Here is a 57,671-nt window from a genome sequence, read left to right on the forward strand (position 1 = left end):
GGACATGAGATGGATCCCCAAAATCCTCGCCGGAACCTGCGTGGTCGTCGCCGCGGCACTGACCGCGGTGCCGGTGACGGCAGGCCTGGCGGACCTGGTGCTGGGGCCGGGACCGAACAGCACCAAACGCAATGCTCAGCCGGCACTGACCTCGATGCGCACCCCGGCCGCTCCTGTCACCGCGCGGACCGAGGAGTCGACGATTGCGTTCGACGGCATCTCGACGGACGCGCACGAGGTCATCGAAGGCACCATCGTCGACGATTCTGCGGTCGGCGCATTCTCAGCCGGCACGGACCTCGTCGCCGCCACCGCGGCCGACGCCCGGACCCGCATCGCCGATCTCGCCGCCGACCTCCAGGCCGGAGTCTCTGCCGGAGAATTCACCCAGGCCGACGCCGACCGCGTCGTGGCCGACATGGCCGGATACATCCACGGCACCCGCACCTGGCCCGAACGCCTCCCCGCCTAATAATTACTACCTGACGGCGGCCCAGCAACCTCGCGCGAGGTTGCTGGGCCGCCGTCAGGTAGTTCTGGGGGAAGGTCACAGCGCAACGGCGGGGGCGGGTCGGCTGAAGAGACTAGACTGGTGGCGAGTGAAAACGACGATGAAAGGCAGGGAATGACGGAGTCTTCCGCAATCACCCCCGAACAGGTGGAGCATCTGGCTTCACTGTCTCGGATCGCCATGAGCGAAGATGAGCTGAAATCGCTCGCCGGTGATCTGAGCACAATTCTGGGAAACGTCGCCAGGGTCAACGAAGTGGCCGGCGACGATGTGCCCGCAACCAGTCACCCCATCCCGCTGACGAACGTCATGCGCCCCGACGTCGTGGGTGAGACGCTCTCCAGCGAACAGGCACTGGCCTCGGCCCCGGCCGCCGAGGACGACAAGTTCCTCGTCCCGCAGATCCTCGGGGAGGAGTGAGATGACCGAACTGACGAACAAGAGCGCCCTCGAACTCGCCGCAGGTCTGAAATCCGGCGAGTTCTCCTCCGCCGACGTCACACAGGCGCACCTCGACCGCATCGCCTCCACTGAGGATGACTTCAACTCCTTCATCACCGTCACCGACGAGCTCGCTCTGGAGACCGCGAAGACCGTCGACGCCAAGCGCTCAGCCGGTGAGGACCTCCACGCCCTCGCCGGTGTTCCGGTGGCACTGAAAGACCTCGTCGTCACCGAAGGCACGCGTACGACCGCAGGGTCGAAGATGCTCGAGAACTGGGTTCCGCCCTACGAATCGACCGTCCACAACAAGGTCAAGGCCGCCGGTCTGCCGGTGCTCGGCAAGACCAACCTCGACGAATTCGCCATGGGATCGACGACCGAGCACTCGGCCTTCGGCAACACCCGCAACCCCTGGAACCTCGACCACGTGCCCGGAGGTTCCTCCGGCGGTGCGGCCGCAGCCCTCGCCGGTTTCCAGGCCCCACTCTCCGTGGGCACCGATACCGGCGGATCCGTCCGCCAGCCCGCCGCGTTCACCGGCACCGTCGGCGTCAAGCCGACCTACGGGTCGATCTCGCGCTTCGGCATCATCGCCATGGCCTCGAGCCTCGACCAGGTCGGACCGATGGGCCGCAACGTCGCCGACGCCGCCGCCCTGCACGAACTGCTGGCCGGACATGATCCGCTCGACTCGACCTCGCTGCCCGATGAGGTCGGCGGATTCCTGAGCGCCGCCCAGACCAGCGAGCTCAAGGGCAAGAAGCTCGGCGTCATCAAGCAGCTGGCCGGTGAAGGATACCAGGACGGAGTCCGCACCGCGTTCACGGCAGCGCTGGAAACCGCTGCCGCTGCCGGAGCCGAGATCGTCGAAGTCGACTGCCCGTCGATCTCCTACGCCCTCGACGCCTACTACCTCATCATGCCCTCCGAGGTGTCTTCGAACCTCGCTCGCTATGACGGCATGCGCTACGGCCTGCGCGTCGAACCGGAATCCGGTCCCGTCACCGCCGAGACCGTCATGTCGGCCACTCGTGCCGCAGGTTTCGGCGATGAAGTCAAGCGCCGCATCATCCTCGGCACCTACGCTCTGTCGGCCGGCTACTACGATGCCTACTACGGTTCGGCGCAGAAGATCCGCACCCTGGTCCAGAACGACTTCGCGAAGGCCTTCGCAGTCTGCGACGTCCTCGTGTCCCCGACGACCCCGACGACCGCACTGAAGTTCGGTGCGGAGAAGGCGGCTGACCCGATGGCCCTCTACCTCGGCGACGTGGCGACGATCCCGGCGAACCTCGCCGGCATCCCCGGACTGTCCCTGCCCGCGGGCCTGGCCGATGGTCTGCCGGTCGGCTTCCAGATCCTGGCTCCGGCCCGTGAGGACATCAAGCTCTACGAGGTGGCCGGACCCCTGGAAGCCGCACTCGAATCCGCCGGCGGACGCGTGCTCGACACTCTCGCGGAAGGACTGAACGCCAAGTGAAATACGAAGACGCGATCAAGAAATACGATCCGGTCATCGGCATCGAGGTCCACGTCGAACTCGGCACCGCGACCAAGATGTTCGACGCCGCCCCCAACACCTTCGGCGGGGGACCGAACACCAACGTGACCCCCACCTCCCTCGGGCTGCCCGGGTCCCTGCCCGTGGTCAACGAGAAGGGTGTGGAGTACGCGATCAAGATCGGTCTGGCGCTCGGCTGCGAGATCGCCGAAACCTGCCGGTTCGCCCGCAAGAACTACTTCTACCCGGACGTGCCCAAGGACTTCCAGACCAGCCAGTCCGATGAGCCGATCGCGGCCGAAGGCCAGGTCGAGGTCGAGCTCGAGGACGGCACCATCGTGACCGTCCCCGTCGAGCGCGCCCACATGGAGGAAGACGCCGGCAAGAACACCCACGTGGGTGGGGCCACCGGTCGCATCCAGGGCGCCGACCATTCCCTCGTCGACTACAACCGCGCCGGTGTGCCGCTCGTGGAGATCGTCACCCACCCGATCACCGGGACAGGGGAACGGGCCGCCGAGGTGGCCGCCGCCTATGTGCGGACCCTGCGGGACATCTTCCGCGCCCTCGACGTCTCCGAAGCTCGCATGGAACAGGGCAACGTCCGCGCCGACGTCAATGTGTCCCTGCGGGAGAGCCCCGAGGCACCGCTGGGCACCCGCACGGAGACGAAGAACGTCAACTCCTTCCGCTCGATCGAACGCGCCGTGCGCTTCGAGATCGCCCGCCAGGCGACCCTCCTCGAGGCGGGGGAGAAGGTCGTCCAGGAGACCCGTCACTTCCACGAGGAGACCGGAGAGACCTCCTCGGGGCGTCCGAAGTCCGACGCCGACGACTACCGCTACTTCCCCGAGCCCGACCTCGTCCCGCTGCAGCCGTCCCGCGAATGGGTCGAGGAGCTGCGGGCGAGCCTGCCCGAGCTTCCGGCGCAGAAGCGGCGTCGCCTCCTCGGGGAATGGAAGTTCTCCGACCTGGAGATGCGCGACATCGTCAACGCCGGACTCCTCGAAGCCATCGAGGACACCGTCACCGCTGGTGCGAAGCCCGCAGCGGCACGCAAGTGGTGGACCGGTGAGGTCGCCCGCCTGGCCAACCAGGAGGACAAACACCCCACCGAGATCGTCACACCCGCCCAGGTGGCAGGACTCGTCGATCTCATCAACGAGGGCAAGCTCAACGACAAGCTGGCCAAGGATGTGCTCACCGGAGTCATCGCCGGCGAAGGCGAGCCCGCCGAGGTGATGAAGGCCCGCGACCTCGAAATCGTCGAGGACACCGGTGCACTCGAAGCCGCCGTCGAGGAGGCCATCGCGGCCAACCCCGATGTGGTCGAGAAGATCAAGGGCGGGAAGATGCAGGCCATCGGCGCGCTCATGGGCCCGATCATGAAGGCCACCCGCGGACAGGCCGATGCCGGAAAGGCCAAGGACCTCATCCTCGCCAAGTTGGGCGTCTGAGTACAGGTCCGACTCCGATCCTGGTCGACGGCGGCGCTTGACAGTGCCGAGCAGGACTCAGGATTGATCCAGCCACACCCTCTAGACTGTGCGTCCAAGGGAACCGACCGGTTTCCCGAGCACAGCGGAGGGTGTGGCTGTTCGCATTCCCCGCAACCGATGGCCCGCAGGGACAGGGCCGAGTGCGTGACCCACACGCGTGGAGGTGAAGCGGTGTCTGAGTGGAAATCGCTGTGGAAGAGCGAATGCGGGAAGTCCGCGCCGATCTATCGGGTGCTCGTGCCCGACAGCGTCAACGAGGCGGTGCTGCGAGCCTGGAGTGCCCGCGGATACCGCTACACGGCCGGAGCCCCGAGCGCGATCATGCTCACCGGTGGGATGAGCCGGAACTTCTTCCGCTCCAGCGTCCTGTTCAAGGGCGGCACTGCCGCCGGCACCGCCGTGACCGCGGGATTCGCGGCTCCCGGGGGACTCGCTCTGGTCTCGGGATTCGCCGATGCCGCACTGACCTTCGGCGGAATGGGTGCGGCTACCGCCCTGGGCACCGGAATCTTCGCCGCCGTCACCGGGCCCAAGTACCTGCGTGACCCGAAGCGACTGAGTCGGAAGAACCGGCGCAAGGTCGCCGGCGCCCAGTGGGTGACTCCGGCCAGTCTCGGCTATCTGCCGGGGCGCAAGGAAGGTCGGGACACCGACGAACAGCGTCTGTTCCATCTCGCGGTCACGATCGCTCGCAAGATCGTGCGCACCCGTGCCTGGACCCACCCGATACTCAAAGACCATGTGTCCCGCGTCGACCTCGACCATGCCGTGGCCTCCATCGGAGTGCGGCTGCAGGAACTCGTCAGCCTGCGCGAGGAGATCGAAGGCATCCGCGATGCGGGAACCGCGAAGTCGGTGGAGACCTATCTGTCGAAGCTGGCCGTCGCATTCTCGTCGATGGCCCGCCGGGTGGAGTCGATGCACGAATACTACGAGCGGCTGCTCGAACTCGATCAGCAGCTGATGCTGCTGCACAACTCCGAACGCTCCCGCGAGCTCGGCGATCGAGTGCTCGATGTGCTGTCTCGCACCGCAGCCGATGATTCCGCCGATTGGCAGTTCAGGGAGCTGCGCATCGATGCGGATTCGCAGTCGTCGATCATCTCCGGACTCGTCGCCGAACTCGACCAGACTGCCGATGATTTCGACGACTTCGACACCCGGCTCGCCGCGGCTCAGAAGTCCGTGGACGAACTCGAAGCCTGAGCTCGCCCCCGGCTCAGTGACCGAAAGGGTCGGGGTCGACTCCCGGCATCCATGACTGGCCCGGCTGGTTATAGCCGTGAGCCTCCTGGGCTTTCTTCCACTTCTTCGACCACCGCTTGTCGAGACGGTCGACGTAGAGGGTTCCCTGCAGGTGGTCGTATTCGTGCTGCATGATGCGCGCGAACCACCCGTCAGCGCTCAGGGTCACCGGTTCGCCTTTCTCATCGAAGCCGTTGACGGTGACCCTGTCGGCACGTTTGAGGGGGAAATCGAGACTCGGCACCGACAGGCATCCTTCGGTCTCATCGTCGGGATCAGGACGGGTATCGGGAACCTTCGAGGCAATGAGCACGGGATTGACGAAGGTGCCGCGACGACGCACACCATAGTCATCGTCGGCGTCGAACACGAAGATGGACTTGCCGACACCGATCTGCGGTGCGGCCAGTCCGACACCGTTGCTGGCGTCGAGCGTCTCGTGCATGTCTGCGACGAGTTCGGCAAGGTCCTCGTCGAACTCGGTGATCTTCTCGGCACGACGATGCAGAACGGGCTCGCCGTAGACGACGATGGGATGAATAGCCATGAGGACAATCGTATCGGTCACCTGAGACCGTCTCAGACTCCGCCCGATCGCAGCGCTCGGGCGCGTTCTCGGGGGAGGGCCGCCTCGGTGACCGTGTCCACCGATTGCTCAGCGGTTGATCGTATCCCGCGCTCGATCGGGTGGATGGATATGCGGCCATCTCGGGTATGTGATAGGGGCCGTCATAAAGTTTCGCCCCCAGCGAACACAGATTGTTGAGCAACATATCTGGGAACACGTTCAAGGTCGTCGTGGTTATGATGAGGGCAAGCCGTCTCGGACCACGAGATGCAAGCTGTCGCTCCACCCGTTCAGGTGCACGTCCGCCGAACGGCGAGTGGCCGCCGACGGCGGTGCACAAAGAATCGTGAAAGGACTTACTTTGACCATCTTCAACAACGTCTCCGAACTCGTCGGCCGCACGCCGCTGGTGCGCATCAACAAGGCCAGTGACCGGTCGGGCGCCGAGATCGTGGCGAAGCTCGAATCCTCGAACCCCGGCAACTCCGTCAAGGACCGCATCGGCGTGGCGATGATCGACGCCGCCGAGAAGTCCGGCGAACTCAAGCCCGGCGGAACCATCGTTGAGGCGACTTCGGGCAATACCGGCATTGCGCTGGCCATGGTCGGCACCTCCCGCGGCTACAAGGTCGTCCTCACGATGCCCGAATCGATGTCGAAGGAGCGCCGTGCTCTGCTGCGCGCCTTCGGAGCCGAGCTCGTCCTCACCGACAAGGCTGCGGGTATGAAGGGTGCCGTGGCGAAGGCGGAAGAGGTCGCTGCCGAGGGTGCCGTGCTCGTCCGTCAGTTCGAGAACAAAGCCAATGCTGAGATCCATAAGGCCACGACCGGCCCCGAGATCCTCGCCGACACCGATAGCAAGGTCGACATCTTCGTTGCCGGCATCGGCACCGGCGGCACCATCTCCGGCGCAGGCGCCGCTCTGCGTGAGGCGCTGCCTGAGGTCAAGATCGTCGCCGTCGAACCCTCTGCCTCGCCGCTGCTGACCGAGGGCACTGCCGGACCGCATGCCATCCAGGGTCTGGGTGCGAACTTCGTGCCGGGCATCCTCAACACTGAGATCTACGACGAGGTCGTCGACATCGACAACGAGGTCGCCATCGAGCGGGCCCGCGAGGTCGCCAAGGAAGAGGGTCTGCTCGTCGGAATCTCTTCGGGTGCTGCCCTTGCTGCGGCTGAGCAGGTCGCTTCGCGTCCCGAGAACGCCGGCAAGCGCATCGTCGTCGTCCTCCCCGACTTCGGCGAGCGCTACCTGTCGACACCGCTGTTCTCGGAATACCTCGACTGAGCGCGAGTGAACAGCGTGAGGGCGTCAGACTTCGGTTTGGCGCCCTCGCTGTCTGAGACGTTCCCTGTCGGAGGGTCGCGGGAATTCTTCCGACCGGATCCGACTTGCACGAGATAGACCGAGACGACTGAGCAAGGGAGTCAATAATGAAGGCACTGTGGGCAGCGGCCGCGGCAGCTGCGGGGGCGGCCGCCTTTGGGCTGAGCCGACCCGGTGTGCGCGAGACGCTGAGAGAAGACCTCGAGACGGTGAAGCGACGCGATCCGGCGGCGCGCAATGATTTCGTCTCCCTGGTCTCCTACCCCGGGATGCATGCCATCTGGGCGCACCGCGGACTCCACCGGCTGTGGCAGCACGATGCCGGAAAGGTTCCGGCGCGACTGATGTCCCAGCTCGTGCGGACGCTGACCGGGGTGGAGATCCACCCAGGGGCCAGGATCGGGCGTCGCTTCTTCATCGACCACGCCAACGGAGTCGTCATCGGGGAGACCTCGGAAGTCGGCGACGATGTCATGCTCTACCATCAGGTCACCCTCGGCGGTACGTCGATGGCACAGACGAAGCGCCACCCGACGATCGGCAACCACGTGCTCGTCGGAGCCGGGGCGAAGATCCTCGGCCCCGTCGTCGTCGGCGACAACTCCGCGGTCGGAGCCAACGCCGTCGTCGTCAAGGACGTGCCGGCCGACTCGAGCGCTGTCGGCATCCCCGCGACCGTGCGCTCGAAGAAGAAGGACGGCGCCGCTTCGGCGAAGGCGGGAGCCGAGTCGTCGACGACGCACCCGGATTTCGTCCTCGAGGATCCGGCCCTCTGGATCTGAGTCCACCGCCGCGGCCATGCTCCGGTTCGCTGCTGTGCTCAGCGAACCGGTCTCGGCGAACAGACACGAAAAGCGGTTCCTGCCTACGGGCGGGAGCCGCTTTTCGTGCATTGTTGGGGCGATCCACGGTGAAAATCGGGCTGGAAACACCGTGGATCGACCCAGCAATCGACCGTTTGCGATCATGGCCTCGCGTCCCACCCAGGTGACCGCTCTGGGGCCGGGAATACTTTCGCGACCATCTCTGTTAAGATTTCAACTAGTTACTTCAAAATTGAAGTTAGTCCAATCAGTTGGGCGGCTGCGAGAACCGCAGCAGCCCAGATGCAGGAGGCGTCATGGAATTCGGAATCTTCACCATCGGCGATGTCACCACCGACCCCACCGACGGCACCACCGTCAGCGAACACCAGCGGATCAAGAACACCGTCGAGATCGCCAAGAAGGCCGAGGAGGTCGGACTCGACGTCTTCGCCACCGGGCAGCACCACAACCCGCCCTTCGTGGCCCCGGCGAACCCGCCGGTCCTGCTGGCCAACATCGCCGCACAGACGGAGAAGCTCGAACTCTCGACGGCGACCACGCTCATCACCACGACCGATCCCGTGCGCATCGCCGAGGACTACTCGTACGCGCAGCACCTCTCCGACGGTCGCATCAGCCTGATCATGGGCCGCGGCAACACCGGCCCCGTCTACCCGTGGTTCGGCAAGGACATCCGTGCCGGCATCCCGCTGGCGGTCGAGAACTACAACCTGCTCTACCGTCTGTGGCGGGAGAAGAACCTCGACTGGGAAGGCAAGTTCCGCACACCGCTCAACGGCTTCACCGTCACCCCGACCCCGCTGGACGAAGTGCCGCCCTTCGTCTGGCACGGATCGATCCGCAGCCCCGAGATCGCCGAACAGGCCGCGTACTACGGCGACGGGTTCTTCCACAACAACATCTTCTGGCCGACCTCGCACACCGCGCGGATGGTTCAGCTCTACCGTCAGCGCTATGAGTACTACGGCCACGGCACGGCCAGCCAGGCGATCGTCGGCCTCGGCGGTCAGGTATTCATGCGCAAGAACTCCCAGGACGCCGTCCGCGAGTTCCGTCCCTACTTCGACAATGCCCCGGTCTACGGCCACGGACCCAGCCTCGAGGACTTCTCGACGCAGACTCCGCTGACCGTCGGTTCGCCGCAGCAGGTCATCGAGCGGACCCTGAGCTTCCGCGACTGGGCCGGGGACTACCAGCGCCAGCTCTTCCTCATCGATCATGCGGGACTGCCGCAGAAGACGGTGCTCGAACAGCTCGACCTCCTCGGCGAAGAGGTCATCCCCGTCCTCCGCGAGGAGTTCGCGAAGGGCCGCCCGGCCGACGTCCCCGACGCTCCCACCCACGAATCCCTCGTCATCCGCCACCGCGAAGGCCGGGACCCGATCCCCGGCGGCGGAGAAGGTTCCCGCGCCTTCGAGGACCGTCAGGCACGCGCCGCCGAAGCGGCCCAGAATCCGACACAGGAAGGAGCCGACCGCTCATGAGCACGAACACGATGAACATCGTGGCCGTGACCACCTCCCTGAGCGAGGACTCGACCACGCTCAAGCTCACGAACCGGATCCTCGGTCAGACCGCCTCGGCGGGGGAATCGGTGGGCATCGACGTGACCACGGACGTCATCAACGTCCGCAACCTCGCCACCGCGCTCACGGATATGACCCTGACCGGGTTCCGCTCCGAAGCGTTGGAGCAGGCCTTCGCGACCATCGCCGCCGCCGATGCGATCGTCACCGTCGCACCGGTGTACAAGGCAGCCCCCGTCGGCCTGCACACCCTGTTCTGGCAGCTCGTCGACGACAGGGCGCTGAGCCGCAAGCCCGTGCTCATCGCCTCCACCGGCGGCACTGCCCGCCATTCGCTGGCCGGGGACGCGGTGCTGCGGCCGATGCTGTCCTACCTCAAGGGCATCGTCGTGCCCACCACGGTGTTCGCCGCGACCGACGACTGGGGAACCGTCGAAGGCGGCCGTGCGCTGACCGCCCGGATCCGTCAGGCGGGGGAGGAACTCGTGTCCCTGACCGCAGCGATCATCGGCGCCGGAAACGACGACCTCGCCGAGGTGGCCGACCCCGATTCGCACGCAGGTGCAGGGGCGGGCGCGACCCGGGGCACCTCCTCGGCGGATCGCGGAATCGTCGACGAATTCGACCCCGCGAACGTTACCCCGTTCGCGCAGCTGCTCGAGGGCTGAGATGACGGAGATCAGATTCGGGCTCGGAAGGGAGGCGCTGGCGCAGAACGCGTGGCGGACCTATTTCGAGACCTCGCAGCGCCTCCGTCAGGCCCTCGAGGTCCAGCTCAAGGACGATGCAGGGCTCGACGTCAGCGACTACAACACTCTGCTCCTGCTGTGGGAGGCGCCGGAGCGGACGCTGACGATGAGTGCCCTGGCGAAGAAGCTCGTCTTCTCGCCGTCGCGGCTGAACTATCGGATCAAGGTCCTCGTCGACGCGGGACTGGTGACGAAGACCCAGTGTCTCGATGACGGGCGTGCCCACAATGTCGCTCTCACCGAGGCGGGGGCGCGGGCATTCCTGTCCGCCGGGTCCCAGCACAAGAGCTATGTTGACGAGATCTTCTTCGATCATGTCAGCGATGCCGAACTCGAGGTGATCGAGGCCGTCTTCACTCGGATCGGAAGAGCGCTGCCCGAGTGACGAGGCCCGTCATCTCAGAGTGACGAATCCCTCGGCACCGGGCCTGGCCGCGTGCCACAATGAGGGCATGTCCATCACCACAATCGCCTTCCCGAACTCCGAGCTCCGCAATCGTGTGATCGCTCGGATCCCCGCTCACCAGCGCGCGAACGTCGACCTCGTCGTCTTCTCCGATGCCGAACGGTCGGCCAAGCTCAGTCGTGACGATGTTGACGTCGTCATCCTGCCGTACATGGATTCCGGGCCGACGATCGAGCTGCTCGACGAGCTGCCCAACCTGCGCATGGTCATCACGCAGACGACCGGATTCGATCCCGTCGCCCACCTGCCCGAACGCGGAATCCAGGTGGCGACCGCCTCGGGCGTGCACACCGGGGGCACCGCCGAGCTCGCCCTGGCGCTGACCCTGGCCAGCCTGCGCGGAATCGATGACGCCGTGCGCTCGCAGGTCTCGCGGGTATGGGAACACCAGCGCCACCGCTCGCTGCAGGACCGGCGGGTGATGATCATCGGCGTCGGCGAGATCGGCTCGGCCATCGCCGACCGGTTCGACCCCTTCGAAGTCCAGCTCACCCGAGTCGCCTCGACCGCACGTGAGGACGACCGCGGGAAGATCCACGGCGTCGACGAGCTGCCGGAACTACTGCCCCACACCGAGGTGGTCGTGCTCATCACCCCGCTCAACGAGGGCACCCACCACCTCGTCGATGAGAAGTTCCTCAGCCTGCTTCCCGACAATGCGCTCATCGTCAACGTCGCCCGCGGCAAGGTCGTCGACACGGAGGCGCTTGTGGCGGAACTCGCCGCGGGCCGGCTCCATGCCGCCCTCGACGTCACCGATCCGGAGCCGCTGCCGCGCAACCACGCGCTGTGGGGCACCCCGAACACCCTCATCACACCCCATGTCGGAGGCGACACCTCGGCGTTCGAACCACGGGTCGTGAAGATCCTCGCCGAGCAGGTCAGGCGGATCAACGACGGCGAGCAGCCGGTCAATCTCATCAAGGCCTGAGATGCCGTGAGCTGGGGCCCGAGGCGCAGCGAAACGCGGGCCTGCATCGCCGGCAATAGGTCACGCGAATCTGACCTAAGCAGGGCCGGAACATGTCCCCGGGGTCGGACTCTCGCATGGTTCCCACGAGAGGTTCCACCATGCGAGAGTCCGGCATGCGGATGCTGAAATCGGGCGTAGCATGCCTGCATGAGCATCGATACAGACAACACCACTCCCGACATCAAACCCCGTTCTCGCGATGTCACGGACGGCCTCGAGGCCACCGCCGCACGCGGCATGCTGCGCGCCGTCGGCATGGGCGACGACGACTGGGTGAAGCCGCAGGTCGCGATCGCGACCTCGTGGAATGAGATCACCCCCTGCAACATGTCGCTGCAGCGTCTCGGTTCGGCCGCCAAGGAAGGCGTCCACGAGGCCGGTGGCTTCCCGCTGGAATTCGGCACCATCTCCGTCTCGGACGGAATCTCGATGGGCCACGAGGGAATGCACTACTCGCTGGTCTCCCGCGAGGTCATCACCGACTCCGTGGAAACCGTGATGAGCGCCGAACGACTCGACGGCTCCGTGCTCATGGCCGGCTGCGACAAGTCGATCCCCGGAATGCTCATGGCCTCCGCCCGCCTCGGGCTCTCGAGCGTCTTCCTCTACAACGGTTCGATCATGCCCGGAACCGCGAAGATGGAGGACGGCTCGGAGAGGGAAGTCACCCTCATCGACGCCTTCGAAGCCGTCGGCGCCTGCCGTGCGGGCACCATGTCCCAGAAGGACGTCGACGCCATCGAGCGCGCCGTCTGCCCCGGTGAGGGTGCCTGCGGCGGAATGTACACCGCGAACACGATGGCCTCGGCCGCCGAGGCCATGGGCATGTCCCTGCCGGGCTCGGCTGCTCCGCCGGCCATCCACCGCAACCGCACGATGTTCGCTCGCAAGTCCGGTGAGGCTGTTGTCAACATGCTGCGCCAGGGCATCACCACGAAGGACATCATCACCCGCGAATCGCTGCACAACGCGATCGCCGTGGTCATGGCCTTCGGCGGTTCGACGAACGCGGTCCTCCACCTGCTGGCCATCGCGCACGAAGCCGGAGTGGAGCTCGAACTCGATGACTTCAACCGCATCGGCGACAAGGTTCCGCACCTGGGCAACGTCAAGCCCTTCGGCCATTACGTGATGAACGACGTCTTCAAGATCGGCGGCGTGCCCGTGATCATGAAGGCCCTCCTCGACGCCGGTCTGCTCAACGGCGACTGCCTGACCGTGACCGGCAAGACCGTGGCCGAGAACCTTGAGTCGATCAATCCGCCGGACCCGGACGGGAAGATCCTGCGCGCGCTCAACAACCCGATCCACGCCACCGGCGGCCTCACCGTGCTGCAGGGGTCTCTGGCTCCTGAAGGTGCGGTCGTGAAGTCCGCGGGCTTCGACGCCGACGTCTTCGAAGGCACCGCTCGCGTCTTCGACCAGGAGCAGCCGGCCATGGACGCCGTGCTCAACGGAGAACTGAAGAAGGGCGACGTCGTCGTCATCCGCTATGAAGGGCCCAAGGGCGGACCCGGAATGCGCGAGATGCTCGCGATCACCGGCGCCATCAAGGGCGCGGGCATCGGCAAGGACGTCCTGCTGCTCACCGACGGTCGCTTCTCCGGCGGTTCGACCGGCCTGTGCATCGGCCACATCGCCCCCGAGGCAGTCGACGGCGGTCCGATCGCGCTCGTCGAGGACGGTGACAAGATCACCGTCGATATCGCGGCCCGCTCGATCGAGCTCCACGTCGACGAGGAGGTGCTGGCCGAGCGTCGCAAGACCTGGACGCTGCCCGAGAACCACCGCCTCACCGGTGTGCTCGGCAAGTACGCGAAGCTCGTGCAGTCGGCATCGAAGGGCGCGGTGTGCTTCTGATCCAGTTCAAGGTCCGTTGCTGATTCCGCTTGCCTTCGGGAGACGCTCAGCGATACGGAACGGTTCCACCATCGCCGAGGCGGTGCAGACGTCACATCTGCACCGCCTCGGCGATTTCGGTGGGCAACGTTTCTGAATGCAGCACGGACCGTTCCGACCCGGCGACACGCGACTACAGTTACCGAAAAGTTACTTCGGCGTGTCGCGCGGAATTCCGGGGGACACGGAGCCTTGTCGCAATCAATACTGCAAGGGAAGTTTGTGCAACAGGTCACATGGAGATACAGTGCGAATTACGTTCAGTCTTCTGTGATGAACCATTGATGATTCACTCATAGTGGCTGATCAGAGGAAAATTCGCGCAAAGGAACCTTGATCGTTGATGATTCGCACCGCTTACCCGATTCGCCGTGAGATCTACTCCCAGCTGCCGGGTCCCATGCACCATTCCTCGACGTCCAGTGAGGCTCGGCTGATCCCTGTGTCGTAGTCGGCGCCATGGGAAAGTACGTCCTGCGGCGGTTCATCAACTACTTCATCCTCGCGTTCATAGCGACGGTCACCGCCTACATCACCTCCAGCTCATTCATGGATCCGGCCTCCCGGTACCGTGGCCAGAATCCGCCGCTGTCAGAAGATTCGATTCGGTCCATCCTCAACGGCCACGGCACGAACCCCGAAGTCCCGATCCTCGAGAGGACCTGGCACTGGCTGACGAACATCTTCCTCCATGGTGATTTCGGCACGACGGTCCACAACTCGCCTGTGCTGCAGGAGATCCTCGTTCGGGCAGGTGTCAGCCTCAAGCTCCTGCTCATCGGATCGATCATCGGAGCTATCCTCGGTGTGATCCTCGGCGTCTGGGGAGCCGTCAAGCAGTACAAGGCATCCGACCAGGTCGTGACCTACGCGTCCTACCTCATCATCGCCACTCCGACATTCGTCATCGGCGTGATCCTCATGATCATCGCCACCGGATTCAACAATGCACTCGGCACGACCCTCATCCGCTTCTCGGGTGACTACTCGGCGAATATCGACCCTGGCTTCATCCCGTGGTTCACCGACCAGGTGTCACATATGCTGCTGCCGACCCTGGCGCTCGTGCTCATGGGCGCCGCGACGTACTCGCGCTACCAGCGTTCGGTCATGCTCGACGTGCTTGCATCGGACTTCATCCGCACCGCCAGGTCCAAAGGGCGCACCCGCAGAACCGCGTTGGTCAAGCACGGCGTGCGCGTCGCACTCATCCCGATGTCGACGTACTTCGCCTACGCGTTCGGCACCCTGGTCGCCGGCTCCTCGATGCTCGAGGTCGTCTTCTCATGGAACGGCATGGGCCAGTTCACCATCAATTCGATCCTGCAGTCCGATATCAACGCGGCCGCAGGCTCCGTTCTCTTCGTCGCAGTGCTCACGCTCCTGGCTTCGACCCTGTCCGAGGTGCTCTATGCCGCACTCGACCCGAGAGTGAGGATCTGACATGGCAACAGATATTCCGATCTCCACAGAGCCCGACACCGAGGTGGTGACGAAGCGTTCGAAGCCGACCTCTCGGGCGATGCTCATCTGGCGCCGCCTGCGCTCGACCCCACGTTTCTGGGTCGGCGGGATCCTACTCGCATTCTTCGTTCTCTTCGCTCTGTTCGGCAACACCATCAACATCTACTCGCCGACCGACCAGGATGTCTTCGCACTCAATGAGGGCCCGAGCGCCCAGCACTGGTTCGGGACGAACACGATCGGCCAGGACATCTACGCTCAGACCGTCGTGGGACTTCAGAAATCCCTGCTCATCGGCATCATCGCCGGGCCGTGTGCGAGCATTCTGGCCGCCATCATCGGATCGACGGCAGGCTATTTCGGTGGTCGCGTCGAGACGATCATCGTCTGGTTCATCAACCTTCTGCTCGTACTGCCGTCCTTCTTCATCCTTGTGCTCATGGCGCCTCTGCTGAGGCAGCTGTCGTGGACGGCCATCGTCGTCTTCCTCGTGCTCTTCGGTTGGATGATCATGGCTCAAGTCGTGCGCAACCAGACCAAGGCGATCAAGGACCGCGACTTCGTCCGAGCCGCCCGCTATATGGGGGTTTCGACTCCGAAGATCCTCAGCCGTCACATCATCCCCAACGTGGCCTCGATCCTCATCGTCGATGCGACGCTCGGCGTCGTCTCCGCGATCCTTGCCGAGACCTCCCTGAGCTACTTCAATCTGGGCATTCAGAAACCCGACGTGTCGATCGGCACACTGCTGGCCGAAGGCTCCGGAGCGGCGGCCACACGTCCCTGGCTGTTCGTCTTCCCCGCAGGGGTGCTCGTGCTCATGCTCTTCGCGATCAGTCTCATGGCCGATGCCCTGCGGGATGCGATCGATCCGACCTCAGGAGTCAACCGTGACTGAAACCCTTGACATCGACCTCGCCCCCGTCACCGCGGCAGAACCCATCCTTGAGGTCAGAGACCTGACGGTGACCTTCCCCAACCCCAAGGGCGACGTTCAAGCAGTGCGCGGGGTCAACTACGAGGTCAGACCGGGCGAATTCCTCGGCATCGTCGGCGAATCCGGGTCAGGCAAATCCGTGTCCTCGATGGCTGTGATGGGTCTGCTTCCCTCCACCGCTCAGATCGCCGGCTCCATCCGGTACCGCGGGCAGTCTCTTCTCGACATGAACGACCACCAGATGTCGAAGCTGCGTGGCCGCGAGATCGCCATGGTCTTCCAAGATCCGCTGTCGGCACTGACTCCCGTCTATACGATCGGAGAACAGATCTCTGAGGGTCTGATCATCCATGACCCGAGCCTGTCGAAAGAGGCGGCGAACGACCGGGCGATCGAACTGCTCAGAATCGTCGGCATCCCAGGGGCGGAACGGCGGGTGAAGTCATACCCCCACGAGTTCTCCGGAGGCATGCGGCAGCGAGCCATGATCGCCATTGCGATCGCCAACGATCCGGATCTCATCATCGCCGACGAGCCGACGACGGCATTGGACGTGACGATTCAGGCTCAGATCCTCGACGTGCTGCAGAAGGCACGCGAGATCACCGGTGCCGCGATCGTACTGATCACCCACGACCTCGGTGTAGTGGCCGGAAACGCCGACCGAATCGCTGTCATGTACGCCGGCCGCCTCGTCGAGACCGGGGGAGTGGAGCAGGTCTTCCACAGCCCGCAGATGCCCTATACGACAGGACTGCTGCGTTCGGTGCCGAACCTTGCCACAGCGGGAACCCAGAGACTCGTTCCGCTCGAGGGCAAACCGCCGTCGCTGTCGAATCTTGCGCCGGGGTGCCCATTCGCACCGCGTTGTCCGATCGCGGTCGACAGATGTCGCGAGGTCGAGCCCGAACTCGTCGAACACGGAATCGCCGGCGTGCAGGCCGCCTGCCATCGTGCCGACGAGATCGCCCGGGGCGATCTGGAAGCCAAGGACATCTACCCGCGCCCCGACCCGGTGGCGACTCGAGTGAAAGACGACGCAGCCCCGAACATCCTTGAAGTCACCGGTCTGCAGAAGCACTTCCCTCTGCTCAAAGGTGCCGTGTTCAAGCGACAGATCGGCACGGTGAAAGCCGTCGACGGAATCGATCTCGAGATCAAGGCCGGCCAGACCCTCGGACTGGTGGGCGAATCGGGCTGCGGGAAGTCGACGACGATCGGTGAAGTCCTGGAGATGGTCGCTCCGCAGAAGGGACGGCTGGTCATCAACGGCATCGATGTCGCGGACCTGAACAAGCGTGAACGTCTGGCCATGCGCAAAGACGTCCAGGTCGTCTTCCAGGATCCGATGGCCGCAATCGACCCGCGGCTGCCGGTCGGCGAAGTGATCGCCGAACCGCTGACCGTGCACAAAGTGCCGGCTCAGGAGCGCAACGACAAGGTTGCCGAGATGCTCGAACTCGTCGGCCTCGACGCGTCGATGGCCGAACGTTATCCGCATGAGTTCTCCGGTGGGCAGCGACAGCGCATCGGCATCGCGCGGGCCCTCGTGACGAACCCGAAGCTGCTCGTCCTCGACGAACCCGTCTCGGCTCTCGACGTCTCAGTCCAAGCAGGTGTCATCAATCTGCTCGAAGACCTGCGTGACACGTTGGGACTGTCCTATCTGTTCGTCGCTCACGACCTCGCAGTCGTCCGCCAGATATCGGACTATGTCGCCGTGATGTATCTCGGCCGGATCGTCGAGTACGGCGCATCCGACGCGCTCTATCGGCAGCCGCGGCACCCCTATACACGTGCACTGATGTCAGCGATCCCCGTTCCCGACCCAGAAGTCGAGCGGTCTCGGGAACGGGTGCTGCTCACCGGAGATCTGCCGAGCCCGACCGATGAGATCTCCGGCTGCAACTTCCGCACCAGGTGCCCGCTGTTCAACCTGCTGCCGGACGGGGACAGACAGGTGTGCCTGACCGATGACCCCCGTCCGCGTCCACTGGACGGCGACCTCGTCGCCTGCCACCATGCGGAGCGGATCACGGAGCTCGACACCGCGACCTGAAGCCGCACCCATAGCCCACCTCGAGGAACACCACACTAGAAATGAGGAACTCATGAGAATGAGGAAGAAGGCGACAATGGTCGTCGCCGCGACCGCTGCGCTGGGCCTGGCACTGTCCGGCTGCCAGCAGGCGAACAAGGACTCCGGCGGAGTCGACAGCGACAAGGCGGACAAGGAGATCTCCGGGCTCCCCACCACCGACTACCAGAAGGCCGGATACGACGAGGTCAAGGACGGTGGCACGCTGACCTACCCGATCACCGAGATCCCCGCGAGCCTCAACTACTACCACGCCGACGGCGCCCATGTGGACAACAACAACATCTACGGCACCACCTTGGGCGGACCGGTCAAGATCAAGGATGACGGCACCTGGGAAGTCGACAAGAACTACGCCGAGAGCGTCGAGATCGCCAGCGAGGATCCCCTGGTCATCGACGTCAAGCTCAATAAGGACGCCGTCTGGGAGGACGGCACACCGATCGACGTCGACGACTACAAGGCTTTCTGGCAGACTCGCGACGGCAAACACGACGAGTTCGAGGTCGCCTCGACCAAGGGCTACGAGGACATCGAGAAGATCGAATCCGGCAAGGACAAGCACGACGTCAAGGTCACCTTCAAGACCCCGAACATCGACTGGCCGAACTACATCGGCGCCTTCCTGCCCAATGAGATCACCGAGGATGCCGACTCCTTCAACAAGGACTACACGAAGAAAGTCCTGCCTTCGAACGGTCCCTACAAGGCCGACAAGGTCGACACGAAGTCCGGCGTCATCACCATGGTCAAGAACGACAAATGGTGGGGACAGGAACCCAAGCTCGACAAGGTGATCTTCAAGGTCGTCTCTCAGGCACAGCAGGCTCAGGCCTACGCCAACAAGGAGATCGACCTTGTCGATGTCGGCACCGATGGCGACTCCTACAAGACCGCCGGCAAGCGCGAAGACGGAGAGATGTACAAGTCGCAGGGCATGGAATACACGCACCTGACGATGAATGCGAAGAAGGGTGCGCTCAAGGAGCAGGAAGTCCGTGACGCGATCGGTCATGCGATCAACCGCGAAGCCATCGCCCAGGCTGCGATCGGCCCCGTCGAAGCACCGGTGACTCTCATCAACAACGTCACATTCATGCCCGGCCAGGAAGGCTACCAGGACAACACCGACGGCAGCCTCGACTTCGACCAGGAGAAGGCGAAGAAGATCCTCGACGACGCCGGCTGGAAGGAAGGCGATGGGGGTGTCCGCGAGAAGGACGGAGAGAAGCTCCAGTTCAAGATCGTCGTACCCGCCGATACCGCTTCGAATGCCCAGCGTGCCGAACAGGTGATGAAGGACCTCAACGAGATCGGCTTCAAGGTCGAAATCGAAACCGTTCCGGTCGCCGCGTACTTCGCCGACCACGTGCTCAACGGCAACTTCGAGATGGCGACGTTCACCTGGCAGGGCACAGCCTTCCCGATCTCCTCGGGATCGAACCTGTTCTACCCGGCGGATTCCGCGCAGAACCACTCGAAGATCTCCAGCGATGCGATCGGCGAGAAGTTCAAGGCTGCGACGAAGACACTCGATCCGGCCGAGGCGAAGAAGCTGGCGAACGAGGGCGATGCCGAGGTTCTGAAGCTCAAGCCGCTCATCCCCTTCTACCCGACACCATATGTGTGGGGCGTGAGGAATGACGTCCTCAACCTCGGGCCGCGCCAGCTCGAAACACCCGACTGGACCGAGATCGGCTTCAAGAAGTGATGCACTGATCGATTGAAGCCTTCCGAGACTGCCGGCCCCGTGGGATCACGTTCCCCACGGGGCCGGTCCTTCTGTGTTCAGATGAGTCCGACTGCCACCAGGAGCACCAGCACCAGAGTCACCCCGATGACGCCCCGGCTCCATCGAGTGCTGACGTCCTCGGCAACGCCGGACGGACCTCTTCGCACAGCCGTTCCAGGGGCATGGGCCTGAGCATGCTCCCATCGACGCAGCAGCTCGAACGCGGGGTGATTGTCCAGAGACTCCGGTCGCGTTCCGCCGGTCAGTCCGGAATCGATCTTCCGTCGCGGCATTCCGGGGGCGTTCCACGGTCGAATGGTGCGTTCGACCCCCTCCGCCGAGGCGGTTTCGATCGTCACGACAGAACCCAGCCGAATATCACGGATTCGGGTGAACGGCACCGTCGTCGTACGCAGGATCTCCCTGACCTCCACCTCGTCGGTTCCGACGACGAGAGCCGGCCGCCAGAGGACGATGAACGCGAGCCAGCCGATGAGTACTAGTCCTGGACCGAAACGGCCGACGGTGTCCCACGCCCCGCGCAGCAGCGCGTCGCCGAGGAGGAAAGCGAGGAACGCCCACACGATGACCGTGATGATGGGGCCGCTGCGTTGTCTCAGGATGATCGGTGCACTCACCAGCCCAGCCTATCGGCTCTAGGATGTAGGTCACACGACTTCAGGAGAGGAACACAATGCGCATCGTCGTTCTCGATGACTATCAGCAGGTGGCAGGCAAGTTCGCGGACTGGAGCGGTCTCGACGCCGAGGTCGAGTTCATCGATCGTCACATCGTCGACGACGATGACCTGGTGCAGGTCCTCTCCGGCGCCGAGGTGGCTGTGGCGATGCGGGAGCGAACCGCCTTCACCGCCGGCCGGCTGGAACGGCTGCCGGACCTCCGTCTGCTCGTGACCACGGGACGGGTCAACGCCTCCATCGACGTGGAGGCGGCGCGTTCGCAGGGGATCGTGGTCTGCGGAACCGAGTCGACCACCTCGGCGACACCGGAGCTGACCTGGGGACTCATCCTATCCGTTCTGCGCAGCATCCCGGCCGAGGACGCCGCTGTCCGAGGCGGCGGCTGGCAGTCGACCGTCGGGGGAGACCTCGATGGGCACCGCCTCGGCGTGGTCGGTCTGGGACGTCTGGGAACGAAGGTCGCGCGGGTCGGTGCGGCCTTCGGAATGGACGTCGTGGCGTGGAGCCAGAACCTCGACGCGGAACGGGCGGACGCCCTGGGCGTGCGCGCGGTGAGCAAGGACGAACTGTTCTCCACCGCGGACGTGGTGACGATCCACTACAAACTCAGCGACCGCAGCCGAGGACTCGTGGGAGCCGCCGAACTTGAGACGATGAAGCCCGACAGCATCCTCGTCAACACCTCGCGCGCCGGACTCGTCGACACCGACGCGCTCATCACCGTGCTGGAAGCAGGTGGGATCCGTGGGGCCGGACTCGACGTGCACGACGAAGAGCCGCTGCCGGTGGACCATCGCCTCCGCAGCACACCGCGCACTGTGCTCACCCCGCACCTGGGATACGTCACCGAAGACACCTATCGGATCTTCTTCACTCAGGCGGTCGAGGACATCGCAGCCTGGGTCACAGGAGAGCCGATCCGCGTGCTGGGCTGATGCGCCAACGGATATGGTGAGGTGGGAGAGGCGCCACGCAACTCGGCTCCTCCGTGCGAGAACTATGAACGAAAGCAGAGGCACAATGGTCGACCAATCCGACAGAGACGACGGAGAGAAGACAGTCCTCGACGCGAGTCTGGAGGTCTTCCGTGCCCACGGGATGACGACGATCTTCGGAAATCCGGGATCGAACGAACTGCCGTTCCTCGCAGGACTGGGCGACGACTTCCGGTTCGTCCTCGGTCTGCACGAGCAGGTCGTCGTTGGTATGGCCGAAGGATTCGCACGGGCCACGGGAGGGCCGGCGTTGGTGAATCTGCACGCCGCCTCGGGGTCGGGCAACGGCATGGGGGCGTTGACGAACGCCCACTACGGCCACGTTCCGCTGGTCGTCCTCGCAGGTCAGCAGGTGCGCCGCACCGTCGGTCAGGAGACGATGCTCGCCAGCGTCGATGCCTCGATGCTGCCCGCCCCGCTGGTGAAGTACTCGCACGAGCCGCTGTCGGCCACCGACGTGCCGCGCACGCTGTCGCAGGCGGCACTCGAGGCAACCACCCAGCCGAGTGGTCCCGTCTATGTGTCCGTTCCGCTCGATGACTGGGACGAACCGGCCCTCCCCGATGACGCACTTTTGGCGAAGCGTTCGGTGACGACGGCAGGAACCATGCCGGAGTCGCTGCGCCGCGAACTCACGGACGTCCTCGACGGGGCACAGAACCCTGCCCTCGTCCTCGGCCCGCAGGTCGATGCCGCAGCCGTGGCTGATCCGACGGTCTATGAGGACGCAATGGTGCTGGCCGAACGCCTGAACGCCTCCGTCTACGTCGCACCCTCACCGACGCGGTGCCCGTTCCCGACGACCCATCCGAACTTCGAAGGCGTCCTGGTTCCGGGCATCCGATCGGTGCGCGACCGATTGTCCGGCCACGACGTCGTGCTCGTTATGGGAGCCGCCACGTTCCGGTACCACCGCTGGGAGCCGGCGAACTATCTGGAGCCGGGCACCGAGGTCATCCAGATCACCCAGGACCCGCGTGAGGCGACACGGGCACCGTTCGGCCGCGCCGTCGTCGCGGACGTCGCGACCGCGCTCGCCGACCTCGCTGCAGCGACGACGGATCGAGGAACTCGCCGAGGCGACCGTGGGTCTCGAATCGTCACCTCCCCGCCGCGGTCAGAGCAGGGAATGACCGGCACCGAGGTGCTCGCCGTGCTCAACGATCATGTCGACGACAGCGTCGTGTACGTCAATGAGACGACCACCCTCGACCTCGACTACCTCGAGCGGATCGTCATCGACAGGCCGGGCATGTACCACTTCCCGGCCTCGGGAGGGCTCGGCTTCGGGCTGCCGGTCGCGCTGGGTTTGGCGATCGGCGACCCGGAGAAGACCATTGTCGCCACCGTCGGTGACGGGTCGGCGAACTACGGGCTCACAGCTCTGTACACAGCCGCCCAGTTGGGCACGAAGACGATCTTCGTCATCGTCAACAACTCCGGATACGGTGCGCTCTCCGGATTCGCCGAGCGGATGGGCGTCCCTGACACCCCGGGGCTGACTCTGGGCACGATCGACTTCGTGTCGTTGGCGCAGGGCTACGGTGTCCCGGCCAGCCGGACCACGACTCGCGAGGAGTTCGACGCGGCCTACCGTGAAGCGCTGCAGGCCGACGGACCGGTGCTCATCGACGCCGTCGTCCTCGGCGTCGACGGGCGGACGGTGGCGTGACAGAACGACGAAGCCGCCGGAGAGTCGGAACTCTCCGGCGGCTTCGTCATTGGTCGACCTGACTGCCCAACCGGCCACGTCGGTCACGATCGTTGGTCGGGGTGGGCCGCCTCGGCGAGGTTTTGGTCGAACCTGAACGGGTCAGTTCACCTCGGCGGGATCGGCCGAGACGCGGCCGCCGTTTTCGAGCGCGTCGATGGCTGCCACCTCGGCGTCGGTGAGTTCGAAGTCGAAGACGTCGAAGTTCTGCTCCATGCGGTCGCGGTTGTTCGACTTCGGGAAGACGACGTGACCCTTCTGCAGGTGCCAGCGGATGATCGCCTGAGCCCAGGACTTCTCATGGGCGGCGGCGATCTCACCGATGACGGTGTTCGCGTAGTCGACCTTGCCCTGGCCCAGCGGACCCCAGGCTTCGATGTTGATGTCGTGCTCGGCGAGCAGCGGACGGGTCTCGACCTGCTGGAACTGCGGGTGGACCTCGATCTGGTCGACGGCCGGGATGATGCCCGTGTCGAGGATCTCCGGCAGGAAGCGGTGGTCGAAGTTCGAGACGCCGATCGAGGTGGTCAGGCCCTGGTCGCGGTAGCCGGGGAAGGCCTCCCAGGTCTCGACGGAGTTCTTGTTCACCGGGGTCGGCCAATGGATGAGGTAGAGGTCGACATGGTCGAGGCCGAGCTTCTCCAGGGATTCTCCGAGGGCCCGCTTGGATTCCTCCGCACCGTGGCGGTCATTCCACAGCTTGGTCGTCACGAAGAGTTCGTCGCGGGAGATCCCGGACTTCGCGATGGCCCGGCCTACGCCTTCCTCATTGCCGTAGACGGCAGCGGTGTCGATGTGGCGGTAGCCGACTTCGAGGGCGTCGGTGACGATGCGTTCGGTCTCGTCGGGGTCGACCTTGAAGACGCCGAATCCCAGTTGCGGGATCGTCTTGCCGTCGTTGAGAGTGAGTGTGGGAACCGTCATGGTGCCGCCTTTCGTCACGTATGCACTGGTCAGGACGGATCCGAGACTGATCGGGTCCGCCGGTTCGGCACCCGGTGAGGGCACCGAACCGAGCGTATAACGTCACCGGGCCCCGGAGCATTCCATGGACGGTCAGCTTCTGCCCTCGTCCTGTGCGCGCTTCTTGCCCGTGGACTCTTCGGCGGCGATCTGGGCTTCGTCGAAGACCGAAGGAGCACCGGTGCCGGTGTCGGTCTCGTCCTCGCGGCCCGGGGTGTGCAGATTGAACTTGATGATCGCCCACCGGAACAGGAAGTAGTAGATGACGGCATAGGCCAGGCCGATGACCAGCAGAAGCAGGACCGGTCCGATGCCGCCGGACAGTTCCGACGCTCGTCCGAGGTTGAGCAGATAGTCCAGCGCACCGGCCGAGAAGCCGAACCCGGATTTGATGCCGAGCGCATTCACCAATGCCAGAGATGTGCCGGTGAGTACGGCGTGGACCGCGTAGAGCGGGAATGCGACATAGGCGAAGGCGTATTCGAGCGGCTCCGTGATTCCGGTGATGAAGGCGGTCAGCGCCACCGAGAGCATGATGCCGCCGACGACCTTGCGGCGCTTGGGATGGGCGGTGCGATAGATCGCCAGGGCCGCGGCCGGCAGCGCGAACATCATGATCGGGAAGAAGCCGGTCATGAATGACCCCGTCCAGTCGGCCGTGCCGTCCACACCGGAGAAGAAGCAGGTGATGTCGCCGTGTGCGGTGTCCCCCGAGGAGGTGGTGCACGAACCCAGTTGGAACCAGGGCAGATTGTTCAGCAGATGGTGCAGTCCGAAGGGGATGAGGAGACGGTTGATGGTGCCGAAGACGAAGCCTGTGCCCGGGTTGGCTCCGTGCTCCATGAGGAAGCCGCCCACGCCCTTGTTGATGAGGGCGTCGAAGACAGGGTAGATGAGCGCCATGATCACGGCGATGACCATCGACGCGACCGCAGTCACGATCGGGACGAAACGGCGACCGCCGAAGAAGCCGAGGTAGGTCGGCAGCTTGATCCGGTGATAGCGCTGATAGAGCAGGGCGGTGATGATGCCGACGACGATTCCGCCGAGCACTCCGAAGTTGATGACGTTCTCGCCTTCACCGTTGTCCGAGCCGAAGCTCGGAGCCATGGCGGTGAAGACTCCGGTGAGGACCATATAGCCGACGACGGCAGCCAGTGCCGTGGAGCCGTCGGCCTTCTTCGCGAAGCCGATGGCCACACCGACGGCGAAGATCAGCGGCAGGTTGTCGAACAGAGCCGAACCGGCGGCCGCGAAGACCGTCGCCACCGGCAGCAGCCAGTCCGCGAACTGGCCGAGTCCGTCGGCGCCGAGCATGTCCGGCTGGCCGAAGCGCATGAGCAGGGCCGCGGCCGGCAGCACGGCGATCGGGAGCATGAGGGAGCGCCCGACGCGTTGGAGCTGGGCGAATCCTGGTATCGCCTTCCTGCGCTTCTTCGGTGCCTCAGCGGATGCGGTGGTCATCGGATTCCTCCTCGGAAATGGGGCAGTCGGTCACGAGTCGCCGTAGACTTGTGACGCAGATCGCAGAACGTGAAATCGACGCCGGCGCGTGGACGCCGGAGATGAAGGTGACAGACATGGACAAAGCAGCGCAGATCCTCGCCGGACTGGGCGGTGCCGACAACATCGACGACATCGAAGCGTGCATCACTCGCCTGCGCGTCGAGGTCGACGATGACTCTCTCGTCAACGAACAGGCGCTCACGGCAGCCGGTGCCTTCGGCGTGGTGGTGCAGGGGAGCGCGGTCCAGGTCGTCGTCGGTCCGGAGGCCGACAACCTCGTCGATGACATCGAAGACCTCATGGGCTGAGTCACGTCTTCGTCTCCTCTGCTCGCCGGTGAGCATCTGCTGGTCGACAGTGATCCTTGTCTGTAGTCTGAGGTCAGTCTAGGCGAAGTACAACTGATTTTGGAGAAAGGCGGCCTGCTGACTATGGCAGTCACGATCGCTGCACCCATCACCGGCACGGTGATCCCATTGACGGAGGTTCCCGACCCCGTCTTCGCAAAGGCGCTCGTCGGCCCCGGTGCGGCCGTCGACCCCGGCGAGGCCGCGACCCTGACGGTCACGGCTCCTGTCTCAGGAAAGCTGACGAGCCTCAAACCCCACGCGTTCGTCATCTCTCACCGGCCCGATCAGGGTGTGCTCGTTCACCTGGGCATCGACACCGTTCACCTGAAGGGAGGGGGTTTCACGCTCCGTGCCGAGGCCGGGCAGCAGGTCGAGGCCGGCGAAGAGATCGTCGTCTGGGACTTGGCCGCCGCCCGGGAGGCGGAGAAGTCCGTGGTCGTTCCGGTCGTCGTCCTCGAAGCCGACGCCGAAGACCTGTCTCTCGCCGAGGCGGGGCCGATCTCTGCCGGCGACGTCCTCATCCGAATCGGCTGAGGACGTCCGAGTCAGCTGAGGCGTCTCACTCCGCGAAGAGGGTATGAACCTCGCCCGTGTGCTCGCGTCCGCCGAGCGCGGTGAGCTCAAGGACGACGGCTGAGCCGATGACCTCGGCGCCGAGATCGGCGACCAGGGACTGGGCCGCTGTGAGCGTTCCGCCGGTGGCGAGGATGTCATCGATGAGCAGCACGCGCTCGCCCTCCTTCAGAACATCGGGACCTTCGATCGTGGCAGTGCCGTATTCGAGCGTGTACGACACAGCAGCCGCTGGGCGGGGGAGCTTTCCAGCCTTGCGGATCGGCAGGATTCCGACTCCCGTCATCGCGGAGATGGTACCCGCGAAGAGGAAGCCACGGGCCTCGAGCCCGCCGACGATATCGAACTGACCTGCGAAAGGCTCGATGAGCGCCTCGGTGACGGCCCGCATCGCCGGACCATCGGCGAGCAGCGGGGAGATGTCGCGGAAGACAACTCCCGGTTCGGGATAGTCAGGAATTGAGGTGATGAGGCTCTGGGCGCGGCCGAGATCAGATTGAGTCACGGCACAACGATACTCGGTGACGCCATTGTGCCCTCAGCGCGGATCGGCACAATGGGAGGTGCCGGGGGGTCGCTGGGGATCGGAGGAACCATGACAACGGATGAGACGCACGATCGAATCGCCGAGGCATTCGCCCGGGTTCCGCGCGAACCGTTCCTGCCGATGGCGGAACGTCAGAACGCCTCAGACAATGTGCCCCTGCCGATCGGGCACCGGCAGACGAATTCGCAGCCGAGCACCGTCGCGGACATGCTCCGGCTGCTTGATCCGCAGCTGGGGGACACCGTCCTCGACCTCGGATCTGGCTCCGGATGGACCTCGATGCTGCTCGCCGTCCTCGTCGGGCCGACCGGGCGGGTGCTCGGGGTCGAACGGCATCCCGAGCTCGTCGAATCCTCGCGGGCGGCCATCGAAGCTGTCACCGCCGATTCCGCTGGCCGAGAGACCCTCGCCGAGGTGGTCCTCCACGAAGCCGTTACAGGTGCCCTCGGCCTCCCGGCTGAGGCACCGTTCGACCGGATCCTCGTCTCCGCCGGGGCAGAATCACTGCCCGACCAGCTCGTCGATCAGCTGACCGTCGGCGCCACCATGGTCATTCCCGTCACAGGGGAGATGCTCCGCGTCGTTCGAGACGGTCCTGGCTCCGACGAGCTGACGATCACTCGTCACGGCCGGTATCGGTTCGTGCCGCTCGTCGTCGGCGAATGAACCAGGAAACAGTGATGGCCAAGCCGGCAAGGGCCATCGGCATAACCATGTACAAGTCCTCCGAGTCGTAGAGGGGAGTCCTCCACGACCACGGCAGCAGGGGGTGGCCGAGTTTCGCCTCGGCCACGATGAGTCCACAGAGTGCGGGGAAGAAGACCACTCCGATGATCAACCCGAACCAGGACGTCTTCTCGGTCTCATCAATGGAAGGAACGTCCAGCTCGATTCCACGCTTGCGCGCGTAGCGCTGGGTCGCATGGCGTGGCAGATCGAATGTCGTTGCGACTATCACAAGCCCTCCCGCCCACCACAGTCCCGAGGCAACGAACAGGAGGGCGATGATCGCTGCGGTCCACCTCGTCGCCTGACCGCCACGGGCAATGGCGTCGCCGATGATCCGACGCTCTTCCGTTCGGCTGCTCATCTCGGCATCGCTGTCGATCTCGACCACATCGTCGATGTCGGCCGCTGCTTCGGTCTCGTTCTGTGCCTCGGAGTTCACGGGTGTCCTCCTCGTCGATTCGATTCGTCTTTTACACAGCAACATACTTTGCCGGAACTGCTGAGTCGACCAAGCTGGTGATGACGAGCGGCAGGAGGACGGAAGGACCTCACACGAGGGAGTCGCGCCAGGCCTGGTGCAGCTGTGCGAACTTCCCGGTGCCGGAGATGAGTTCGTCGGGTGTGCCGTCCTCGATGATCCGACCGGATTCCATGACCAGCACGCGGTCGGCGATCTCGACAGTGGACAGGCGGTGGGCGATGATGATCGCTGTCCGGCCCTCGAGCACCGTGGCCAGAGCGTTCTGCACCAGCCGCTCGGACGGGATGTCGAGGTGCGCGGTCGCCTCGTCGAGGACGACGACATCCGGATCGGCGAGGAACACCCTGGCGAAGGACACGAGCTGACGCTGGCCAGAACTCAACCGGCCGCCGCGCTTCTTCACATCCGTGGCATAGCCCTCGGGCAGCCGGCGGATGTACGCATCCAAGCCGACCGCGGTCGCAGCCGCCACGACATCGTCATCTCCGGCGCCCGGATTGCCGATGCGGATGTTGTCGGCAATGGTGCCGGCGAAGAGGAACGACTCCTGCGTCACCATGACGACCGACGATCGCAGCTGTGCATCGTCGAGGTCACGCAGATCCACCTCGTCGAGGGTGATCCTTCCAACGCTTGGATCGTAGAAGCGGGTGACGAGCTTGACCAGGGTCGACTTGCCCGCGCCGGTGGCGCCGACGAGCGCGACGATCTGTCCCGCCGGGATGTGGAGATCGAAGCGGGGGAGGACGTCGGGGCCGTCGGAGTAGGCGAAGCGGACGTCGTCGAGATCGAGGGCACGACCGCTGGCAGCCGCGTCACTGGTTGCGTGCGCAGGCAGAGCCTGCGGCTGGGTCGGTTCGACCACCTCGGGGTCGGTGTCGAGCACCGCCGCGATCTTCTCCAGCGCCGCCGAGGCGGACTGGTAGAGATTGAAAGCCTGAACGAGTTCATCGAGAGGACCGTAGAAACGACGCAGGTAGAGGATGAAGGCGGCGAGCACGCCGATCTGCGTCCACCCCTCGATGACGAGCCACGCACCGATGACGATGATGACCGTCTGCGTGACGTTGCCGATCAGCCGCGTCCACCCGGCGAACCAGGCCACCCCGCGCAGGGCATCCGTGTTCGCATCCCGATACCGGGCATCCTGATCGCTCAAGGTCCCGCGCCGCTCGGGCTGACGCCGGTACGCCTGCACGGCGCGGATGCCGCCCATCGTCTCGACGAAGTGGACGATGACCTTCGCGATCGACGTCCGCGTGCGCCGGTAGGCGCTGCGCTGAGTCGAATGCGCCGCCTTCGTGATGAAGAACAGCGGCACGAATCCAGCGAAGACGACGATCGCCAGCGGCACATCGAGGACGACGAGGGTGACGGCGATGAAGAGCATCTGCAGCACCGCCAGCGCCGTGTCGAAGAGCGAATACGACAGGAACTGCTGCACCGATTCCATGTCCGAGGTCTGCCGGGACACGAGCCGACCCGAGGTCGACTTCTCGTGATAACCCAGGTCAAGACGCTGTACATGGGTGAAGACCCGCTCGCGCAGGGTGAAGAGGATCCGCTGAGCGGTGATCCCGACGAGCCTGGTCGACGTGAACGCCAAGATCGCCGAGGCGATTGCTGAGACCACGAAGAGCGTGACCGCCCGGATCAGGGGATCCATATCGCCGTCGATGGCTGCGGGCACACCTCGATCGAGGGCATCAGCGATGAACACCGGCCCGATGACCATCAGCGCAGCCGTGAGCACGACGATGACGGCGAGGAAGACGGCCATCGCCAGGTGCGGCCTGACCAGCGACATCAGCAGGGTGCGGGCCTTCTTCGCAATGTCCGGCGGCAGCGACTCGATCTCGTCGTCGCTGTCGAGACGTGGCATGCTCATGGTGTCCCTCCTTCCTTCGCCGAGGCGGCCGCACCCGGATACGTGTGTGCATCGGCTTTCGCGCTCGCCCCCATGAGTTCGCGGTAGAGCTTCGAGGACTCGAGCAGCTGTTCGTGGGTGCCGAGCGCTGCGATCCGGCCCTCGTCGAGCACCGCCACCACATCGGCCAATGCCGCTGTGGATGGGCGGTGGGCGATGATGAGAGTCGTCGAATCCGGCAGGATCTCCCGCAGGGCCCGCTGCACCCGATCCTCGGTGTCGACGTCGACGGCCGAGAGCGGGTCGTCGAGAACGAGGATGCGCGGACGCCCGATGACCGCACGAGCCAGAGCGAGGCGCTGACGCTGACCGCCGGAAAGCGACAGTCCCTGTTCGCCGACCTGCGTATCCAGACCATCGGGCAGTCGGGAGACGAAATCCTTCGCCGCCGCGATCTCGAGGGCCTCCCAGATCTCTTCCTCGCCCGCGCCCGGGGAACCCATCTCGACGTTCTCGGCCACGGAAGTCGAGAACATGATCGGGTCCTCGAAGGATACGGACACGAGGTGACGCAGCTCGTTCACCGGCATGTCTCGGATATCGACGTCGTCGATGCTCACCGTGCCGGCGGAGACGTCCTGAAGCCTGGGCACCAGAGACGCCAGAGTCGTCTTCCCCGAGCCGGTTGCCCCGACGAGAGCGAGAGTCTGACCGGGCTCGATGGTGAGATCGAGACCGCGCAGGGTCAGTCGCTCGGTATCAGAGAAATGGAAATCGACGTCGTCGAAGCGCAGCTTCCCGCGGTAGTGGCCGACTTCGGGAGCATCGTCGACACCGCCGTCGGTATCGGTGATGTCATGGCGGATGTCGATGACTTCCCAGTACCGTCCTGCGGCGGTCAGCGCCATGAGCGCATCGGCGAGCAGGAAGCCGAGCATCTCGATGGGCATCCGCAGCACCATCGAGATCGTCACGGCCGCCACGACCGTGCCGATCGTCGTCCAGCCCTCGATGACACCCCACGTGCCGACGGCGACGATCGCGGCCTGAGCCAGGGTCGGCAGCAGCAGGAGCACGCTCCACAACCAGGAGTCGAGCTTCGCTTTGCGGATCTCCAAAGATTTCAGCCGGGTGGAGATCTCGGAGAAGCGCTCGGCGGCCCAGGGGGAGCGTCCGAACGACTTGAGGATGCGGATGCCCTGGATGGACTCCTCGACGTCGGTGGTCAGTTCGCCCATAGTGTCCTGCGACCGACGGGAGGTCTCCCGATAGTGCTTCTCGAAGACGGCGACCGCGATGATCGCCGGCACTGCCATGATGATCATGATCAGACCGAAGACGGGCTGCATGATCACGAGCATCACCGTGCCGACGGCGAGCACGATCGGTGTGGAGAGGAGGAACGGGAGCCCGAACGCGAAGAAGCGACGCAGCTGAGACAGATCATTCACCGCGCGCGAGAGGAGCTGGCCGGACTCCCAGGAGTCGTGGATCGCCACCGAGGTGTACTGCAGACGATCGAACAGGCGCGAACGCCACGTCACCTCCCAATGGGAGACGACGGGAGCGACGACCATGCGCCGTGCCCACATCCCGACAGCCTCGGCGATGCCGATGAACAGGACCCCGAGGACCGGCAGCCACAGGCCCGACAGATCGCGGTGGGCGATGGGTCCGTCGACGATGTAGCCGGTGATCACGGGGACGATGAGCTGGATTCCGTTGGCCAGGAGAGTGAGGACGAGCACGAGGACGTACACGCCGATGCGGGAGCGGAGGTCAGGCCAGAAACGGAGGAGGGGGCGCACGAGAATCCAGCCTAGTCGCAGACTGTGATCTATTCCACGAATCCGGCAAACAGGCTTCCCGTTTCTCTGTGCGCTGAAAATTGAGGTCGAGCGGAACGGCGGTGGGGAATGGGGACGCTGTGCCGCCTCGGCGAGTCTCGCCTGGCAATCATCGTCGGTCTCGAATGTCGGGACGAACGTTTGCGAGGTTTGACACCCTCGAGTGCTGCGGGGAACTATTGAGGCATGACTCACCTTCTTGTCGTCGTTATTACCCAGCGCGCGGATCTTCCGTAGCCTGTCGAGACGACACGTTCCGCGCGCCCCTACCGAATCCGGAGGGGCTTTTTTAATGCGGAGATGAGAAGGAAACCCAGGAAGGATAGGAATCGATGGCAGCCAAGCCCTCGACCGCGAAAGACACGGGCACTCAACCCGCGTCCGCACCGGTCACAGCCACACCGTCCAGCATTCGCCGCAACACCGGGCCGGAGGTCCTCACCGGCGCACAGGCGATCGTCCGCAGCCTCGAGAAGCTCGAGGTCGACACGGTATTCGGGCTTCCCGGCGGCACCATCCTTCCCACCTACGACCCGCTGTTCGAGACGGACAAGATCCGTCACATCCTCGTCCGTCACGAGCAGGGCGCCGGCCACGCGGCCGAAGGCTATGCGGCCGCATCGGGCAAGCTCGGCGTGTGCATCGCCACCTCGGGTCCGGGGGCGACGAACCTCATCACGGCTCTGGCCGATGCGCACATGGACTCCGTGCCGATGCTCGCGATCACGGGTCAACAGGCCTCGTCGCTGCTCGGCACCGACGCCTTCCAGGAAGCCGATATCGTCGGCATGACGATGCCGGTGACCAAGCACAGCTTCCTCGTCACACGTGCCGAGGACATTCCGGCGGCGCTCGTCAACGCCCACCACATCGCGACAACCGGCCGTCCCGGCCCCGTGCTCGTCGACATCACCAAGGATGCGCAGACCGGCACGGCCCCGTTCGTTTGGCCGGAAGAGCCGGTGCTGCCCGGCTACCGCCCGATCCTCAAGCCGCACGCCAAGCAGATCCGCGAGGCCGCACGCCTGATGTCCGAGGCTCAGCGCCCGGTGTTCTACATCGGCGGTGGAGTCATCCGCTCGGAGGCCGAGAAGGAGCTGCTGCGCCTGGCAGAGGCCACGAACATCCCCGTGGTGACCACGCTCATGGCGCGCGGAGCCTTCCCCGACTCGCATCAGCTGCACTTGGGCATGCCCGGAATGCACGGCAGCGTGCCTGCCGTCACCGCCTTCCAGAAGGCCGACCTGCTCATCGCCATCGGTGCCCGCTTCGACGACCGCGTGACCGGAAAGCTGGACTCGTTCGCCCCGAACGCCCAGGTCATCCACGCCGATATCGACCCTGCCGAGATCGGCAAGAACCGAGAGGTCGATGTCGCCATCGTCGGCGATGCCCGCGAAGTGCTCGCCGAGATGCTCGCAGAGATGCGCAGCAAGTTCCCCAAGGCTCTGGAGCGCCAGCGCGAACCGTGGTGGCGCTTCCTCAACCGTCTCAAGCAGACCTACCCGCTCGGCTATGAGACGCACGGCGAACTGTGCGATCCGCAGTACGTCATCTCCCGGATCTCTGCGCTCACCGGCCCCGAGGCGGTCTATGCCGCAGGCGTGGGGCAGCACCAGATGTGGGCCGCTCAGTTCATCGAATTCGAACGCCCCAAGTCCTGGCTGAACTCCGGCGGTCTCGGCACCATGGGCTACTCCGTGCCCGCGGCCATGGGTGCGAAGGTCAGCCAGCCCGACCGCGTGGTGTGGGCGATCGACGGTGACGGCTGCTTCCAGATGACGAATCAGGAGCTGGCCACCTGTGCGCTCAACAACATCCCGATCAAGGTCGCGATCATCAACAACTCGTCGCTGGGTATGGTCCGTCAGTGGCAGACCCTGTTCTACGACGGCCGCTACTCGAACACCGACCTCAACACCGGTCACGAGACGATCCGCATTCCCGACTTCGCCAAACTGGCCGAAGCCTACGGCTGTGAGGCGATCCGCGTGGACCGCAACGAGGATGTCGACGCCGCGATCGAGAAGGCGCTGTCGATCAATGACCGACCGGTCGTCCTCGACTTCACGGTCCCACCGGATGCGATGGTGTGGCCGATGGTCGCGGCAGGCGTGTCGAACGATGAGATCGAGTACGCCCGCGGCATCCGTCCCGAGTTCGACGGAGAGGGCGAAGAGGAGGCCGAGGCCGCCATCGCCGAGGCCGGAGCGAACGAAGACGGCACGGTGCGTTCCGTGGCTCAGATCGAAGGAGGCCTGGAATGAACAGCAGCCGACATACACTCTCTGTCCTGGTCGAGAACAAGCCCGGCGTGCTCACCCGGTTCACCGGGCTCATCGCCCGCCGCGGCTTCAATATCCACAGCCTCGCCGTCGGTGTGACAGAACATGAGGAGCTGAGCCGGATCACCGTCGTCGTCGACGTCAACGACGTTCCGCTGGAACAGGTGACGAAGCAGCTGAACAAGCTCGTCAACGTCATCAAGATCGTCGAACTCGAACCCGAGTCCTCGGTGCGTCGTGCGCACATCATCTACAAGGTGAAGGCGAATGCGGCCACACGACCCCAGGTCGCCTCGGCGGTGGAGATGTTCCGGGCGAAGATCGTCGACGTCGGACCCGACTCCGTGAGCATCGAGGCCACCGGTGAGCTCGGCAAGGTCGAAGCCCTGCGCGAGGTCCTCGAACCCTTCGGGATCAAGGAGATCGTGCAGTCGGGAACCGTGGCCATCGGCCGCGGGGCGAAGTCGATCACCGACCGCGCACTGCGTGGCTGATTTCGCGTTCCAACTTGTGGAACCCCGCCCATCTCAATACGTGAACAGCAGTACCGAACTGTGAAACAATGGGGACATCACCCCGTAATCCGAAGGAGCTAGAACTATGGCAGCAGAACGCTATTACGACGACAATGCAGACCTGTCGATCATCCAGGGCAAGAAGGTCGCCGTCATCGGCTACGGCAGCCAGGGCCACGCCCACTCGCTGAGCCTGCGCGACTCCGGCGCCGAAGTCCGCATCGGCCTCAAGGAAGGCTCGGCCAGCCGCGACAAGGCCACGGCAGAGGGCCTCGAGGTCGGCACCCCCGCCGAGGTGGCCGCATGGGCCGATGTCATCACCATCGCCGCACCAGACCAGGTTCAGGCCGAGATCTTCAACAACGAGATCAAGGATCAGCTGGCTCCCGGCAAGACCCTCGTTTTCATCCACGGCTTCAACATCCGCTACGACTACATCAAGGCTCCCGAGGGCGTCGACGTCATCATGGTCGCCCCGAAGGGTCCCGGCCACGTGGTTCGTCGTGAGTTCGTCGACGGCCGCGGTGTGCCCGTGCTCGTCGCCGTCGAGGTCGACGCCTCCGGCAAGGCCTGGGACACCGTGCTGTCCTACGCCAAGGGCATCGGCGGCTTGCGCGCCGGCGGCATCAAGACCACCTTCACCGAGGAGACCGAGACCGATCTGTTCGGTGAGCAGACCGTGCTCTGCGGCGGTGTCTCGCACCTCGTCCAGTACGGCTTCGAGACCCTGACCGAGGCCGGATACCAGCCCGAGATCGCGTACTTCGAGGTCCTCCACGAGCTCAAGCTCATCGTCGACCTCATGGTCGAGGGCGGCATCGCCAAGCAGCGTTGGTCCTGCTCCGACACCGCTGAGTACGGCGACTACGTCTCCGGCCCGCGGGTCATCACCCCCGAGGTGAAGGAGAACATGAAGGGTGTCCTCGACGACATCCAGAACGGAAAGTTCGCCGAGCGCTTCATGAACGACCAGAAGAACGGCGCACCGGAGTTCAAGGAGCTGCGTGCCAAGGAAGAGCAGCACCCGATCGAATCCACCGGTCGCGAGCTGCGCAAGATGTTCGCATGGCTCAAGGACTCCGACGACGACTACACCGAGGGCACTGCCGCTCGCTGAGTCGGAATCATCGGCTGAGTCTCAACCTCGCCGAGGCGGCCCCAACGCTGCGATGCTGTGACCGCCCCAGCTGGGAGAGCTGAGAGAAGGAGCCCTGGACACCATTCGGTGTCCAGGGCTCCTTCACATTCACAGATCTCGGCTGGTCAGACGGCCGGTGCTGTCGCTCTGGCAGCCGGCTCGCCCGGTCAGGCGGCCAGCCGGGCAGCGCGTCTGGCGGCTTGGATCTGCGGATCCGGCAGGGGAGCGGATTCGATGAGCTCCTTCGTATACGCCTGCTGGGGCGCAGTGAGCACTTGAGCGCTCGTGCCCTGTTCGACGATCGCTCCATGCCTGAGCACGACGACGGTGGAGGCGAGCTGCTCGATGACTGCAAGGTCATGACTGATGAACAGACAGGCGAAATCGTGGACCTCGTGGAGTTCGGCCAGCAGACGCAGCACCCCGCGTTGGACCGAAACGTCGAGCGCGGACGTCGGCTCATCGGCGATGAGCAGCTTCGGATCCAGAGCGAGTGCCCGCGCAATGGCCACACGCTGACGCTGACCACCGGAGAGCTCGTGCGGATAGCGCTCGGCGAAGTCACCGGGCAGCTGCACATCGTCGAGGAGCGCAGCCACGCGTGCGTCGATCGTGTGAGAATCGAGGCGACGATGGACCCGCAGGGGCTCGCCGATCTGAGAACCGATGGTCCGCCGCGGATTGAGTGCGCCGCGTGGGTCCTGAAAGACCACACCGATATCGGCGCGGCGACGTCGCTGAGCCCGGTTCGGGCGGGTGGACACGGCCTGACCGTCGACGAAGACCTGACCGCTGCTGAGCTTCTGCCCGCCGGTGAGGACAGTGGCGATCGTCGACTTCCCGGAACCGGATTCGCCCACGAGTCCGGTGATCGAACCGGCAGGAATCTGCAGGTCGATGCCCTCGATCGCGGTGACCGGGCCCGCCGAGCTCCTGTGCACGACTGTGGCAGATCTGAGCTCGGCGGCGATTGCCGGAGCAGTTGATCCATCTGGTGCTGTCGATGCATCCGGAGCGCTGGATGAACCGGTCTCCGGTTTCGACCTTCCAGATCCGAAGTCACCGAGGCGGGGGACCGCAGCCAGCAGCTGGCGCGTATATTCTTCCTGCGGGTCCGAGAACAGTTCGTCGACCTTGCCCTGTTCGACGATGCGACCGTTCTTCATCACGGCCACTTCGTCGGCGATATCGGCGACGACACCCATATCGTGGGTGATGAGGAAGACGGCCTGCCCTTCCTCAGTCGCTTGGGAGCGGAGAAGGTCAAGGATGCCCGTCTGGACCGTGACATCGAGAGCCGTCGTCGGTTCGTCGGCGATGAGCACACGCGGGGCATTGACCGTCGCCAAGGCGATCATCGCTCGCTGCAGCTGACCACCCGAGAGCTGATGCGGATAGGCTCGCATGATCCGGTCCGGGTCGTCGAGGCCGACCTTGACCAACTGGGCTCGTACCCGGTCTCTCACCGATGTTTCGGCAGCAGATGCGGCACCGGCCGTCGCCTCCGCACCTCCAGCGGGTTCTGCTCCACCCGGCGAAGAGCCCTCGCGGTGACGGTGAGCACGAACCGCCTCGGCGATCTGATGACCGAGGCGGAACATCGGATTGAACGCGCTCATCGGCTCTTGGAAGACGATTCCGATCTCCGCCCCACGCACTCCGCGCAGCCCAGTGGGGTCGAGCCCGACGAGTTCACGGCTGTCTGCAGCTGCACCGGTTAGGCCCGCAGAGCTCAGAAGCACGGACCCCGTCTGCTCCGCGCTTCCTGCCAAGCCGAGTGCAGCCAGTGCGGTCACGGACTTGCCCGAACCGGATTCGCCGACGAGGGCGAGGATCCGGCCGGGAACGAGGTCGAAAGACACCTCACGGGTGATGACCTTGGGCCCGAACGACACGCTGTGGTCACGATAGGACAGTGCAGCGCGGTCAGTCGGAACGGTCTCAGGCGACGGCGCAGAATCGGCAACCATGGATCAGCCCTTCAGCGATGCCTTGAAGTAGACCGGGTAGGCGGGGAAGTCGCCGATGACGAAGTTCTCCACGTTCGACCCGTGCAGGTAGGAGTTCTTGTTATAGGTCAGCGGCACGATCGGCGCCTGCTCCATGATCGCCTTGTCGGCCTCGGCCCAGACCTTCTGCGCTGCGGCCGGGTCGACGGTCTCGGTGGCCTTCTTGATGAGGGCATCGACCTTCTCATCGGAGAAGTGCGAAATGTTGTAGTTGCCGTTGCCGATCTGTGAGGAGTCGAAGAGCGGAGCGATATTGCCGTTGGCCGATGGGAAGTCCGGCTGCCAGGAGCTCAGGGCGAGATCGTAGTCGCCCTTGGCATCCGTTGCGTCGGCGGAGAAGGTGTTCGAGTCGACGGATTTGATGGTGACCTTGATATCGGCGCGTGCCAGTGCTTCCTGGACAGCTTCTGCTTCGGACACGGAGGTGGCGTCATTGGCGACGAGCAGCTTGAGGTCACCAAGCTTCTCTCCGGATTCCTCGAGCAGGGACTTCGCCTTCTCCACATCGCCTTCCGGCTTCGCCTCGTACAGGTCGTAGTCGACGCGTCCGGGGATGCCTGGGGTGATGAGGGTCGAGGCGAAGTCGCCCGAGATCTCGCCTCCGGCGGCGATGCGGAACGTGTCCTTGTTCACCGCATAGTTGATCGCCTGACGAACTTTGACGTTGTCGAGTCCCTTCGAATCGTTGTTCATCGCCAGGTATGACAAAGCTCCGGGGCCTGAGGTGACCAGACGCGACTTCGCATTCGGATCGTTCTGCACCTGGGCGAGCTGAGCAGCGGGCACGAAGCTTGCCGAGAAGCCGTTCTTCGCATCCCCGGAATCGGAGATGAGCGCCTGCGCAGTCACCGAAGCATCCTGACCGAGTTTGAAGACGACTTCGTCGGGGCCGGCGGTGCGCACCGGATCGGTCTTCTCATCCCAATTGTCATTGCGGGTCAGCACCGCCTCGGCACCGGACTTGTTCGACTCGACCTTGTACGGACCCGATGCGATGGGATCGAGGCCGTATTTGCCCGGATCGTCCTTCGACTCGGGCACGGGGGAGAAGGCCGGCATCGACGCGATCCACGGGAAGTCGCCGAACGAGGAATCGAGGTGGAAGACGATCGTCTTCTCATCAGGAGTCTCGACGGACTTGAGCTCCTTGCCCTTGAACGGGCCCGCATAGTCATCGCCGCCCTCAAGCAGCGTCTTGTGATAGCTGAGCCCTCCGGAGAGTTCGGTGGAGAAGGAGCGTTCGATGCCGTACTTGATATCGGCCGAGGTGATCTCCGAGCCGTCTTCGTACTTCAGCCCGTCCCTCAGCGTGAAGGTCCAGGTCTTGCCGTCGTCGCTGGCTGTACCGGTGTCAGTGGCGAGATCCGGGACGACCTTCGCCTGTTTGCCTGGCTGGATGTCCCAGGTGGTCAGGCGGCGGTGGACGAACGACAGGGACGTGATCGCCAGGCCCTGGCTCTTGCCCGGATCGAAGTCCATGTCCGGGGCGTCGGAGAAGATGTTGAGCGTCCCGCCCTTGTGCGTTTCGCCGAGGGTGTTGGACTCCCCGCCGTCCTCGTTCAGTTCAGGGTTGGCATTGCAGCCGGTGAGGACGAGACCCAAGGACAGGGTGGCGGCGATGAGTGCTGCGCGTTTCATGGTGTGCCTTTCGGATGTGCGGCGCTGACTGCGTCGCGAAGTCGGTCAAGAGACGAATGAGGAGGAGAGCTGGTATCGACATCGCCGCCGAGGCGGCCCCGTGCGCATGTGTTCGTGTGCGGTGCTCATCGGCCGGTCACCGTTCATCGGACGGCCTTGATTCGCGGGTCGAGCAGCGAATAGCTGAGATCGGCCAGCAGGTTGGCGATGATGACGACGGCGGCTGCGAAGAGAGTCACACCGACGATGACCTGGATGTCGAGGTTCGACACCGATTCGAGCAGCAGAGTCCCGACTCCGCCGAGCCCGAAGACCTTCTCCGTGATCACGGCCCCGCCGAGGAGTCCGCCGATATCGATGGCGAAGAGGGTGGTCAGAGGAACCACGAGGTTGCGCAGGCCGTGTTTGCCGATCACCGTCGTTTCGGACAGTCCCTTGGCCCTGGCAGTGCGGATGAAGTCCTGGCTGAGCACTTCGAGCATCTGTCCGCGAGTGAGCCGGGCATAGATGGCGCCGTTGGCGATGGCGAGCACGATCCACGGCAGGATGAGGTGGAAGGCCCACATTCCGGGGTTCTCGGTGAACGGCACGTAGCCGCCGATCGGCAGCACATTGAGGGTGAAGCCGAAGAGGAGGATGCCGAGCAGCCCGAGCAGATAGGTCGGTGCGGAGATGCCGGTGATGGCGGCGCCCATGACCGTGCTGTCGGCGGCAGTTCCGCGTTTGAGAGCGGCGATGAGACCGGCGGCTATTCCGCCGATTCCCCACAGGACCGCAGCTCCGAGGGTGAGCGAGAACGTGATCGGCAGGCGGTCGATGACGAGATCGGTGACCGAATCGCGCAGACGGAACGAATACCCGAAGCAGGGTGCGTTGCAGTGGATTGCGGCCGCGCCCTCACCATAGGTGCGCCCGCCGACGATGCCGCCGAGGAAGTCGAAGAGCTGCTTCCACCAGGCCTGATCGACGCCGAGATAGCGCTCGACCTCGGCCAGACGTTCCGGGGAGCAGGGTTTGCCGCACGAATACTGTGCCGGGTTCGCAGGCATGAGGTAGAAGATCGCGAAGCACGCAGCGGCGATGATGAGCAGTACGAAGGCCGCGCCGAGGAGGCGCATGAGGATGAATTTCGTGCGGTTCATGCCTGCCCTCCCGCGCTCAGCGGATCAGTCGAGACGGGAGCAGCCGCGGGGGCCGCCTCGGTGCTGGTGGATGTCGAGGCCTCAGCCTCGGACGGGTCGAGGGCATCGCGGAGGCCGTCGCCGAACATGTTGAATCCGAGCGTGACGAGGAACAGTGCCATTCCGGGGAAGATGAGATACATCGGGTCGACTTGGACCCAGCTGATGGCATCGGAGATCGATCGGCCCCATGACGGAGTGGGCGGGTTGACGCCGACGCCGAGGAAGGACAGCGCAGCCTCGGCGCCGATCTTGCCCGGAATCGACACTGTCGTGAAGACGATGATGGTGGCGAGGATGTTCGGAATGATCTCGCGGATGATGATGCGGCCGCTGCCGATGCCCTGCGCCGCGGCGGCGCGGACGAATCCGCGCTCCCGCAAGGACAGGGTCTCGCTGCGGACGACGCGGGCGATCGACGGCCAGCCGAAGAACCCGATGACGAGGATGAGCAGCAGCGGTCGGGGGACGCTGGCCGGGACCGTTGCGGACAATGCGATGGCGAAGATGAGGAACGGGAAGCCGAAGATGATGTCGGTCAGCCTGGAGAGCAGACGGTCAGCGACTCCACCGTAGAAGCCGGCGATGAGGCCGACGGCGACGCCGACGATGATGGACACCGCGGTGGAGGCAAGACCGATGAGCAGTGACACCTGCGCCCCATAGCTGACGATGGCGAAGAGATCTCGGCCCGTGCGGGGTTCGACGCCGAACCAGTGTTGAGCACTTACTCCGCCCAATGGTCCGGTCGGGGCTGTGTCCGGGCCGAGTGCATCCGGGTTGTAGGCATACGGGCTGTTGCCGGTGATCGCAGAGAATGCGGGAGCGAGCGCAGCGAGGGCGACGAAGAAGACGACGAGCGCGAGGCCGATCATGGCGGGACGGGACCGCCTCAGGCGCGTCCAGACGGTGATGCGCTGACCGCGTGGGGGTGGTGCTTGAGCCATGTTCTGCTTTCTTCGACGGCGTCGCCGTTCTTGAGTCGAGCGGGTGTGCTCGGAGAAGGGCGGGTGCGACCCGGAGGTGGCCGGGTTCGGCCTGGTTGCCTGAACTGCTCAACAATTATTACTCCTGAATTCCTCCTGGGCAAAGTCTGGATGCTTTCTCGGTCTGCGGACGGTCGGCTCCCGTGGGCGGCGATCGGCCGGTCCGTCTGGGATCTGTGAGCCCTCTGCCTAGCCTGAGCGCAATCATTCGTGGGCATGGAGGGTGATCTGGACTACTGTGGATGTGTGACGAATTACAGATTCGAAGACTTCGAGCCCACCATCGACGAAGCCACCGGCGAGCCGGACGAGCGCACCAAGGCGTACTTCGCCTCGACGAGTGTGGGCTTCCACGACCCGCGTTCGACGGATGCGGCCCTGGTGGGCAGGGTGAAGCGGGCGATCGCCGATGGGCGCAAGCTCACCGCCGTCTACGCCGACCAGGAGTTCGGCCACGGATTGGATTCGTCGATCCCGGTCGCGACCTTCGCATGGTTCGAAAAACTCGTCAACGTCGGCGGCGGTCGGCTGGTCCCGGGTCACCTCATCACCTGGATCACGGTGCGACCGACCCACCGGCGGCGCGGTCTGCTGCGGTCGCTGATGACCACGGACCTCGCCGAGGCGAAGGCGGCCGGCTACCCGTTCGCCGCACTGACCGCGACCGAAGGCGGAATCTACTCGCGCTTCGGCTTCGGTGTGGCGACCTGGCTGCGTTCGATCGAGGTCGACACCTCTCCCGGCTTCAAAATGGTCCGCGAACCCGATCGCCGTGTCGAGATGTGCCTGCCCAGCGAGCTGCGCGAACTCGCTCCGAAGATCTACGACCGTTTCATGCGGACCTCGCCCGGGGCGATGGAGCGCCAGCAGACCTACATCGAACGCGCCACCGGCGCCCTGAACACTGAGACGGGCGAAGAGGACCGCGGCGTCCGCGCGGCCCTGCACTTCGACGAACAGGGCGAGCCCGACGGCTATGTGTCCTACAAGTTCGCCGGCTGGTCGAAGACCCCGCCGACCGTCGACATCATCGACTTCGTGGCCGTCACCGATGCGGCCTACGCCTCCCTGTGGTCGTTCCTCGCCGCCATCGACCTGTCGACCCGCGTGACCTTCGGCGAGTCCGCCGAATACTCCCCGCTGCCGTGGCTGCTCACCGATTCCAGGCGTGTGAAGACCGTCGCGAGCGAGGACAACATCTGGATCCGCATCCTCGACGTCAAGGCCGCACTCGAAGCCCGGCCCTGGTATGTGCCCGGAACGCTGACGATCGACATCGACGATTCCCTCGACCTCGCAGGGGGACGCTTCACGATCACCTCTGACGGTGAGAGCGCCGAGGTGACCCCTGCCTCCGATTCGACGCCGGCAGACCTGGGGCTCGGCATCGCCGAGCTCGGGTCCCTATACCTGGGCGGCGCCGATCCCGTCATCCTCGCGCGGGCCGGACGCATCGATGAGCAGACGCCGGGATCCGCCGTACTCGCCAGCGCAATGTTCAGCCTCGGTCGGGCACCGTATTCTCCGAACGGATTCTGAGCATGCCGCGGATTCTGAGCAACCCGAACGGTCTGTTGAGCGATTCTTCCCAGAATCTGAGACCTTGTGAAGGAATCCTGAAAGTCTCATAAGGTGGACGCGTCCCGGACGCAACAGGAGGAAATCAGTGCCCAAGCCCGTCGTGCTCATCGCCGAAGAACTGTCACCGGCCACCATCGAAGCTCTCGGAGGAGACTTCGAGATCCGTCACACCGAGGGCGCCGACCGATCCCAGCTCCTGCCCGCCATCGCCGACGCCGATGCGATCCTCGTCCGGTCTGCCACGCAGGTCGACGCCGAAGCCATCAACGCTGCGAAGAAACTCAAGGTCATCGCCCGCGCCGGCGTCGGACTCGACAATGTCGATGTCCCCGCGGCCACCTCCGCGGGTGTCATGGTCGTCAACGCACCCACGTCGAACATCATCTCCGCAGCCGAGCTGACGATGGCCCACATCCTCGGCTCGGCTCGCTACTTCGGTGCCGGAAACACCTCGCTGAAGGCGGGGGAGTGGAACCGGAAGAAGTACACCGGCGTCGAACTCTACGAGAAGACCCTGGGCATCGTCGGCCTCGGCCGCATCGGCGGACTCGTCGCCGAACGCGCGAAGGCCTTCGGCATGCGACTCGTCGGCTACGACCCCTACATCACCCAGGCCCGCGCGGCTCAGATGGGCGTCGAGGTCCTCGACCTGCCCGGTCTGCTCGCCGTGTCCGACTTCGTCACCGTGCACATGCCGAAGACGCCGGAGACGGTCGGCATGATCAGCACCGAGGAGCTCAAAGCCGCCAAGCCCGGAGCCCGGTTCATCAACGTCGCCCGCGGCGGCATCATCGACGAGGCAGCCCTGGCCGAGGCAGTGGCCAACGGTGAGGTCGGCGGTGCCGGAATCGACGTCTGGAACGTCGAACCGCCGGAGCACTCGGCACTCATGGATCTCGATGCCGTCAACGTCACCCCGCATCTGGGCGCCTCGACTCATGAGGCCCAGGAGAAGGCCGGCGTCGCCGTGGCGAAGTCCGTGCGCAAGGCCCTGGCCGGGGAACTCGTCCCCGACGCGGTCAACGTCGCAGGCGGCGCCATCCACGAGGATGTGCGCCCGGGCATTCCCCTGGCCGAGCGTCTGGGCCGGGTCGTCAACGCTCTGGCGGACTCCTCGGTCACGCACTTCAAGGTCGAGGTCAACGGCGAGATCGCCGACAAGGACGTCTCCGTCCTCAAGCTCTCCGCGCTCAAGGGCCTGTTCAAGGACGTCGTGTCCGATCAGGTCTCCTATGTCAACGCTCCGCTGCTGGCCGAAGAGCGTGGAATCGGCGTCGAGCTCGTCACCGATCCGTACTGCGAATCGTTCCGCAACATCACCCGACTGACCGCGACGACGAGCACCGGGCAGCGCATCTCCGTGTCCGGCACGGTCACCGGTCCGAAGCTCGTGCAGAAGCTCACCGAGGTCGACGGCTACTCGCTCGAGATCGAACTGACCGACAACCTGCTGATCTTCCGCTACGAGGACCGTCCGGGAATCATCGGTCAGCTGGGTCTGGCACTCGGTGCGAACAACGTCAACATCGCTGGAATGCAGGTCTCGCCTGCATCGACGAGCAACGAGGCACTGTCCGTGCTCGCCGTGGATTCGGTCGTCTCGGACGAGGTCGTCAAGGCCGTGGCCGGTGCCGTGAACGCCTCGGCCTTCACCGGCGTCTCGCTCCAGGAGGACTGAGCCCCTCAGCAGAAGACCCGTTCACCCCGCAAGCCACAGAGCGAAGCGGGGTGAACGGGTCTTCTGCGCTGTCAGGGTCCAGAATTCGTCGACGAGAACGGCGACGGCGATGCCGATGAAGGCGCCGGCGATCGTGTCGGTGAGCCAATGGACCTGGAGCGCTGTCCGAGACCACATCATGCCGAGGATCCAGATCCCGGCGAGGATGAACGACCAATGGAAGCCCATCCTCGGTGCTTGTGCTTGTGCTTGTACTTCCTGGGCTGTCGATCCGCGCAGCTGATGACGGCGGCAGGCGATGATGGCCAGACTCATGGCCAGTGCGGCGGCGCCCATCGAATGCCCCGAGGGATAGGAGAACCCCAAGGATTCGTAGAGCTGGTCGCCGGGGCGCAGCCGGGTGACGATGGCCTTGAGGATCTCCGAGGCGGCGATGCCGGCGAGCATCGTGGTGACGAGGAAGAGCGCCGAGCGCAGGCGTCTGCGCAACACGAAGACGCCTGTGAGCAACGCGGTGCAGATGACCACACCCGTGCCGCCGCCGACCTCGGCGAGGACGACGGCGATCCAATACGGCACCGAACCTCTATCGAGACCGGCGAACTCCAACCAGGACTGATCGACCGGGGTGGGGCCGATGCGCTCGAGATGCAGCCACAGTCCGAAGGCGATGACGAGCAGGACGGCGGGCAGTGTTGCCCACAGCAGCCAAGGCGGCTGTCGGCTCAAGCGTTCCAGAGACCGTAGGCGTCGGCCATGGACGCGATCTTCTTGGCGCGGGCCAGGCGCGGCAGATAGGAGCCGTCGGTGATCTCGGATCCGCCTTCGGCGGCTTCGAGCATCTGGCGGGCCCAATCGCGTTCGTCTTCGCTCGGGCTCATGGCCTCGTTGAGGGTGTTGACCTGGTCGACGGTGAGGACGAGCTTTCCGGTCATGCCCATCATGTGTGTGACTTCGGCATCGGCCCAGACCTTCTCATCATCGGCATCGGCGGCCGAAGGGCCGTCGATGGGTCCGGGAAGGCCGCCCATGCGAGAGGCGATCGTCAGGCGTGAGCGGGCATAGGCCAGAGCCATCGGATCGCCGGAGAAGCCGGTGTCCTTGCGGAAGTCATTGGTGCCGAAGGCCAGACGGAAGGTGCCGGGCGCCTCGGCGATGCGGGTGGCGTTCTCCACTCCGCGGGCCGATTCCAGGAGGGCGAGCACGGGCAGGCCGGCCTTCGCGCGCATCGCGGTGTAGGACACCTGCTCGGGGCGTTCGGTCTCGGGCAGCATGACTCCGCGCAGGCCCGGAAGCATGGCGACGGCGGCGAGGTCGTCGGCCCAGAACTCGGATTCCATCTTGTTGATCCGCACCCAGGCGGACATTCCCGAGTCGAGGGCGCGCACGACATTGTCGCGGGCTTCGATCTTCTTGTCATCGGCGACAGAAGCCTCGAGGTCGAAGATGACGGAATCCGCTTCCGAGGTCTGCGCAGGAGTGAACAGTTCCTCCCTCGCAGCATTGACGAGCAGCCAGGACCGGGAGAGTTTGGCGGGCAGAGCTGCGGCGCGGGCGTTGCGGATGATTTCGGTCAATGATCGACTTTCTCTCGGGGCTGGTTGCGGTTGGCCCCCACGGGGTTTGGGGTGCTGTCTCCATTTTCGTCCCTGCGGCGTCGGATGTGTAGCCGAGAACAGTGATTGAGACGTGAATTTGTTCATGTCGGCACACGGAGCGCGGGGCAGCGGCGGGTGCGGCGGTCGTCGTCCGAAGTGTTCGCGCCACTGTTGCGCCGACGTCGCTGCATCTCCGCCCCTCTGCGACGGCGCAGACGACGGTTCACATTGTAAGACGCTGTAGTTGTATCGTGAGATTGAGTCCTATTCTGTGAGCATGAAGTTCTCAATCGCAGTCATGCCCGGAGATGGAATCGGCAACGAGGTCGTCCCCGAAGGCCTCAAAGTCCTCAAGCGCGCCATCGAGGTGTCCGGCGAGCCCGTCGAGCTCGAGCTCACCGATTACAAGGTCGGTGCTCAGCGCTATCACGAGACCGGTGAGACGCTCACCGACGAAGAGCTCGAATCGCTGCGTGAACATGATGCCATCTTCTTCGGCGCCTGCGGAGATCCGTCCGTGCCCTCCGGCGTGCTCGAGCGCGGAGTCATCCTCAAGATGCGCTTCGGGCTGGGGCATGCTGTGAACCTGCGTCCCTCGAAGCTGTTCGCCGGAGTCACCAGCCCGCTGGCCGAGCCCGGGAAGATCGACTTCGTCGTCGTCCGCGAGGGCACCGAGGGCTCGTACACCGGATCCGGCGGTTCCGTGCGCACGGACACGCCACAGGAAGTCGCGACCGAGGTCTCGGTCAACACCTGGTACGGCGTCGAGCGCGCCGTCCGCGATGCCTTCGCCCGCGCTCAGGCGCGGAACAAGAAGCTCACCTACGTGCACAAGCACAATGTCATGGTCCACGCCGGTCACCTGTGGCGTCGCGTGGTCGAAAAGGTCGGGCAGGAATTCCCCGAGGTGGCCGTCAACTATGAGCACACCGATGCGTGCACGATCTACATGGTCACGAATCCCGAGCGCTACGACGTCATCGTCACCGACAACCTCTTCGGTGACATCCTCACCGACCTCGCAGCCGCGGTCACCGGCGGTATCGGTCTGGCAGCCTCGGGGAACCTCAACGTCGAAGGAACGGCGCCGAGCCTGTTCGAACCGATCCACGGGTCCGCTCCGGACATCGCCGGGCAGCAGATCGCCGACCCGACCGCCTCGATCCTCTCGGGGGCGCTCATGGCCTCCCATCTGGGGCTCGAGACAGTGGCCAAGGCGATCGAGACGGCCGTGGAGGCCGACCTCGCCGAGCGCGACGGAACGAAGCGGTCCACCGCTGAGGTGGGCGACGCGATCGCGGCACGCCTCGGCTGACCGGTTCGACCGCCTCGGCGAAGGGGTGAGTGGGTGACCACGGGGTCATTTCTCCGGAGGGGGCGGGTGGGTGACCATGGGGTCACCTCTGCGAGGATGAACCCAACCGAGCGACACCCGATTTCAGGTTTGACGACATCACCCTGGTGCGACGAGCGCCGGGGTGATGGACTACCCTGAAAGTGTCACTCATCACAAGTGAGAAAAGAGTTTTCATGACAGATTTCACCGTTCTTAAGAACCTCCAGCCGCAACCCGAGCTGGTGCGCGAGAACATCAAGAAGGATCCCGGCTTCGGCCAGTACTTCACCGACCACATGGCGCACATCCGCTATACGATCGATGACGGTTGGCAGGGACACGAGGTCCGGCCGTATGGTCCGCTGCTGCTCGACCCGGCAGCCGCCGTCCTCCACTATGCCCAGGAGATCTTCGAGGGGCTCAAGGCCTACCGTCATGCCGACGGATCGGTATGGACATTCCGACCCGAGCGCAATGCCGCGCGCATCAACAAGTCTGCCGAGCGTCTCGCGCTGCCGCAGCTGCCCGAAGAGGACTTCATCAACTCGCTCAAGCACCTGGTCAGCCTCGATCAGGCATGGGTTCCGACGCCGGAGTCGGACGCCGATGAGTCGAGTCTCTACCTGCGCCCGTTCATGATCGCCACGGAGCGGTTCCTCGGCGTGCGGGCGAGCCACGAGGTCGACTACTACGTCATCGCCTCACCGGCCGGACCCTACTTCTCCGGCGGCATCAAGCCGGTGTCGATCTGGCTCTCGCCGAAGCTCAAGCGCGCCGGCGCGGGCGGCACCGGATTCGCCAAGTGCGGCGGCAACTATGCATCGTCGCTGGTGGCGACCAACGAGGCGGCCGCCAAGGGCTGCCAGCAGGTGCTGTTCACCGACTCGGTGGAGAACAAGTACATCGACGAGCTCGGTGGCATGAACCTCATGCTCGTGACGAGGAGCGGCAAGCTGCTCACCCCGGCGCTGAGCGATTCGATCCTCGATGGCGTCACCCGCCGTTCGCTGCTCGAACTGGCTCCTCAGCTCGGACTCGAGGCCGAAGAGCGTCAGATCTCCATCGAGGAGTGGCGCGAGGGCGCGGCCAGCGGCGAGATCGTCGAGGCGTTCGCCTGCGGCACCGCCGCGGTCATCACGCCGATCAGCAAGCTTGTCAGCGAAGACTTCACCATCGACCATGGTGAAGAGGCCGGTGAGAAGACCATGGAGCTGCGCAAGACGCTGCTCGGCATCCAGTACGGACGCGTCGAGGACAAGAACAACTGGCTCGTGCGGCTGGCCTGAGGGTCGGGGCTCTGGAGGGCCGGGCGTCGCGATGATCGCGGAGTCCGGCCCTTTGTGTCAGTCCGTCTGCTGTTGCGGAGCCGTTGATTACGGGGTGACCGGTCGGCAGTTATTTTACTCAGCTGTGCGTTAAATGGGGTACTGTGTCTTCGTGCACACGACCACCTCGGCGTCGGTACCGACAGCCTCCGAAGTCATCGCTCACCTGCCATGGAAGTGGCGCACCCAAGGTGCCATCTTCATCATCGGCGGGCTCGGTTTCATGTTCGACGCATGGGACGTCGCCCTCAACGGATTCCTCATTCCGCTGCTCAGCGACTATTGGAGTCTCACCGTCGGCCAGGCCGCCTGGATCGCGACCGCCAACCTCATCGGCATGGCACTTGGTGCCTTCATCTGGGGCGGCATCGCCGACGTCATCGGTCGGAAGAAGGCCTTCACTCTCACGCTCCTCGTGTTCTCGATCTTCACCGTCGCCGGAGCCTTCGCGCCCGCATATGGGTGGTTCATCCTCTTCCGCTTCTTTGCGGGATTCGGACTCGGCGGATGTATCCCCGTCGACTACGCCCTCGTCGGGGAGTTCACTCCCAGCCGTCACCGCGGACGCGTGCTCACGGCTATGGACGGCTGGTGGCCGATCGGCGCCTCGCTCTGTGCGTTCGTGTCGGCTTACCTCCTCGGCTTCGGGGACTGGCGCCTGATCATGCTCGTCATGATCGTGCCGGCTCTGTTGACGGTGGCGGTGCGTTTCGGGATTCCGGAATCACCTCTCTATCTGGCCTCGGTCGGACGCTACGCAGAGGCCGATGCGATCATCAAGCGACTGGTCGAGCGCACCGGCGCCGACGTGCGTGAGTGGACACACGAGCCGGCCGGAGGGACTGCTGCGACGCCGACCTCGAGTGCAGAGCCCAAGGTAGGTGGGCAGCTGCGTGCGGCCAGTGGTCAGCTGGTGCAGCTGTGGCAGCATTCCGCGAGAACGACTCTCGTCGCCTGGTCGCTGTTCGTCTCCGTCCTTCTTGTCTACTATGCGGCGCTGACATGGCTGCCGGGGATCCTCAAGAAGCAGGGGCTGGCCGATCAGGCGGCATTCCTCGTCACCGGGTCGATGACAGCGGTGGGCATCCTCGGTGTGATCGTCTCCGCGCTCATCGTCGAACGATTCGGTCGCAAATGGGTGCTCGGGGTCTCGTCGATCGTGGCCGCGATCCTCCTCGTCGGATCGGCAGTGTTCATCGAAGCCTCCGGCGCCGACCTCACCTGGACTGCGAAGGCCGCAATCATCGGGTTCGGCTTCATCATCCAGATCGCCATCCCGACGCTCTACACCTACGTCTCCGAGCTCTATCCCACCCGCCTGCGCGGATCCGGATTCGGATGGGCGTCGGCAGCGTCTCGACTGGCGACAGGAATCGCCCCGATCGTCTTTGGTGCGTTCATGTGGCCCGTGCTCGGACTGGCGCTGACGTTCGTCCTCACCGGCGCGCTTGTGGTCGTCGCCGTGCTGCTCATGGGCTTACTCGCCCGAGAGACGACCGGCGAAGAACTGAGCTGAGGCAGCCGCGGGAGTCGGGCTGATCCGGCCACAGGAGTAACGGAGCATTCAGTCGAAAGTGCCACTGTCCCCGCCTTATTGAGGTCAGCGCCCGATCTGCCTCCATGGGCGTCTGACCTGGACAGATTTCCAGGTGAACTCTCGTGTCAGTGCCGGACTGTAATGTTCTGGGCATGGAGGCAAAGCAGGTTCCAGACGCACTCACCGAGATCCTTCGGTGGCGTGACAGCCTGTCCGATTTGCCTCCGGCTGCGACCGAGGAAGAAGCGATCGATCGCATCTCGGCTCTCGAGGAGCTGACCTCCGCCTGCGCCGCCGCGCAGGCCCGCGAAACCCTGACGTTCGATATGCACCGCAGGAATCGGGAAGCCGAAGACGGGATCCCGAGCAAGAAGCAGGGCCTCGGAGTCGGTGCGGAGATCGGCTTGGCCAGAAAGGTCTCCCGGCACCGTGGCAACGCGCTGCTCAAATTCTCTCGGACCCTGCTCTTGGATCTGCCCAATGTCTACAGGGCGATGAAAGGCGGCGACATCTCGGAGGAGAAGGCCCGCACGGTCGCAAAGGAATCCGACTGGCTTCCCCGGGAGAAGAAGCACGAGCTCGACGAGCAGATGGCCGGACGCCTGGCCGAGGTGGGTGTGAGGCGACTGGGCAACGAAGTGAGGGCTCTCGCACAGAGACTCGATCAGAAGGCTGCAGTCGACCACCTCGAGCGCTGTATCGAGGAGCGCTCGGTCAGTGTGCGTCCGGCACCGGGAAATATGGCGTATCTGACCGCTCTGCTGCCGATGCCGCAGGCTGTCGCCGCATTCGCCAACCTCAAGAAGTCGGCGCAGACTGCCATCGCCACCGGCAGAGCCGACGGTCGAGGTCAGAATCAGATCGCTGTGGATCTCTTGGTCGAGCGACTGACCGGGCAGGCTGCTGCTGCGGCAGTGCCCACTGAAGTCCACCTCATCATGCAGGACAGCAGTCTGTTCGGGCCCGGGGAAGAATCGGCATGGTTCCCCGGAGTCGGCCCGATCCCGGCACAAGCCGCCAGGGCCGTCGTTGCCGAAAACGAAGCCGCCACCTTCATCCGCAGGCTCTACACTCGGCCCGAAGACGGGCAGCTCGTGAGGATGGACTCGCGCCGCAGGGAATTCTCGGGCCTGCTTCGACGCATGGTCGTCTTCCGCGACGACGTCTGCCGCTCGCCCTGGTGCGAGGCACCCATCCAGCACGCCGATCATGCCGACGCGGCTGCCGGCGGCGGCGAAACCGAGTGGGACAACGCCTCTGGACTGTGCGCGGCCTGCAACTATCTCAAAGAACTCAGCGGTTGGCGCCACAAGGCAACTGCCGACGCCCTCGAGGTCGTCACACCGACCGGTCACCACTACAAAACCCGCACCAGACCACTCAGCGGTCCCGATCCCGGATGCGCCTCTGGTCAGGACGAGGAGTTCGGAGCGAGGCATGGCCCCGGCCAACAGGATCCTCCTGATCAGCAGCACGATCGGGAACGGCAGCAACTTCCCGGTCGACAACATGGCCCCGAGCCGGGACGAGGCCATGGCACCGAACCGGGACACGAGCCTGCTCAAGCAGCGGAGGCGACGGCGTCGACCGGTGACGGACCTCGTGCCGCGCCGCTCGGCGAGGAAACACGTGCCGCGCCGCCCGGTGACGGAGCCCGTGCCGCGTCGCCGGGCGACGGACCTCGTGCCGTTCCTCCGAGCGACCGTGAAGGTGCTTCATCAGATGAAGCCGAACACGAGTTTTCGGTGTTGATTCCATGGCGGTACGTCCGCCGGGCCTCGCAACCTGCGACCGTCGAAATCGGCGGGTCGACCATCGGAATCGACATCTTCGATGCCGACGAACGCCCGATGAGTCCCACCGAAGAACTCCTGTGCGCCGCAATCCTCGAACACAGAGGCAGGCTGTGAACCGAGTCTGCCGAGGCGATGACAAGTGGTCACCGAAAGTTCAACTGCCCGCTCCGTCACGGGACTATGGTGATAGTCATGAACGACCTCAACGGGCAGTCGTCGCCCGCTGACCACATCGCGCCCTCCGGCCAGGCGGACGTTTCCGCGGTCGAAATCGTGTGGGGGATGCCGACGGGAATGGGTCCGTTGTGGCAGGGCGTGCCCTCGGGGCCGGGAATCGCCGGAGTCCTCCCGCCCCGCGACGAGGTCGAAGCAGTCTATGGGGCCGCTGCCGCCGAGCCGCCGCTGAACGAGGACCCGAGGTTTGCGGCAGTGTTCGCCGACGTCTACGAAGTCTCCGTCCGCAACGGGCAGGTCCTCATGACATTGACCCGGACCCAGCCCGACGGACGGCTGAGCTCATTCGCCTACGGCCACCATTGGAAATGGGAAGAACAGAAATATCCGTGGGCATTCGAACTGCAGCGCCGCCTCGGCGTGGCTTCGACCGAACTCGAATCGACCTTCGCTCTCAACCTGCTCGCCCGTGATCCGAACCGGCGCGAACGAGGTTTGGGACGGCGCACTCTCGAGGCGTGGATCGGGGAGGTCGGACGTTTCGGCTGTTGGCTGCAGACCGACGATATCGACAGCCCGGCACGACGGCTCTACGATGAACTCGGCTTCACCGAACTCGGCCACGGGCCCGAAGCACCCAACGGGCACCCCGGCTTGGTCATGTTCCGCAGCCCGCGGTGAGAAATCCTCGGCAGAACAGTTTCTCGTCAGCGGCGACACGTGGCCGCGTCGGCGGCGGTCACTAGGATGGGAGCATGCGTGAAGAAGACTCCTCGAAGGCGGCCTCGACGGTGAACGCCGAACTGCCCGACGACGAAAACCTCTGGCTCGAAGACATCTACGGCGAGGAGCAGATCGCCTGGGTGAAGGACCAGAACGCGAAGACCCTCGAACGTTTTCACGACGGCCTCTTCGACGACATCTCCGGTGATCTGCGCACTGCGCTGGACTCCGACGACCGCATCCCGATGGTCACCAAACGCGGTGATCACTTCTATAACTTCTGGCGGGACAAGACGAACCCGAAGGGCTTGTGGCGACGCACCTCCTGGGACAGCTACCGCACGGCCACTCCCGACTGGGAGGTGCTGCTCGACCTCGACGAACTGGCCGCAGAGGAAGACACCGCCTGGGTCTGGTCAGGAGCGATGGTGCGCCGCAGCGACAACCGCCGCGCACTCGTCCTCCTCTCCCCGGACGGAGGCGACTCACACCGAGTCCGCGAATTCGACCTCGACGACCGCGCCTTCGTCGACGGCGGCTTCGACATCCCCGCCGCCAAGACACGGTTGGCCTGGCTCGACGACGACACCGTGCTCGTCGCCACCGAAACCGACGCCGACTCACTGACGACCTCGTCCTACCCACGCCAAGCCCGAGCGCTCCGCCGCGGTCAGAGCCTCGACGACGCCCCGATCGTCGCCGAAGTGCCGCGCGACCACGTGGCGATCTTCGTCGGCAGCGACATCCGCCCCGACACCGAGGCCACCGACCGCGCCGTCATCATCGACGCCATCGACTTCTTCAACTCGACGATGAGCTTCCTCGACCTCGCCGACATCACGGGCGCAGACGGTTCGCTGTCAGCCGAACCGACGGCATGGGCCGACGCGCTCAACAGGGTCGACGTCCCCACTGACGTCGAGGTCGGCTTCGAGCGCGACCTCGTGCTCTTCCGAGCCCAGTCGACGTGGACGTCCGCCACCACCGAGGTGGCCGCCGGCGGCCTCGCCATCGCCGATATCGATGCGGTCAAGGCAGGCGAGATCGCTCCGCGCGTGATCTTCACCCCCGACGCCCACACCTCCCTGCAGTCCTTCACCTTCACCCGGGACTACCTCGTGCTCGAGCTGCTCGCCGACGTACAGTCGAAGCTCACGGTCCTCGACCTGAACAACGACTTCGCCGAATCCGCACTGCCCGGAGTCCCGGCCAACCATATGGTCGGCCTCGGCGCGGTCGACAAGTACGACCCGGCCACCGCCAACGACTTCTGGATGGTCAGCACCGGCTTCCTCACGCCCTCGACATTGTCGTACGGCACCCTGGGCCCCTCGGACGAAGCTGCGGGAACGAAGGAGTCCACCATCGAGGTGATCAAGTCAGCCCCGGCGATGTTCGATGCTGAAGGGCTGAGCGTCGAACAGCACTTCGCCACCAGCGCCGACGGGACGAAGATCCCGTACTTCCAGATCGGAGCCGACGACCTCCCGCTCGACGGAGAGAATCCCACCCTGCTCGACGGCTACGGCGGCTTCGAAGTCAGCCGCACTCCCGGATACTCACCCGTCGTCGGCATCGGCTGGCTCAGCCGCAGCACCACCGGCAACACCCTCCCGGCAGGTCGCCGAGGCGTCTATGTCCTCGCGAACATCCGCGGCGGAGGCGAATACGGACCCGAATGGCACACCTCGGCGATGCGGGAGAACCGCATGCGCTGCTATGAAGATCACTCGGCAGTGGCTCGCGATCTCATCGCCCGCGGCGTGACGAGCCCGAAGACGCTCGCCTGTGCCGGCGGATCCAACGGGGGCCTGCTGGTGGGCAATATGCTCACCCAATATCCCGAGCTCTTCGGTGCTGTGTCCTGCGGCGTTCCGCTGCTGGACATGGCCCGATACACGAAGCTCAGCGCCGGCTATTCGTGGAAGGCCGAGTACGGAGACCCGGACGTGGCCGAGGACTGGGCGTTCATCAGGGAATTCTCTCCCTACCACCTCCTCGAGGACGGTCAGGACTATCCGCCGGTGCTGTTCTGGACGGCCACGTCGGATGATCGGGTGGGGCCGGTGCAGGCCCGGAAGATGGCCGCCCGGATGCAGGCGGACGGAATCGAGAACGTGTGGTTCTTCGAAGACACCGAAGGCGGACATTCCGCCGCTTCGGACAATGAACAGACCGCATTCACCCGGGCGCTGAGCTACCGGTTCATGTGGAACGCACTGACAGGGGAGTAGGTTGGGAGACATGACGAACGAGACGCAGCACTTCCACGGCGAATACAAGGTCATCGGCGGCAAACTCGTCGTCGCCGATGTCACCACCGACGGCAAGACCATCACCGAGGTGAAGATCTCCGGGGACTTCTTCCTCGAACCCGAGGAAGCCTATTTCGACCTGGCACCGGCCCTCGTCGGCGCCAGCGTCACTGCCGATAATGCGGCGCTGCGCGGCCGCCTCGACGAGGCTCTGGCCGGCTACGGTTCGGAACTGGCGATGCACGGCTTCTCCACCGCCGATATCGCCACCGTCGTGCGACGGGCGCTGGGTTCGGCGGCGAACTTCACTGACTTCGACTGGCAGGTCATTCGCGGCGAGGTGCTGCCGACTCAGCTCAATGTGGCACTTGATCAGGTCCTGCTCGAGGAAGTTGCGGCAGGTCGTCGTCAGCCGACCCTGCGGTTCTGGGAGTGGGAGGACACGGCCACCGTCATCGGGGCCTTCCAGTCCTACGTCAACGAGCTGCGGCCCGAAGGCGTGGAGAAGTACGACGTCCAGGTCGTGCGTCGTATCTCGGGCGGAGGTGCGATGTTCATGGAGGGCGGCAACTGCATCACCTATTCGATGTTCGTCCCGCCTGCCCTCGTCGCCGGCCTCGACTATGAGGAGTCGTATGTGTTCCTCGACCAGTGGGTGCTCGCGGCTCTCAAGACTCTCGGCGTTGAGGCGTTCTACAAGCCGATCAACGACATCTCCTCGACCGGAGGCAAGATCGGCGGTGCCGCACAGAAGCGCAATCGCGACGGCACACTGCTCCACCACGCGACGATGAGCTACGACATCGACGCGGACAAGATGGTCGAAGTTCTGCGCATCGGCGAAGCGAAGATCTCCGACAAGGGAGTGGCGAGCGCGAAGAAGCGCGTCGACCCGTTGCGGAGTCAGACCGGTGAGGCACGCAAGGACATCATCGATGTCATGGCGGACACCTTCGCCACCCGCTATGGGGCCACTTACGGCACCTACACGGAGGAGGAGCTCAAGCGGGCCCAGGAACTCGTCGATGAGAAGTTCGGAACCGAGAAGTGGACGCACCGAGTGCCGTGAGCACCTCTGAATCCACCGCTTTCCGGGGCACGATCGTGGCCCTCGGCGGTGGTGGATTCTCGATGTCCGAGACCGGGGAATCGGCCATTGATGACGAGCTGGTGCGCATGGCCGCCAGACGGATCCGCGGCGGCGCTGAGGACGAGGCCGGTGCTCAGAGCGGCTTCGGCGCCTCTGTTGGACTCCCGAACGTCTGCTTCGTCCCGACGGCATCCGGTGACAGCCGCGACTACATCGAGCGGTTCGAAGCGGCATTCGAGGCGCGGGCACGAACCCATGTCCTCTCCCTGTTCGGGCAGAGTCCGTGGGACTACCAGGATCCGGCGATGCTGCTCGACATGGACCTCATCTACGTCGGCGGCGGCTCCACGGCGAACCTGCTCAGCCTCTGGCGGAGGCATGGCGTCGACCAACGGATGAGAGAAGCGGCCGGCGGAGGAACGATCCTCGCCGGCATCAGCGCCGGTGCGAACTGCTGGTTCGAAGCATCCTCGACGGATTCGTTCGGTCCGCTGGCACCGCTGAACGACGGGCTCGGATTCCTGCGGGGGAGTGCCTGCCCGCACTTCCATGGAGAACCCGGACGGAAGGAATCCTTCCGGGAATGGATCGCCCAGGGCCGGCTTCCGGGCCCCGGAATCGCCATCGATGATCATGCCGCGGTCGTGTACGTCGACGGTGCGGCCACCTCGGTGATGGTGGAATCCGCGGGGGCGCAGGCGTTCGTCGTTGATACGGGCGGTCGCCTGCACAACCTCGACGAACAGGGCCCCGTCGCACTTGTCAGCCAAGGCGGTTGAGGCGAGGAGAA

The 57,671-nt window shown here is 64.7% G+C and carries 48 protein-coding genes; 34 read left to right on the forward strand and 14 right to left on the reverse strand.

What is annotated here, in order from left to right; all coding sequences use genetic code 11:
- Window positions 1–4 precede the first annotated feature (4 nt).
- The 5 genes from KTJ89_RS11560 (at window position 5) to KTJ89_RS11580 (ending at window position 5,161) form a co-directional block, all read left to right on the forward strand.
- Window positions 5–472 carry a hypothetical protein gene (locus tag KTJ89_RS11560; RefSeq protein ID WP_259357842.1) on the forward strand — a complete coding sequence of 156 codons (468 nt, stop codon included), beginning with the start codon at window positions 5–7 and terminating at the stop codon, window positions 470–472.
- A gap of 153 nt (window positions 473–625) precedes the next feature.
- The gene (gatC, locus tag KTJ89_RS11565) at window positions 626–931 is read left to right on the forward strand and encodes an Asp-tRNA(Asn)/Glu-tRNA(Gln) amidotransferase subunit GatC (RefSeq protein ID WP_062862017.1); all 306 of its coding nucleotides are present in this window, start codon (window positions 626–628) and stop codon (window positions 929–931) included.
- 1 nt (window position 932) lies between these two features.
- On the forward strand, window positions 933–2,435 hold the full coding sequence (gatA, locus tag KTJ89_RS11570) for an Asp-tRNA(Asn)/Glu-tRNA(Gln) amidotransferase subunit GatA (protein ID WP_259357843.1): 1,503 nt from the start codon (window positions 933–935) through the stop codon (window positions 2,433–2,435).
- Window positions 2,432–3,913, forward strand: coding sequence for an Asp-tRNA(Asn)/Glu-tRNA(Gln) amidotransferase subunit GatB (gene gatB / locus KTJ89_RS11575; RefSeq protein WP_259357844.1), 1,482 nt, complete (start codon window positions 2,432–2,434; stop codon window positions 3,911–3,913). Before gatA ends, gatB begins: the two co-directional genes overlap by 4 nt.
- Window positions 3,914–4,126: 213 nt before the next feature.
- Window positions 4,127–5,161 carry a hypothetical protein gene (locus KTJ89_RS11580; protein WP_248283987.1) on the forward strand — a complete coding sequence of 345 codons (1,035 nt, stop codon included), beginning with the start codon at window positions 4,127–4,129 and terminating at the stop codon, window positions 5,159–5,161.
- A 13-nt stretch (window positions 5,162–5,174) separates the two neighbouring features.
- Here the strand turns inward: KTJ89_RS11580 and def are convergent, their stop codons facing one another.
- Window positions 5,175–5,747: a peptide deformylase gene (gene def / locus KTJ89_RS11585; RefSeq protein WP_259357845.1), complete on the reverse strand. Its 573-nt coding sequence runs from the start codon at window positions 5,745–5,747 to the stop codon at window positions 5,175–5,177.
- A gap of 382 nt (window positions 5,748–6,129) precedes the next feature.
- Between def and cysK the strand changes: the two genes are divergently transcribed.
- The 11 genes from cysK (at window position 6,130) to KTJ89_RS11640 (ending at window position 19,745) form a co-directional block, all read left to right on the forward strand.
- A complete protein-coding gene (gene cysK, locus KTJ89_RS11590) occupies window positions 6,130–7,056 on the forward strand; it encodes a cysteine synthase A (RefSeq protein WP_259357846.1) in 927 nt (308 codons plus the stop codon).
- A gap of 146 nt (window positions 7,057–7,202) precedes the next feature.
- Window positions 7,203–7,877: a serine O-acetyltransferase EpsC gene (gene epsC, locus KTJ89_RS11595; protein ID WP_139908497.1), complete on the forward strand. Its 675-nt coding sequence runs from the start codon at window positions 7,203–7,205 to the stop codon at window positions 7,875–7,877.
- Window positions 7,878–8,215: 338 nt separating this feature from the next.
- Window positions 8,216–9,406, forward strand: coding sequence for an LLM class flavin-dependent oxidoreductase (locus KTJ89_RS11600; protein ID WP_139468889.1), 1,191 nt, complete (start codon window positions 8,216–8,218; stop codon window positions 9,404–9,406).
- The gene (locus KTJ89_RS11605) at window positions 9,403–10,116 is read left to right on the forward strand and encodes an NAD(P)H-dependent oxidoreductase (RefSeq protein WP_259357847.1); all 714 of its coding nucleotides are present in this window, start codon (window positions 9,403–9,405) and stop codon (window positions 10,114–10,116) included. Before KTJ89_RS11600 ends, KTJ89_RS11605 begins: the two co-directional genes overlap by 4 nt.
- Before the next feature lies 1 nt (window position 10,117).
- Window positions 10,118–10,582 carry a MarR family winged helix-turn-helix transcriptional regulator gene (locus tag KTJ89_RS11610; protein WP_139468888.1) on the forward strand — a complete coding sequence of 155 codons (465 nt, stop codon included), beginning with the start codon at window positions 10,118–10,120 and terminating at the stop codon, window positions 10,580–10,582.
- A gap of 67 nt (window positions 10,583–10,649) precedes the next feature.
- On the forward strand, window positions 10,650–11,594 hold the full coding sequence (locus KTJ89_RS11615) for a 2-hydroxyacid dehydrogenase (protein WP_259357848.1): 945 nt from the start codon (window positions 10,650–10,652) through the stop codon (window positions 11,592–11,594).
- 189 nt (window positions 11,595–11,783) lie between these two features.
- Entirely contained in the window at window positions 11,784–13,496 is a 1,713-nt protein-coding gene (gene ilvD / locus KTJ89_RS11620; RefSeq protein WP_259357849.1) for a dihydroxy-acid dehydratase, read from the forward strand.
- A 498-nt stretch (window positions 13,497–13,994) separates the two neighbouring features.
- Window positions 13,995–14,978, forward strand: coding sequence for an ABC transporter permease (locus KTJ89_RS11625; protein WP_139468885.1), 984 nt, complete (start codon window positions 13,995–13,997; stop codon window positions 14,976–14,978).
- 1 nt (window position 14,979) lies between these two features.
- A complete protein-coding gene (locus tag KTJ89_RS11630) occupies window positions 14,980–15,897 on the forward strand; it encodes an ABC transporter permease (protein WP_139468884.1) in 918 nt (305 codons plus the stop codon).
- Window positions 15,890–17,995 carry an ABC transporter ATP-binding protein gene (locus tag KTJ89_RS11635; RefSeq protein ID WP_259357850.1) on the forward strand — a complete coding sequence of 702 codons (2,106 nt, stop codon included), beginning with the start codon at window positions 15,890–15,892 and terminating at the stop codon, window positions 17,993–17,995. Before KTJ89_RS11630 ends, KTJ89_RS11635 begins: the two co-directional genes overlap by 8 nt.
- 52 nt (window positions 17,996–18,047) lie before the next feature.
- A complete protein-coding gene (locus tag KTJ89_RS11640) occupies window positions 18,048–19,745 on the forward strand; it encodes an ABC transporter family substrate-binding protein (protein ID WP_139468882.1) in 1,698 nt (565 codons plus the stop codon).
- A 77-nt stretch (window positions 19,746–19,822) separates the two neighbouring features.
- Here the strand turns inward: KTJ89_RS11640 and KTJ89_RS11645 are convergent, their stop codons facing one another.
- Window positions 19,823–20,404, reverse strand: coding sequence for a YdbT family protein (locus KTJ89_RS11645; RefSeq protein ID WP_259357851.1), 582 nt, complete (start codon window positions 20,402–20,404; stop codon window positions 19,823–19,825).
- A 56-nt stretch (window positions 20,405–20,460) separates the two neighbouring features.
- Here KTJ89_RS11645 and KTJ89_RS11650 point away from each other — a divergent pair, with 56 nt between their 5' ends.
- Together KTJ89_RS11650 and mdlC are read left to right on the forward strand one after the other, a co-directional pair.
- Window positions 20,461–21,402 carry a D-2-hydroxyacid dehydrogenase family protein gene (locus tag KTJ89_RS11650; RefSeq protein WP_259357852.1) on the forward strand — a complete coding sequence of 314 codons (942 nt, stop codon included), beginning with the start codon at window positions 20,461–20,463 and terminating at the stop codon, window positions 21,400–21,402.
- An 85-nt stretch (window positions 21,403–21,487) separates the two neighbouring features.
- Window positions 21,488–23,134: a benzoylformate decarboxylase gene (gene mdlC, locus KTJ89_RS11655; protein ID WP_139908489.1), complete on the forward strand. Its 1,647-nt coding sequence runs from the start codon at window positions 21,488–21,490 to the stop codon at window positions 23,132–23,134.
- A 141-nt stretch (window positions 23,135–23,275) separates the two neighbouring features.
- Here the strand turns inward: mdlC and KTJ89_RS11660 are convergent, their stop codons facing one another.
- Entirely contained in the window at window positions 23,276–24,097 is an 822-nt protein-coding gene (locus tag KTJ89_RS11660; RefSeq protein WP_259357853.1) for an aldo/keto reductase, read from the reverse strand.
- A 132-nt stretch (window positions 24,098–24,229) separates the two neighbouring features.
- Window positions 24,230–25,600 (reverse strand): PTS transporter subunit EIIC, encoded by a 1,371-nt coding sequence (locus KTJ89_RS11665; RefSeq protein ID WP_259357854.1) that lies wholly within the window; start codon window positions 25,598–25,600, stop codon window positions 24,230–24,232.
- A 17-nt stretch (window positions 25,601–25,617) separates the two neighbouring features.
- On the opposite strand from KTJ89_RS11665, the gene KTJ89_RS11670 reads away from it, so the two are divergent.
- Together KTJ89_RS11670 and KTJ89_RS11675 are read left to right on the forward strand one after the other, a co-directional pair.
- Window positions 25,618–25,950, forward strand: coding sequence for a PTS sugar transporter subunit IIB (locus tag KTJ89_RS11670; protein WP_259357855.1), 333 nt, complete (start codon window positions 25,618–25,620; stop codon window positions 25,948–25,950).
- A gap of 123 nt (window positions 25,951–26,073) precedes the next feature.
- Window positions 26,074–26,526: a PTS sugar transporter subunit IIA gene (locus KTJ89_RS11675; protein WP_259357856.1), complete on the forward strand. Its 453-nt coding sequence runs from the start codon at window positions 26,074–26,076 to the stop codon at window positions 26,524–26,526.
- Window positions 26,527–26,551: 25 nt separating this feature from the next.
- Here the strand turns inward: KTJ89_RS11675 and KTJ89_RS11680 are convergent, their stop codons facing one another.
- Complete coding sequence (locus tag KTJ89_RS11680) at window positions 26,552–27,070, reverse strand: adenine phosphoribosyltransferase (protein WP_139908485.1); 519 nt, start codon at window positions 27,068–27,070, stop codon at window positions 26,552–26,554.
- Window positions 27,071–27,160: 90 nt separating this feature from the next.
- On the opposite strand from KTJ89_RS11680, the gene KTJ89_RS11685 reads away from it, so the two are divergent.
- Complete coding sequence (locus KTJ89_RS11685) at window positions 27,161–27,778, forward strand: protein-L-isoaspartate O-methyltransferase family protein (protein WP_259357857.1); 618 nt, start codon at window positions 27,161–27,163, stop codon at window positions 27,776–27,778.
- On the opposite strand, the gene KTJ89_RS11690 is transcribed toward KTJ89_RS11685, so the two are convergent.
- The 3 genes from KTJ89_RS11690 to KTJ89_RS11700 form a co-directional block, all read right to left on the reverse strand.
- A complete protein-coding gene (locus KTJ89_RS11690; RefSeq protein ID WP_259357858.1) occupies window positions 27,729–28,280 on the reverse strand; it encodes a hypothetical protein in 552 nt (183 codons plus the stop codon). The two genes, KTJ89_RS11685 and KTJ89_RS11690, sit on opposite strands and share 50 nt — an antisense overlap.
- Before the next feature lie 109 nt (window positions 28,281–28,389).
- Window positions 28,390–30,210 (reverse strand): ABC transporter ATP-binding protein, encoded by a 1,821-nt coding sequence (locus KTJ89_RS11695; protein ID WP_259357859.1) that lies wholly within the window; start codon window positions 30,208–30,210, stop codon window positions 28,390–28,392.
- Window positions 30,207–31,997, reverse strand: coding sequence for an ABC transporter ATP-binding protein (locus KTJ89_RS11700; protein WP_259357860.1), 1,791 nt, complete (start codon window positions 31,995–31,997; stop codon window positions 30,207–30,209). The genes KTJ89_RS11695 and KTJ89_RS11700 overlap by 4 nt, the downstream gene beginning before the upstream one ends.
- Window positions 31,998–32,368: 371 nt before the next feature.
- Here KTJ89_RS11700 and KTJ89_RS11705 point away from each other — a divergent pair, with 371 nt between their 5' ends.
- The 3 genes from KTJ89_RS11705 to ilvC all read left to right on the forward strand — a co-directional run bounded on the left by KTJ89_RS11705 (window position 32,369) and on the right by ilvC (window position 35,953).
- Window positions 32,369–34,303 (forward strand): acetolactate synthase large subunit, encoded by a 1,935-nt coding sequence (locus tag KTJ89_RS11705; protein WP_139468870.1) that lies wholly within the window; start codon window positions 32,369–32,371, stop codon window positions 34,301–34,303.
- A complete protein-coding gene (gene ilvN / locus KTJ89_RS11710) occupies window positions 34,300–34,815 on the forward strand; it encodes an acetolactate synthase small subunit (protein WP_139468869.1) in 516 nt (171 codons plus the stop codon). Before KTJ89_RS11705 ends, ilvN begins: the two co-directional genes overlap by 4 nt.
- A gap of 106 nt (window positions 34,816–34,921) precedes the next feature.
- Window positions 34,922–35,953, forward strand: a complete 1,032-nt coding sequence (gene ilvC / locus KTJ89_RS11715) for a ketol-acid reductoisomerase (RefSeq protein WP_101544534.1) — start codon at window positions 34,922–34,924, stop codon at window positions 35,951–35,953.
- Between the two features lie 188 nt (window positions 35,954–36,141).
- On the opposite strand, the gene KTJ89_RS11720 is transcribed toward ilvC, so the two are convergent.
- The 4 genes from KTJ89_RS11720 to KTJ89_RS11735 form a co-directional block, all read right to left on the reverse strand.
- On the reverse strand, window positions 36,142–37,944 hold the full coding sequence (locus KTJ89_RS11720) for an ATP-binding cassette domain-containing protein (RefSeq protein WP_259357861.1): 1,803 nt from the start codon (window positions 37,942–37,944) through the stop codon (window positions 36,142–36,144).
- 3 nt (window positions 37,945–37,947) lie between these two features.
- Window positions 37,948–39,621 (reverse strand): ABC transporter substrate-binding protein, encoded by a 1,674-nt coding sequence (locus KTJ89_RS11725; protein ID WP_259357862.1) that lies wholly within the window; start codon window positions 39,619–39,621, stop codon window positions 37,948–37,950.
- A 143-nt stretch (window positions 39,622–39,764) separates the two neighbouring features.
- A complete protein-coding gene (locus KTJ89_RS11730) occupies window positions 39,765–40,763 on the reverse strand; it encodes an ABC transporter permease (protein WP_172171205.1) in 999 nt (332 codons plus the stop codon).
- The gene (locus KTJ89_RS11735) at window positions 40,760–41,749 is read right to left on the reverse strand and encodes an ABC transporter permease (protein ID WP_259357863.1); all 990 of its coding nucleotides are present in this window, start codon (window positions 41,747–41,749) and stop codon (window positions 40,760–40,762) included. Before KTJ89_RS11735 ends, KTJ89_RS11730 begins: the two co-directional genes overlap by 4 nt.
- Window positions 41,750–42,034: 285 nt before the next feature.
- Between KTJ89_RS11735 and KTJ89_RS11740 the strand changes: the two genes are divergently transcribed.
- Both KTJ89_RS11740 and serA read left to right on the forward strand, forming a co-directional pair.
- Window positions 42,035–43,327: a GNAT family N-acetyltransferase gene (locus tag KTJ89_RS11740; RefSeq protein WP_139468864.1), complete on the forward strand. Its 1,293-nt coding sequence runs from the start codon at window positions 42,035–42,037 to the stop codon at window positions 43,325–43,327.
- A gap of 127 nt (window positions 43,328–43,454) precedes the next feature.
- The gene (serA, locus tag KTJ89_RS11745; RefSeq protein WP_172171209.1) at window positions 43,455–45,047 is read left to right on the forward strand and encodes a phosphoglycerate dehydrogenase; all 1,593 of its coding nucleotides are present in this window, start codon (window positions 43,455–43,457) and stop codon (window positions 45,045–45,047) included.
- Between the two features lie 21 nt (window positions 45,048–45,068).
- Here the strand turns inward: serA and KTJ89_RS11750 are convergent, their stop codons facing one another.
- Both KTJ89_RS11750 and KTJ89_RS11755 read right to left on the reverse strand, forming a co-directional pair.
- Window positions 45,069–45,776, reverse strand: a complete 708-nt coding sequence (locus KTJ89_RS11750) for a phosphatase PAP2 family protein (RefSeq protein WP_259357864.1) — start codon at window positions 45,774–45,776, stop codon at window positions 45,069–45,071.
- Window positions 45,773–46,624 carry an HpcH/HpaI aldolase/citrate lyase family protein gene (locus KTJ89_RS11755; RefSeq protein ID WP_139468861.1) on the reverse strand — a complete coding sequence of 284 codons (852 nt, stop codon included), beginning with the start codon at window positions 46,622–46,624 and terminating at the stop codon, window positions 45,773–45,775. The genes KTJ89_RS11750 and KTJ89_RS11755 overlap by 4 nt, the downstream gene beginning before the upstream one ends.
- 298 nt (window positions 46,625–46,922) lie before the next feature.
- Here KTJ89_RS11755 and KTJ89_RS11760 point away from each other — a divergent pair, with 298 nt between their 5' ends.
- From KTJ89_RS11760 to KTJ89_RS11795, 8 genes are all read left to right on the forward strand, one after another.
- Window positions 46,923–47,960: a 3-isopropylmalate dehydrogenase gene (locus KTJ89_RS11760; protein ID WP_139468860.1), complete on the forward strand. Its 1,038-nt coding sequence runs from the start codon at window positions 46,923–46,925 to the stop codon at window positions 47,958–47,960.
- 215 nt (window positions 47,961–48,175) lie between these two features.
- A complete protein-coding gene (locus KTJ89_RS11765; RefSeq protein WP_139468859.1) occupies window positions 48,176–49,267 on the forward strand; it encodes a branched-chain amino acid aminotransferase in 1,092 nt (363 codons plus the stop codon).
- A 133-nt stretch (window positions 49,268–49,400) separates the two neighbouring features.
- On the forward strand, window positions 49,401–50,822 hold the full coding sequence (locus tag KTJ89_RS11770) for an MFS transporter (protein WP_374990274.1): 1,422 nt from the start codon (window positions 49,401–49,403) through the stop codon (window positions 50,820–50,822).
- Window positions 50,823–50,995: 173 nt separating this feature from the next.
- A complete protein-coding gene (locus KTJ89_RS11775) occupies window positions 50,996–52,753 on the forward strand; it encodes a DUF222 domain-containing protein (protein WP_259357866.1) in 1,758 nt (585 codons plus the stop codon).
- Between the two features lie 78 nt (window positions 52,754–52,831).
- On the forward strand, window positions 52,832–53,494 hold the full coding sequence (locus KTJ89_RS11780; protein WP_259357867.1) for a GNAT family N-acetyltransferase: 663 nt from the start codon (window positions 52,832–52,834) through the stop codon (window positions 53,492–53,494).
- Window positions 53,495–53,568: 74 nt separating this feature from the next.
- A complete protein-coding gene (locus tag KTJ89_RS11785) occupies window positions 53,569–55,770 on the forward strand; it encodes a prolyl oligopeptidase family serine peptidase (protein WP_259357868.1) in 2,202 nt (733 codons plus the stop codon).
- A 10-nt stretch (window positions 55,771–55,780) separates the two neighbouring features.
- Window positions 55,781–56,860 (forward strand): lipoate-protein ligase small subunit, encoded by a 1,080-nt coding sequence (gene lplB, locus KTJ89_RS11790; protein WP_139468854.1) that lies wholly within the window; start codon window positions 55,781–55,783, stop codon window positions 56,858–56,860.
- Window positions 56,857–57,660: a Type 1 glutamine amidotransferase-like domain-containing protein gene (locus KTJ89_RS11795; protein ID WP_259357869.1), complete on the forward strand. Its 804-nt coding sequence runs from the start codon at window positions 56,857–56,859 to the stop codon at window positions 57,658–57,660. Before lplB ends, KTJ89_RS11795 begins: the two co-directional genes overlap by 4 nt.
- Window positions 57,661–57,671: the final 11 nt, after the last annotated feature.

Source organism: Brevibacterium sediminis (genome assembly GCF_024895295.1).
GTDB classification, from domain to species: domain Bacteria; phylum Actinomycetota; class Actinomycetes; order Actinomycetales; family Brevibacteriaceae; genus Brevibacterium; species Brevibacterium sediminis.

Excerpts from the sequence above, each read along its gene's own strand:
- ilvD (WP_259357849.1), top strand. The coding sequence starts at position 11,784 with ATGAGCATCGATACAGACAACACCACTCCCGACATCAAACCCCGTTCT.
- KTJ89_RS11600 (WP_139468889.1), top strand. The coding sequence starts at position 8,216 with ATGGAATTCGGAATCTTCACCATCGGCGATGTCACCACCGACCCCACC.
- KTJ89_RS11760 (WP_139468860.1), top strand. The coding sequence starts at position 46,923 with ATGAAGTTCTCAATCGCAGTCATGCCCGGAGATGGAATCGGCAACGAG.
- KTJ89_RS11665 (WP_259357854.1), bottom strand. The coding sequence starts at position 25,600 with ATGACCACCGCATCCGCTGAGGCACCGAAGAAGCGCAGGAAGGCGATA.
- def (WP_259357845.1), bottom strand. The coding sequence starts at position 5,747 with ATGGCTATTCATCCCATCGTCGTCTACGGCGAGCCCGTTCTGCATCGT.
- KTJ89_RS11720 (WP_259357861.1), bottom strand. The coding sequence starts at position 37,944 with ATGGTTGCCGATTCTGCGCCGTCGCCTGAGACCGTTCCGACTGACCGC.
- ilvC (WP_101544534.1), top strand. The coding sequence starts at position 34,922 with ATGGCAGCAGAACGCTATTACGACGACAATGCAGACCTGTCGATCATC.
- KTJ89_RS11605 (WP_259357847.1), top strand. The coding sequence starts at position 9,403 with ATGAGCACGAACACGATGAACATCGTGGCCGTGACCACCTCCCTGAGC.
- KTJ89_RS11630 (WP_139468884.1), top strand. The coding sequence starts at position 14,980 with ATGGCAACAGATATTCCGATCTCCACAGAGCCCGACACCGAGGTGGTG.
- lplB (WP_139468854.1), top strand. The coding sequence starts at position 55,781 with ATGACGAACGAGACGCAGCACTTCCACGGCGAATACAAGGTCATCGGC.
- KTJ89_RS11625 (WP_139468885.1), top strand. The coding sequence starts at position 13,995 with ATGGGAAAGTACGTCCTGCGGCGGTTCATCAACTACTTCATCCTCGCG.
- KTJ89_RS11785 (WP_259357868.1), top strand. The coding sequence starts at position 53,569 with ATGCGTGAAGAAGACTCCTCGAAGGCGGCCTCGACGGTGAACGCCGAA.
- ilvN (WP_139468869.1), top strand. The coding sequence starts at position 34,300 with ATGAACAGCAGCCGACATACACTCTCTGTCCTGGTCGAGAACAAGCCC.
- KTJ89_RS11730 (WP_172171205.1), bottom strand. The coding sequence starts at position 40,763 with ATGAACCGCACGAAATTCATCCTCATGCGCCTCCTCGGCGCGGCCTTC.
- KTJ89_RS11770 (WP_374990274.1), top strand. The coding sequence starts at position 49,401 with ATGGGGTACTGTGTCTTCGTGCACACGACCACCTCGGCGTCGGTACCG.
- KTJ89_RS11640 (WP_139468882.1), top strand. The coding sequence starts at position 18,048 with ATGAGAATGAGGAAGAAGGCGACAATGGTCGTCGCCGCGACCGCTGCG.
- KTJ89_RS11650 (WP_259357852.1), top strand. The coding sequence starts at position 20,461 with ATGCGCATCGTCGTTCTCGATGACTATCAGCAGGTGGCAGGCAAGTTC.
- KTJ89_RS11685 (WP_259357857.1), top strand. The coding sequence starts at position 27,161 with ATGACAACGGATGAGACGCACGATCGAATCGCCGAGGCATTCGCCCGG.
- gatA (WP_259357843.1), top strand. The coding sequence starts at position 933 with ATGACCGAACTGACGAACAAGAGCGCCCTCGAACTCGCCGCAGGTCTG.
- KTJ89_RS11765 (WP_139468859.1), top strand. The coding sequence starts at position 48,176 with ATGACAGATTTCACCGTTCTTAAGAACCTCCAGCCGCAACCCGAGCTG.
- KTJ89_RS11615 (WP_259357848.1), top strand. The coding sequence starts at position 10,650 with ATGTCCATCACCACAATCGCCTTCCCGAACTCCGAGCTCCGCAATCGT.
- KTJ89_RS11695 (WP_259357859.1), bottom strand. The coding sequence starts at position 30,210 with ATGAGCATGCCACGTCTCGACAGCGACGACGAGATCGAGTCGCTGCCG.
- KTJ89_RS11725 (WP_259357862.1), bottom strand. The coding sequence starts at position 39,621 with ATGAAACGCGCAGCACTCATCGCCGCCACCCTGTCCTTGGGTCTCGTC.
- KTJ89_RS11670 (WP_259357855.1), top strand. The coding sequence starts at position 25,618 with ATGGGGCAGTCGGTCACGAGTCGCCGTAGACTTGTGACGCAGATCGCA.
- KTJ89_RS11775 (WP_259357866.1), top strand. The coding sequence starts at position 50,996 with ATGGAGGCAAAGCAGGTTCCAGACGCACTCACCGAGATCCTTCGGTGG.
- epsC (WP_139908497.1), top strand. The coding sequence starts at position 7,203 with ATGAAGGCACTGTGGGCAGCGGCCGCGGCAGCTGCGGGGGCGGCCGCC.
- KTJ89_RS11610 (WP_139468888.1), top strand. The coding sequence starts at position 10,118 with ATGACGGAGATCAGATTCGGGCTCGGAAGGGAGGCGCTGGCGCAGAAC.
- KTJ89_RS11780 (WP_259357867.1), top strand. The coding sequence starts at position 52,832 with ATGAACGACCTCAACGGGCAGTCGTCGCCCGCTGACCACATCGCGCCC.
- gatC (WP_062862017.1), top strand. The coding sequence starts at position 626 with ATGACGGAGTCTTCCGCAATCACCCCCGAACAGGTGGAGCATCTGGCT.
- KTJ89_RS11560 (WP_259357842.1), top strand. The coding sequence starts at position 5 with ATGAGATGGATCCCCAAAATCCTCGCCGGAACCTGCGTGGTCGTCGCC.
- mdlC (WP_139908489.1), top strand. The coding sequence starts at position 21,488 with ATGGTCGACCAATCCGACAGAGACGACGGAGAGAAGACAGTCCTCGAC.
- KTJ89_RS11735 (WP_259357863.1), bottom strand. The coding sequence starts at position 41,749 with ATGGCTCAAGCACCACCCCCACGCGGTCAGCGCATCACCGTCTGGACG.
- KTJ89_RS11705 (WP_139468870.1), top strand. The coding sequence starts at position 32,369 with ATGGCAGCCAAGCCCTCGACCGCGAAAGACACGGGCACTCAACCCGCG.
- KTJ89_RS11660 (WP_259357853.1), bottom strand. The coding sequence starts at position 24,097 with ATGACGGTTCCCACACTCACTCTCAACGACGGCAAGACGATCCCGCAA.
- KTJ89_RS11675 (WP_259357856.1), top strand. The coding sequence starts at position 26,074 with ATGGCAGTCACGATCGCTGCACCCATCACCGGCACGGTGATCCCATTG.